The following is a 57,034-nucleotide window of genomic DNA, read 5'->3' on the forward strand; positions in this document are numbered from 1 at the left end:
CTCTTTCCAGCATGCGCGAGCACGTTCCTCATGAAGTGAACCCGGCACCTTTGCCAAGTGGCATTGAGAACCTTGGAAACGGCAGCCTTGATGCCCTCATGTGCATCAGAGACAACCAACTTCACCCCGCGTAGACCGCGGCGCGTTAGCCTGCGGAGGAATTCCGTCCAGATCGGTTCGGCCTCCGAGGTGCCAACTTCCATACCCAGGACCTCGCGCCGACCGTCGCTGTTGACGCCCACCGCGATAATGACGGCGACTGAGACGATGCGGCCGCCACGCCGGACCTTGAGATAGGTCGCGTCCACCACAGGTCGTCGACAGAACGGGTCGAGATTCCCTGGATATACGCTTCCTGGATAACGGCCGTCAGAGCTTTCTCTGCCATGCGGCGCGGTTCAAGGAAGCTCGGAAAGTAGCTGCCTTTGCGCAGCTTCGGAATGCGAAGCTCCACGGTGCCAGCCCGCGTCTCCCGATGTCACGGTAGCCATTGCGTTGAGTGAGCCGCATCGAGTTCTTCACACCGAAGTCTGCACCCGTAGCCGAGCCTACTTCCAGCTCCATCAGCCGCTCGGCAGCAAGACCGATCATCTCACGCAACAAATCTGCATCGGCACTCTTCTCAACAAGGGAGCGCACGTTCATCATGTCATTGGTCATCGGTGATCTTTCCGTCAGGTTGGTCTTGAACAACCCGACCCTAGCGGAAAACACTGATGGCCGCCCGCAAAGCCGATCACCCGCTACAGCGCAGCGAGAAGCGCGCGGGCACTCGGCTTTACTCCCTCCCGTCAGCTACACCAGGTGCTGGGACACGATCCGCGTGCCGGTTGCTCACACCGCGCCACTTGGCGTATTCAAAACCGCCGAGGCTTTAATCGCCGCTGGATGAAAGTTCAGTGGCAGGTCACGCAGGCTCAAGACCCTCAAGGGCCTCACACTACGAGTTCGTCTGCAAGACATAGACTTCGCAGCCTGAACGTTTCACCCTCGATCCGCTCCATGAAAATGCCGGGACTGAACAACGACGGCTGAGTGCAGGCATCAAGACTTAAGTCTGTCGTAAAGCAGACAAAGCGAATACAAACGTGGTGCGAACTGTCGGCTATTGGCTGACACGAAGATGCAGAACCCTCGACGTGCTGGAGGTGCCCCAGGCACCTGCTATCATCGCAGGTTGGGGCCAAGGCTGGCCTGCTCTGATCCCCGGTAGTGGGCGGGGTACACCCTGCCGATTTCAATGAAGCTACGCCTTTTTTCCCGGCTGATCTCGTCCACCGTTCAAAGGCCCCACCGCCACGTCAGCAGCGTTTAGGCGAATATACGCTCCAGCATCTCTCTTAACTGCAGCGCTTCGCCGCCATCTGAGGTTTCGCGACCGCACGCGCTTGCCATGGCAGGTCCCGCAATCCGTCGCCCAAAGCCGTTATGGATGCAATACGAAATTTCCCGGCAATCTGGACATCTGCCGCGTGAGACCTGGAATGCAATATTCGAGTTCTGGTGCCTATTCAGCTCGCATTCGTGCTGCATGTCCGAGTGGCACGTCCCTTGCTTCACTTCATGCTACTGATTCACCGCAGAGAGCGAGGATGAACTGACGTAAACTCTATTTCTATCGCCCCAGTCGCTTTGTCGGAGATGGGTCACGAGCCGCATCGACGGGGCAGGAAGGCCTCAGATCGGGATTTAGCCCCAACGAAGCTGAAACCAGGGAGGCGCTCGCGCCGTGCTGGCCTTCGCGCCAAGGGCCGGCGAATTCTCCTGCGATATCGTGGCGCGGATGCACTCTGAGCCTCGAGAGGTAAGTGCTACCCTGCTCGTCAACGAGACGCCAATGAGCGTGCGGCGTCACAGAAACATATGGGACGGATTTTTTCCACGGTAAACGTCCGTACTTTCGAAAGCTGGCAATGGTGAATCCTTCAACATACTCTGCGCAACTCGCCGACGGCACTATCTCGGTTCACGTGGATCGAAGCCTTGTACCCCCCATCGAGATGTTCGGCTTCGGGCAGCGAATCAACCCGAACCGCTCGTTTCTGTTTGTTTCCAAGGTTCTTGGTCGATTCCTGCCGATCCGCCCTTCGGTCATGGGAAATGCATTCGACCTCCTTGCACGTCAGATTCCTGCCGATATTCCTGGTCCGGTTTTGTTCATCGGAATAGCCGAAGCGGGCATTGGCCTTGGTGCGGGTGTCCATCGGCGGTTCCGCGAACTCACTGGTCGCGGCGATGCAATATATATCTGCTCCACTCGCCATGATCTTAAACTGCCGCTGCTGTGCGAATTTGAGGAAGAGCATAGCCATGCCCCGCGGCACCTCCTGCACGAACCATGCGAGGCAAGGCTCCGCGACTTGGTTCATGGTGCGACCGGCTTGGTACTCGTTGACGATGAGGCTTCGACAGGTAAGACATTTGCCAACATCTTCGCTGCCCTTCCCGCAAAAATTCGTTTGAAGCTGAAGCACACAGTCCTACTTACGCTTACCGACTGGTCAGAAGGCGCTGCCCGCGCGGAGATCACGGGAACAGTCAGTGAGGCTACTATCGTTTCCGGACGGTACAGTTGGACTCCGCGTGGGGATTTCACGGCAGCTACTCCGCAGGTCCCTTCCTGTGACCGTCCTAAGCGGCCCGAGGTCTGTCCCGACGTCGCTCGAGACTGGGCGCGTCTCGGCGTCGTCGATCACTTGCAGGGTCTCAATGCAAACGCTGCCGATGACGGGATTACCCTCGTACTCGGAACGGGCGAACACGTGTGGCAGCCCTTCCTGCTTGCGGAGCGCTTGGAAAAGGAGGGCGCTGAGGTTTTCTATTCATCCGTGACGCGTTCCCCCCTGTCGAAAGGCCACGCGATCGGTTCAGTACTTTCGTTCTCCGACAACTACGGCGGAACGGTTCCACATTACCTCTACAACGTCGATCCAGCGCTGTACTCGAAAATTATACTCTGCTCGGAGACAGGCCCGGAAAATGTCTGTGCCAGCCTGATGTCCGCACTGGGCGATCCCATTGTCCTTTCAGACGTAGAAGGTGAATGAAGCCGCCTTAGGCCATGCGGTCTGCCGCTTCGAAATCGGCTCACTCGATCGGACATTTCCGCCAGTCCACGGCGACACAACACTGCTGTCGCGTTATCTAAGGACATCACTCCCATGGGGGATACCTATGACAGCATCGCCTCCCCTGCCACACTGGGCTCCTACGCCGAATACGACGTGACGCTCCTTCTCAAGAAAGTGGATATTCAGCCTACTGACACGGCCACGAGGGAAGAGGCCATCCAATCCGGGCGGCGGCATTACTCGGAAATGATTTCCGCCGAGATGGCCCCGACCCGCGAATACATGGAGCTGTTTGCTAAGGCCATGGCCACTGGTGGCCCGCGCATGGGCGCCGAGACGGCACGCCTCGCCCTCGCGATCGTGCAGTCGGTCGAGGGTCCTATTACCCTTGTCAGTTTGGTCCGCGCCGGCGTGCCCTTCGGCATCCTACTCAAGAGGGCCATCGCCTTACTCGGCCGGGACGTCGGACACTACGGGTTGTCGATCATTCGCGACAAGGGCGTTGACGACGAGGCTATGCGCCACATTCTTGCCAGGCGTCCTGTCGAGAGCATCGTCTTCGTAGATAGCTGGACGGGCAAAGGAGCAATTGCGAACCAACTCGAAAAGAGCTTCAAGGACTACTCAGACCGACCTGCGCGGCTAGTTGTATTGGCCGACCCCTGCGGCTGCGCATGGCTCGCCGCATCGGGCGACGACTGGCTTATTCCCTCCGGAATGCTAGGATGCACCGTATCCGGGCTTATCAGCCGCTCGATCCTCAACGCTGCCCTCGTCGGTCCCGGTGACTTCCACGCCTGCGTCCAGTGGGATAATCTCGCGGAACACGATATTTCCCGATCATTCGTGGATGGTATGTGGAATGATGTCTCCACTGTGATTGCAACCGAAATCCCGAGCGTCTGGAGTATCGAGACCCGCCGGGCGCATCGCGATGCCGCCGCCGCTGCCGTCGCCTGGGTGATGGGGGAGGACGCCGTAACGAACATCAACCGAGTAAAGCCGGGCATTGCGGAGGCGACCAGGGCCATCCTGCGACGTGTGCCGGAAAAGGTGTACGTCTCGTCGCCAACCGATCCAGAACTCGCGGCCCTCATGTACCTGATCGACAACAAAGGCGTCCCGTATGTCGTCTCCCCTAGAAAGATCGCCCCCTACCGCGCCGTCACGCTGATCCGGCACGTCTCCTAATCTCCACGTATGTCTACTTACGAGCTCGGCGCGCAGGTCAAGGAAACTGAGATGTGACAAATTCCGTATCGTAAAATTCATTGCCAATGGAGAATCCGCGAAAGCTCACATCTGGCAATCGATCAGATATTTAACCAGTCGCATTTTGGAGTACGCATATGAAGCCCATTGCTCTGGTGGACCTCGACGACACCTTGTTTCAAACCAAGAAAAAGATACCGGAGATTGCGGAAGCCGATCTGGTATTGGCGTCCAAATCCATTAATGGAAGCAACTCCTATATGACGAAGATTCAAGCTGCCTTTGTCGAGTGGCTGCTCGTCTCCACGGAGGCCATCCCGGTTACGGCGCGCGGCTCTGAGGCTCTTTCGCGCGTTACGATCGCGTTTGAAAGCTACTCAATCGTATCGAACGGTGCCGTCATCCTCAAAAAGGACGGCAAGCCTGACGCCGAATGGCATGAGGTCGTCGCAAGGGAGCTCCGGCCGCTTGCCGGCTTTTTCGATAAGCTCCTCGATGAGGGCAGGACCAAGGCGAGGGAACTTGGCGTCCACATCCGGTGCTGGTCGGTGATGGAAGCTGATCTCGCGACATATGTTGTCTTCAAAGAGATTGACGGAGACGGCTCACGCCTTGAAGAGATTGTGCCGATCATTCGAGAAAAACGGGGTTGGGTTCGACACCACAACGGCAATAACCTTGCGCTAGTTCCGCCTGCGATCTCAAAACGGGTGGCCTCACAATTTCTGCTCAAAAAGCTTCGGACGGAGCATCCAGGTCGCCCAGTGATCGGCTACGGTGACAGTGTGAGCGACTTCTCCTACCTGTCCCTCTGCGACTGGTGGGGCGCTCCGGGTAACTCTCAAATGACAGACCTTGTCGTTTCCGCTGTTGCGCGTGAGAGATAGGTGACACGCGTACTGCGAACGTGGTGATATGTGAGGAGGGTGCAGGAATGATCCTGCACCTCCAGTCTTTCAGTAGAAACTTCCTATGGGTAAAACGCCGCGCCATATCGCGGTAAGAACCATGGCAAGCGCGGCGAGGATCGCGAGATTCCCGTCGGCTTTTACCACGAGTACGTAGAGCTTGTATTTCAGCATGATATGACCTTTCGATGAGCTCATTAGGAACTGCCGTCTCGACGGTTCGTGCCTTACTTGCGCAGAGCGAAATTTCGCGCCCATGATCCTCTCGGCGTCGATCCGCCGGAAATGGTCGACGATGGGTTGATCGTCATAGACCATGGCCGCGCTCTTGACGCAGCCGAACATCATGGCCTTCAAAGACGCGACCGGGCCCTCGCCCGCAGCCGGCGCTGGAGATAGGAAAACTTGGTTGCTTGCCACACGCGTCCTGTCGATCTTATAAAAACGCAACGTTAGCCGAAGCGGGATCCATTTGGGATCCACGGCAACCAGCCGCCGGTCTCCCGCTCGAAACAGCAGCACATCGGCGCGCATGTCCGGCGTGAACCGTTTGCCGAACCAGCCAAGATCTTCGAGCACACCATCGAACGATGCCCCGTCGATTGGCGACTGTCTATCCATTCAAGCGGCCAGTGCGGCTGCTCGGCGTCACGCTTTCAACGCTGACGACCTCCGATCGGCAATGCACGACCCCAGTCCCAACTTGATCTCGGGCTCTGACGGCCCATCGCCCCGAAATAGAAAAGCCTGCCGCGGGAGGAGGTGCGGCAGGCTTTCCTAAAAGAACCGAACGGCGACCTGGGAGGAGGAGTGCCGCTGTTCCCACAGACGTCCCTTTGGGAGGAGGAGTGGGCCGTCTAAACTTCGAAGCGTTGCGGGAGGAAGCATCGCTTCGATGAAAATAGCAATACTCGGGCCAGCGCCATGAAGCCAGCGTCTATGTTGCACTGCAGCTATGCACCCGCCGCAACAATCGGCAGGACATCGAGCATTCCTACCCCTGATTTTGTCGGCGGCTCTGCCGCTGTTACAGAGTGGAACCGCTACAACGTCAATTTCGATATCGAAAGCCCCAAGAAGGCCGTGACAGTTCGCGGCGGCCCTGCCGTCATGGAAAGTAGCGCCGCTGGAGACGGTGGCCGGCAGCTAAGCTGGATCGGTGCGGTTCGCGACAGTCATTAGGGGACACCCGGTGACAGACAGTATGAAGTGGCAGTCGCTCCCAGAAGCGCAAGATGTTCTGCGGGTATGTTTTCACCGTTAAGACCCGGCTGTACAATCCCGATCCGGTACTCGATGAACTTGCGTCGGGCAGCCTTTCGAAGCGTGGCCAAGTCATTCAGGCTGCCTCGAATGAAACGGGCCCGGCCCTTAAGATGTGATGTTTCTCTCACGGTCAGGTGGTTGATGAGGTTCTTCAAGCTCCATGTCCCCTTCACCCCCTTCTGTGCTTGACCGCAAACGAGGTAAAGATCGTCCGCCCGGCGCCCCATTACTGCCTGCGAGTATTTCAGATGCCAGAGAAGTACGGTGACGGTATCGTCCGTCTCCTCGATCGCCACGACGTCCGCGCTCTCCCAGGTGTCATCGTCATCTCTTCCGGGAGAGTGGGCAGACAATCCTCGCAATGGGCGTTCCGCTGATCGCACCTCCTTTGGTTTTCTGACCACTTTACCGCCCGAAGCGTGACCTCTCGCTTTTGAGGCAAGTGTCCGAGCGTAAAGCGAAGCTATTGAATCTTGTAAAGAATTCGGTTGCGCAGCGGGCGGATTCCCGCTATCTTTTTCGATAGGGCAGTACGCGCTGCCCTGGGGTGTGGAAACCCCTACACGTGGTTGATGCCGGCCGTAACGGCATCACACTCCTTGACCTTCGGTCGAGGAGCCTGTGGCGTATGTCCAGGTTCCTCGGAACTAAAGGCCACAGGACCGTCGTGTACGGTTTCCAACTCCCCGATCAGTGGGTTTAGCGAGTTTTCAGCGGGGGCGCACCGCGTGAAACTCTCCATCGGGGTGTCCACCATGAAGCGCTATGCAGCAGCACAGGTCCGGACTTCGAGGCCTGCGCAAGCCGAACAGTCGAATGTAGCGCGCGAGTTGGTGCATCCAGTTGATCGGCATGTCGGACAGCAAATCCGTATCCGCCGAATGCAGTCGAATGTGTCCCTGGGGGATCTCGGCGCTGGCATCGGGGTCAGTTTGCAGCAGGTGCAAAAATATGAAAGCGGTAAGAACCGCGTCAGCGCCTCGATGCTCTACGAGCTTGCCAATTGCCTCAAGATCCCTGTTTCGAGGTTTTTCGAAGGCCTTCCAGATCCCGAAACCCTTCAGGGCCAGCAATTCATAACAGAGATCGATGAGAAGATTGCCTACATTTCCACGGCGGAGGGACGGCGTCTGATAGACGACGTTTTGCTCCTTTCCCCGCGTGTGCGCAGCCGCGTCGTTGCCCTCGTCAGCTCGATTGTCGATGAAGAGATGGAAGAACAGAAGCCGGTTGGTTCATCTGCTGGTTCTTAGCTCCCTACCGGTCGATTTTCTCCGCTGCTTCAAGCGAAAATTCGACGCGCAATACCGCCTTCTGTGCTCGCGAAAAATCGGCGGCGACGTGTTCTGCCCGCTCTTGCGCGGCGCGCCGGGCGGCTTTGTGTTGCGCAAGCGATAGGCCGGCATCGGCTTCATGGCTGCGCAATACGGATTGTCGCATCAGCGCGTCCTGAAGCTCGGCGGCGGCGATGACACCACTCTTGCGCAATACGTCGACGACAGGATTGCCGGCGGCCCGGCTTGCCGCGATGTCGAGCGCTTCGGAGGCTTTCGTTTCCCGCTCCCGCGCGCTTTCGGCATCCGCCCGCGCCTCGGAGAGGCTGCGGGAAAGATTGTCCGCCCGCAGGCTGCGGATCTGCAGCAACTGCCTGAGAGATTTCAACGCCTTCATATCAGCCGCTCAGGCACCGTTGTTCGTCGTCAGGATTTCCAGCTGGCCGCCCTTGATGACCTTGATGCTGTCGGCTTGCTGCCGGCTCAGCACGTCTTCGACGGCCTTGGTGAAGACGGCGGGCCCGCGCACCAGCACCAAGCCGCTGGCGGGATCTTCACGCAGCGCATCGTCCGGCAGCAGCGGGAACAGCGCGCGAATGGCGTTTTGCTCGGTCTTCCAGCTGCGGCCGCCGCGATCGAGGACAACGGTGGAGACCTCCTGCTTCGGCGCGATGATGATGCGGCTGCCGTCATAGGCGACGAAGAGATTGCTGGCATCGCCAAGCTTGACAAAGGCCTTGGCTCCGCTTTCCCGGACGGACCAGTGCTCGACCTTGCCGCTCAGCGTCCCGACTGTCGTGACCGGGATGCCGGACATGAAGGACAGCGTCTGGACGACATCGCCAAGCGGCAGGGAGACGACATCCAGGCGCACCTCCCGCTCGCTGGCGCCGGCCGGTGGAGGAAAGGAGGCCAGCAGTCCGATAGCGGCCATGTAAACAAAACGCGCAAACATCTGAGTTTACCTCACGATCCGGATATCGCCCGACAACTAATGAACGAATGAAGGCAGGGGCTGCGAAATCCAATCTATTAATAATTATCTGATCTACTGTTGCAGATCATCGGTCCCCTGGGAACAGGACGGATATCCATTTCGCGCATTTGTTGTACATATCGCGAATTAATAACTTTTTAACATAAGCTATTGAATTCGATCTTGAATTCTGCAAGGCTCTGGCCGCCAAAACCATGCAAGGAGTTCAAGACATGGCTAGTACTTCGACACTTGATGCGGGCATCGGCTCGGCGATTTCCGCCTTCAAGTCGGCCCAGAACGAAGCGACCGAGCAGAGCCTGAAGGTTGCAACCGAAATCACCAAGATCAACGGCGTCGCAAACGCCATCAAGAAGATCGGCCCAGGCTGATTGAAACAATGGCGAGACGGGTTCGCCCGTCTCGCTTCCCCGCTCTCGAAGACAATAAAAGCCGCTCGACGGACGGTTCGGGAACAAGATGGTTATGGATCTAGATTCCTCTTCGCCGACATTCAGAGGTAACGCCGGCAACGCTGCGTCAGGCAGCGGCGGACCGGTCTTGCGCATCACGCGTGCCGGGCGCAGCTCCAATCTGCCGCTGACGGCGGAGCGGCAGGTGGTCGGCGGCAGCGCCGATTGCGACCTGATCATCCTCGGCGCCAAACCAGAACCCGCCTTTGCCATCAGTTTGCAGCGCTCCCGCGGCTCCGACACGGTGTCGTTGACCGCGCTGCGGGATGACGTCGTGATCAACGGTCGTTCCATCCCACGCGATCGGACGATGACCCTTACGAAGAGGCAGACCATCTCCTTCGACGGCACGGCCTGCGAACTCGAAGGTCTCGGCGCCGGGCGCGTGCGGTTCGCGCCACGCCGGATTGCGGCTGCCGGCCTTCTCGGGCTGGCGGCGTTGCTTTTGCTGGCCGGGCTTTACAACAGCGATGCGCCGGCTCACGAAGCCCCGCTCGTCAGGGTTTCCGCCGCGCCGGAACCGGCGCCGTCATCGGCGGCAATTGCTGCCGAAATCCGCCAGGTCATTCGTATGGCTCAGCTTCCCCAAGATCTGAGCATCGTCGCCACCGCCGACGAAATTCGCATCGGCGAAGGATCGCGCCCTCTCTGCCTGCCCGACAAGGCCAAGCTGCGCAGCATCATCGCCTCGATGAGCCGGCGCGGTTCCGTTTCCATCGTCGATCTCACCGCCCTCTCTTCCGGTCTCGACGGCTTCGTCGCCGCCGCCGGCTATACGCCCGTCAGATTCATCATCGGCTCCGACGGCCGCCGCTACGAGGAAGGCGATGTCGTTTCGAGCGGCTGGCGGATCAAGGAGATCGGCAAAGACCAGATGACCGTTTCCCGCGACAGTGAGGACGATACGGTCAATTTCGCCCCCGCCGGCAGTGCCGAGCCGAAGCTCGCCGAAATTTCCAGCAGCGAACAAGAATAGGCGATGGCGTCGGAAGCCGGATCATGAAGGTAAGGTCATCCGCCATCGCCATGCTTGCGCAACGCACCGATATGCTGCTTGCGGTGTTTTTCGCCTCCGTCGTGACGATGCTGGTGCTGCCGCTTCCGACAATCGTTCTGGACGTGCTGATCGCTTTCAATCTCTCCTTCGCTTTCGTGGTGCTGATCACCACGACCTATCTGAAGAGCGTGCTTGAAATCTCGACCTTTCCCGCGGTCATTCTGATCGGCACGCTGTTCCGCCTGGCCTTGACGATTTCCTCGACCCGGCTCGTGCTGGCGGACGCCGATGCCGGCGAGATCATCATGGCCTTCGGCGATTTCGTCGTTGCGGGAAATGTCGTCGTCGGGCTGATCATTTTCCTGATCGTGGCGCTGGTGCAGTTCATCGTGGTGACGAAGGGCGCCGAGCGCATCGCCGAGGTCGGCGCGCGTTTCACGCTCGACGCCATGCCCGGCAAGCAGCTCGCCATCGACAGCGACCTGCGTAACGGCCATATCACCACGGAAGCCGCGCAGAAGCGCCGGTCGCGCCTCGAACAGGAGAGCCAGTTCTTCGGGGCGATGGACGGCGCGATGCGCTTCGTCAAGGGCGATGCGGTCGCAGGATTGGTGATCGTCGCCGTCAATCTCATCGGCGGCCTGGCGATCGGTATCTTCCAGAAGGGCCTGAGCTTCGCCGAGGCCGCCCATCTCTATACGCTGCTGTCGATCGGCGACGGTCTGGTGTCGCAGATCCCGTCCATTCTGATGGCAGTCTCGGCCGGTATCGTCGTGACCCGCGTGTCCGATGACGGCAACGGCAGTCTCGGCAGCGATATCGGCCGCGAACTCTTCCGGGAGCCCCGTGCATTGGCGATTGCGGCGGCGCTGACGATCTGCGCGGGCTTCGTGCCGGGATTTCCCACAGGCGTGCTCGGCGCGATCGGCCTGTGTCTGGCGGGCCTTGCCTTCATGGTGCATCGCCGGCGCGCCGGCCCAGCCGCGGCCGGATCGGCAAATGCCGTGGAAAGCGCCAATTCCTATCCGCTCGACAGGACGAAATATGGCGATCCCGTCATCGCCACCGTCGCGGTGGAAACGCTGGCGCGGCTTGAGGCGATGCGACTCGGCGAAATGCTGGACGGGCGGATCCGCATGGCGGCGCGCGCCGTCGGCGTCTCCGTGACGGTGCCGACGTTCAACGCCGATCCCCGCATGGCCGAGGATCTGATCCACCTTCAGGTCGAAAACGTGCCCGCCGGTCTCGTCAGCTGCGGTCCCGAACGGACGGCCGAACAGATTGCCGACGACATCGTGCGCATCGTCCGCCGCCATATCGGCGCCCTGTTCAGCGTCGACGACGCGGCACAATGGCTGGGCAGCCTCGAACCGCGTCTCGGCAAACTGGCGATCGACGTCGCCACCCAGGTGCCGCTGATGCTGACGGTCGCGGTCGTCAGACGCCTGCTGGATTCCGGCGTGACGCTTTCCCAGCCGCGCGGACTGCTGGAAGTGATGCTGCACGCCGGCACCGATCACGCGCCGGATGCCCTGGCCGAAATGGCGCGCGCCGCGCTGGTCAAGCAGATCGCCTTCGGGCTTCTCGACCGGCGCGGATTGCTGCCGGCGCTGGTGCTTCCCGCCGAATGGGACCACTTCATCCGCTCCTATGACGCCGCTGGAGCGACCGAGAAGATCGAGATAGCCGAAAGGCTGCGCCTGCTGGCCGAGAAAGCCAGGCAGGCTCTCGAGGACGCCAACGAGCGGGGATACGATCCCATCATCATCGTGCCGGGCGAGTGGCGCCTGCTCACCCAGACGCTGATGATCCACCACAACTGCCGCATTCCGGTGCTGGCGGCGGAGGAGATCGACAGGGATATAACGATCGAAACCATCGGAGAGATCGGGCAAATCCGGAACGCTGCCGGCTCCAAACAAAGGCCGGGCTGATAGAGCAAGTGAAGTAGACGAGACCAACTGGGGATGAATGCAATGTGTGGCGTAGATGGACAAAGGCCCATAGACTTCGACAGAACCTCCCGTTTCGACCTTGAGTCCGATTGCCTTGGCGGCAGCAATAGGGCCGACACGGATTTCACCGCCATCCGAACCCGCAAGGTCTCGCCCTTCGAAGATTTCTCCGGCAACCCGCCGACGCTGACCTCCTATGTGCCGAAGTCGCGGGAAACGTCGGAAAACGGCATGGATTCCGACCCCAAGGATCTGCTGCGCAAGCACATCAACTGGCAATCCCACTCCAAGAAGGTGGATCCATCCGACGAGAAACAGGCCACGACTTTGCAGACCACGACGGAAAAACCCGACCTCTCGAAAGAGGGCAGCGTCATCGTCGTCAACGAGCCGATCGTCGTGGATGGCGGCGTGTTCGACGGCAAGGGCGCGACCTATACGGCCTCGTCCAAGCTCGGCGATGGCGGCCAGTCCGAAACCCAATCGCCGCTGTTCATTCTCAAGAACGGCGCCACGCTCAAGAATGTCGATCTCGGCGAGAATGGCGCCGACGGCATTCACGTCTATGGCGGCGCGACGCTCGAAAACGTCAATTGGCAGAATGTCGGCGAGGATGCGCTGACGGTAAAAAGCGCCGGCGACGTCACTATTATCGGTGGCTCCGCCAAGGGCGCGACCGACAAGATCTTCCAGATCAATGCCGACACGAGGTTCTATCTGAAGGATTTCGTCGCTGACGGCTTTACCACGCTCGTGCGCACCAACGGCGGCAAGCAGATCGACGCCGACGTCACCATCGATGGCGGGGCGTTCTCCCACGGCAGCAACGTCTTCCGCACCGACAGCTCACTTGCCAGCGTGACGTTCCTCTCCGATATCACGCTGGACGATGTGAAGAACTGGACGCGTGTAGGTGACAACCAATCGGGCGTCTGAGACGCCCGACCACCGGAACCGCAAAGCGAAGATCAAGCGGGCGGCTTAGGCTCCCGCTTTTCATTGCCGGCCTGGTCCTTGCCTGCGCGGCGGGCTGCTGCGCATTTCCGCGCCGATTTGCCGGCGCGCCGATTTCAGCTTCGGGTCGCCCTGGGTATCCTTGTATTCGCGCCGCGCCTCGGTCTTGGTCATGCGGTGTTCGTGCCTGAACAGCGCGCGCGAAATGCGGATATCGAAAAAGGCCGCCGCCACCATGATGCCGGCGGCAATGACGAGGATCGAGCCGAGGAGATGGGCTGTCGTGGAGAGCGTGCATGCTTCTCCGCAAAGAGGCGACCAGAAGATGCTGTTGAGGAAATAGAGGATCGCACCGCCGCCGGCGGCGGCGAGCAGGACAAACTTGACGAGCCCCTTGACGAACTCGGCGATGCTCGCGAGCGAAAAAAGCCTCTTGATGCCCTCGAACGGATTGAGCCGGGTGAAATCGAAGCTCATATGTTTGAACGATACGGGAAACCCCTGCCCGTCGAGGATCGACACCAGGATGGTCGCGGCAAGACCCATGGCAAGCGGCAGCCACATGAGATCGAGCAGCGCCACGCCGGTTTCGCTCAAGCCGACAGTGACGGCGTCGGAGAGGTCGGCCCGCGCGGCGGACTGCAGGCCGCTATCGAAACTGCGGGTGAAATCCTCGAGGATATCAGGCAAGCCCCAGGTGACGTAGACGGCGATGGCAAGAACGGAGATCGCAACCGGGATTTCCTTCGAGCGGGGAACCTGGCCCTCGCGGCGGAGCCGATCGAGCTTCACCCGGCTCGGCGGCAGGGTTTTTTCTTCGGTATCGTCATTTTTGGCCATGGGTCACCTCCAGCATGGCTTTCACCTCGTTGAATCCGTCGATCCAGAGATCGTGGAAATAGCTGGAGATAAAGGCCGTGTAGATGACGAGAATGACCACGACCGCGAAGTTCTTGATGGCCGGCAGGCTATCGTTCAGCGGGAATTGTTTCGACGAGCGGCCAACGAAGGCCAGCGACAATTCGAGCGCGCAGGTGACGATCATGAACGGGGCGGCAAGCAATCCGGCCGCTTTGAACAGCCGGCCGAATACACCGAGGATCATGTCGAGCGGATCGTCGGGCATGGCGGGCATGAGCTTGAAGAGCGGCCAGAACTCGAACGACTTGTAGAAAATCGCGACCAGATCGATGATGCCGCCGGCGCTGACGAAAATCACCAGGGCGATCGACATCATCAGCGAACCGAGCGGCGCGGTTTCCAGCGCGTTGATCTGGTCGAAGAGATTGGCGGCATTGGCACCGCGATAGACATCAGTCATATCACCCGCCGCCTGGGCCGCCCAGAAGGGAATGCCGAGCCCCATGCCGACAAGCGCCCCGAAGCAAAGTTCCTTCATCGAAAGGGCGGCCAGATCGAACCAGGACGTATCCCCCAGCGCCAGCGTCGAATAAGCGAAGGCGACGGAGGGCGCCGACAGGCCGATTGCGAGGCCGAAACGCAGGATGCCGACGATGCTGAACAGCGAGAAGATCGGGAAGATCAGCAGTATCCCGAGCGCGCGGGCGGCGCCGAGCATGGCTGCGGCCGGTGCCGCGACCTCGATGCCGACGAGCGGAAGATGATCCGGCCCCATCCGCCTCGCCTCACTGAACCATGGTCGGGAAGTCGTTGAGGATGTGAACGGAATGTTCGATCAGCGGCGTTGCCAACACCCGGCCGAACAGCAGCAGGGTGATGGAGATCACGAAAATCTTGACGATCTGCGCGATGGTCTGTTCCTGGATCTGCGTCGCCGCCTGGAAGATGGCGATGACGAGGCCGAGAAGTGCGGCAAGGCCCAGAATAGGGCCGGCCAAGGCGAAGGTCGCCATCACGGACATGCCGATTTCGGCTGCGACCTGATCCTCACCCATGACGGCAAGCCTTTCCGGTCTGCGCGGCAGGCACCCGAACCGGTGCGTTCGTCATGGCAGGCTGCTCACTGCGCATAGGATAGCACCAGACCTTCCAGCAGTCGCCGCCAGCCGTCGATCGAGACGAAGAGCAGCAGCTTCAGCGGCGTTGAAACCACCGTCGGCGACATCATCTGCATGCCGAGCGCCACGAGAATGGCGGAGACGGCGAAGTCGATCATCAGGAAGGGCAGATAGATCAGAAATCCGATTTCGAATGCCCGCGTCAGTTCCGAAACGAGGAAGCTCGGCGTCAGAACGGTGATGTCGTCGGAGGCGATCGGGCTAACCGGTGCGTTTGCCCAGATTTTCTGCGATGCCTGGACGAAAAAGTCGCGGACCTCGGCATCGGAAAATTTCAGCATGAAATCCTTCAGCGGTGCCGCCACCTTGACCATGCCGTCCGCCATACCACTGACCGTGGCGAAATCGCCGCTATGGGCGAGCAGCAATTGCCAGCTGTTCTGCAGCACCGGGTTCATCACGAAGGCCGAGAGCACGATGGCGATCGCAAAGACCAGGAGATTCGGCGGTGTCTGCTGGATGCCGATCGCATTGCGCACGATCAGGAGAACGACCGAAATCTTGGTAAAGGAGGTTGCTATCACGGCAATGACCGGCAGCATCGAGATCGCCGCCATCGCCACGAGGCTCTGGGCAAGAGGAAAGGTCTGTTCCATCAGTCGTGCAGCATTGTCACGCGAACGGCGCTCAATCCATCCACGGAGATAATTTCCCCCCGCCCGATGACACGGCCCTGGGCGATGATATCGACGGCATCCGTCAGCGGCCTGTCGAGATTGAAGACATAACCTTCGCCGATCGTCTCGAGTGTGCGAAGCGGAAGCTCCAGCCGTCCTGCATCGAAGACCAGCTTGATCGGGATGCTGTCGACAGGCGACGGACGCGGCTCGCCCTGCAATTCCTGATCGACGGTTTCATTCGTCATGAAATGCCTCATTGGTCCGGTTGGCGTCGACAGAAGCGGCTCGGTGAGGACCGCGCCTTTGTCCGATCGCATGCAGGTTGCAAGGTAACGTTCACCCGTGATCGCGATCACGGTCTCCGGCGCCGCCCCATCGATGACGATGCCGTCCCCCAATCGCAGGGATTTGATCTCACCGACCGACAGCACGGCATAACCGCGCCGGATGCCGACGGTCGTCGTCAGGGCATCGAGCGTGCGGCGCGGCAGGCGGCTCGCCCAGCCGACCAGCCCGTTCAGAAAAGCCTCGTCGAAGCGGCCGCTCAAGGGCAGGCTCATGCCGTTCCAGCCGATTTCGAAGCCGAAATTGCCGCTGGCATCCGGCTGCGGCTCCACGCCGATCTGCAGCAGCGACAGGCTGATGCCGATCTTGTTCTCGATTGCCTCGAAGGCCTCGACGAACTGATGTTCGACCACCGCCGCCTGTTCATGCGGCGACAGTTTTTCCCAGAGGAGCAGCGGTTCAAGCCTTTCGGCCAGCAACCGCAATGCGCCGGCCGACGCAATCAGCATCTGCTCCCGTTCGCCGATGCGGCAGAGAAGACCGACCGGATCGACGATCCGCGCGGCTGCGATATCGGGGGACAGTGGGCGAACGGAAAGCGTCTGCTCCCGGACCGGAATTTGCCAGGCGGCGCGCATCATCGTGTCGGAACGGGAAAAGAAGCTCTCGGCCATCGATGACCGGGGCCATGCGGTCGCTGCGATATTCATCGGACAAGCTCCTCGATCGCTTCGACGATCACGCCGAACGGCTGCGGCTTGCCCTGGCCGTCAAACAGGAAGCGCTGGATGAGCCCGTGTTTGGCGACGGCCTCATCGACGGCGGCATCGCGCCCCTGGCGATATTCGCCGACGCGAATCAGCAGTTCCACCTCGTCATAGAGGGCCAGCAGGGCGCGCAGCCTGTCGGCGGCCTGGCGATGGCTCTCGCTCACCACCGCGCTCATCGTCCGGCTTCGGCTGGCCAGCACATCGATCGCCGGAAAATTGCCCGCCCTGGCAATCTTGTCGGAGAGCACGATATGGCCGTCCAGCAGCGATCTGGTTTCTTCGGCAATCGGATCGTCCTGCTCTTCGCCTTCGACGAGGACCGTATAGAAAGCTGTCATCGTGCCGTTTGCGCTGTTGCCGGCGCGCTCGAAGATCTGTGGCAAGACGGCGAATACGGAAGGCGGAAAGCCGCGTCGCACCGGCGGTTCGCCGGCAGCAAGCCCCACTTCGCGCAAGGCGCGGGCCATGCGGGTGACGCTATCGATGACGAGCAGCACATGTTTTCCCTGCTCGCGAAAATATTCGGCGATCGCCGTTGCCGTCATCACCGCCTTGAACCGCTCCAGCGCCGGGCGATCGGATGTGGCGACAACCAACGCCACATTCGAGGGGACGCCTTCCGGCATGTTGCCGGCAACGAATTCGCCGACCTCGCGTCCGCGTTCGCCGACCAGGGCGCAGACGATCACATCGGCCTTGTTGTTGGCGACGATCTGGGACACCAGCGTCGACTTGCCGGCGCCAGGCGCGCCGAAAATACCGATGCGCTGGCCCTGGCCGCAGGTCAGCAATCCGTCCAGGGCGGCAATCCCCGAGGTAAACGGCTGGCGGATGGGGCGCCGCGACAGAGGATCGACCGGCTGGCCGTAGAGCGGCTGCAGGAAACGCGCGTCCTCGCCGGCGGGGTTGGCGGAGGGACGCAGGATATTGCCGTGTGCGTCGACGATCGCGCCGAGCAGGAAATTGCCGACGGAGACGGCCGGTTCCCGGCCGGTCGGGACGATTTCCGTGCGCAGGGAGATGCCGCGGGTTTCGCCGTGAAGCGAGAGAAGCGCCGTCTCGCCGTCGATGCCGACGACATCGGCAAGGCCGATGCGACCTCGGCCCGGCTCATGCAGTTCACAAAGCTCGCCGATCCTGACCGAGGGGATGAGCGCCCGCACCAGCAGGCCCGAAACACTCTTTACGCGCCCGCTCTGCCGCCGCACGTCCGTTTGTTCGAGTCTCCGCTCCATCCGAAGCAACGCGTCAACCATGGACGAGGGCCTCGATCACGGTGGCGAGCTGGTCTTTCAAGCCGATCTGGCTGCGTCCCGCCGACGTCTCCAGAATAATCTCGCCGGCAGACATCAGCGGATCCGTCTCGATAGTGATGCGGTGATCGATATCCGCAATTGCCCGGGCGATCATGGCGGCATCGTCGGGGGCGACATGCAGGGCGATCTCCTGGGCCTCAGCGGTCTGGGATATGGCGTGGCGGACCAATCGCCTCGTGCGCTCGTCGGCCTCCATCGATCCGAGGATCAATCCGACCGATTTCAGAACCACCGCCTCGACCCAGCTGTCGAGATTGGCAATTTCCTGTTCGGCTTTTCCGAGCGAGGCGGCAAGCCGTGCGGCGGCATCGCGAACGCCCTGTTCGAACCCGTCGCGATAGCCGTTTTGGGCGGCCTGCTCGCTGGCGGCGGCAAGTGTCGCCTGCGATTGGGCGGCGTCGTGGCGGGCAGCCTCCAGAATTTGCGCCGCCTCTCTGATCTGGCCGAAACTCTCCGCCGGAATGATGCGGTCGTGGCGCGCAAATCCCGAGCTCATCGTCCGGCGCCTTCCTGTATGGAGGCGACCTCGTCGACAGCGGCCGTCGCCAGAACGAGCGCCGGGCTCTTCAAGAGGGAAGCCGAGCCGTTTTCGGCCATGTCGCGCCAGCCCGCCCACCGCCATGCCGCAGAGATCCGGTATTCGTCTGCCAGAAGCGCCAGCATCGACCAGCCATCGGCCTCGACGACATGCCTTGCCTGCTCGCTCAACAGATCAAGCGGCGGCGTTGCCGTGGAAAGATTGATGTGGCCGAGGGCGAATGCGACCGCTTCCTCGCCGTAGACGGCCTTGAGCCTCGCAAGGGTCGGGCGATCGACCGCGGGGCAGAAGGCTGCGAGATGATAGGCGAGGCCCGCCCGGAGCGCGGCCGTTGCGCGTCCGCCCGCGTCCATGGAAATCAGGCGGCGGGCGCCGTCGGCAAATGTGGCGGGGTCGCCATGGGCTTCCGCGATCTCAGTGAAAAGCCGCCGATACAGCCGCGGTGACAGGGTAGACCCATCGGCAAGGAGCGGCGCGGTCCCATCCCATCGGGCGGCCGGCAGCATATCCGCGGAAAGCAGCGCTGCCCTGCGGATCCTCGCGGCATCCGAGATCGCCTCGCCGTCCGAACGCGGCGTGCGCATGCTCAGCGCTCCTTCCGCTGCGGCAACAGCAGCAGCAGGCATGCCCCGATGGCGAGGATGATGGCGCCGATCACGGCCAGATTGGGGCCTTTGAAAGCCGAGAGAGCGCTTTGCACCATCGAGAATGGCGCCGCAGCGGGTGCCGGCGTCACTGGTGCTGCTGGGGCGGGCGCTGCGGCTGTGGCAGGAGCCGCCGGCGCGCCGACCTCCGACCAGGGGCTGACCACCACCGAGACATCTTCGTAAGAGAGATCACGGATGCTGTTGACCAGAACGGATCGGCTTTTCATGTCGATCTCGTTGAGATTGGCGCCGGGGCGATATTGCAGCACGGCCGCCGCCCTCGCCTTCTCCTTGATGAGCCCGCGGCCGTTCTCCTCCGGCAGCACCACATGGACGCGCGCCGTCGCCACGCCGTCAAGCCCGGAAAGCGTTTCGGCAAGCTGCTGCTCGATGGCGTAGCTCATCCGGGCTTTCTGTTCGTAAGGCGTCACAAGGAAGCCGTTGCCGGGAAAGAGTTCGGCGACATTTCCGAACGACTGACGCGGCAGACCGGCGCCCGCCAGCAACTCGATCGCCCGGGCATGATCGACTGATTCAGCGATGATCGCATAGGTCCCGCCCTTTTCGCTCTTCATGGTGACGGAGATGCCGGCGCGTTCCAGCAGGACCTGAGCATCCAGCGCATCGCGCTGATCGAGTCCCGTCAGCACGTCCTGGCTGCAGGCGGCGAGGAACAGGCAGAGGGCGAGCATGGCGGCCTTCGGAAGGACTTTGCGCGCGGGCGAAGAGATCGATGATCTCGCAAGGGCCGATGAGATCATGATATTCACTGGCCCTGCGTCAGCCGTTTGGACGACGACATCACCGACTGGGTGAGTGACGACAGCAGCGTCGTGCCGGTTGCGAATTGCTGTGATTTCTCCAGCCGGTCGATCGATGTCGTGATGTCTTCGATCTTCGGGCCGCTGTGATCCTTGTCCGCGGCAAATCGCACCAGCGGCGTCTCCGGCTGGCCGCTCCCGGCCACGGGCATGAAGAATGCCGACAGCCGTTCGAGAATGCTGGAGGTCCTGGTATTGCCTTCCGGTGAATAGGAGGGCGGGACGGCGTCGGACTCAGGCGCGATCTTGCGGCCCTGGGTGTTGGGAATAGAGGTGAGTTCGGTTGGCCGAAGGCCGGCGAAATCCGCCGGTTGCAGTCCGATCCGCTCCGCCACGATCTCCGAGGTCTTCAGCACATTGCCTGTCGATACGCCGTCGACGGGCGGCGTGAAGGCGCGGCCGGAAAGTTCTTCTCCACTCATTGCAATTCCTCAACTCGGTACACGTCAACTGCAAACGATGAACGGGAACGCTACTCGTCGCTGCCTTCGTCGATCGCCTCCTTGGCGAAATTGAAAAGCGAATTGTTCAGCATCAGGGTGTTGGAAATCATGCCTGGCAGAAACGCGTCCACGGCAGCGGAGAGTATCTCGCTCTCGCTGTTCGGATCGACCTTTTTCGTCGTGCTGCCGGTGGTGTCCTTGGAACCCGTCTTATCGGTCGTCAGCTCCACCGAGACAGGGTTTGCGAGCGCCAGGTTGAGGTCGGAGTTCACTGAATCTACGGCCATATGAGCACTTCCATCAAGGAGTTATCAAAATGAATGCATGATTTGATATGGATAAAAAAACGGCCGGTCAATTGTTTAAACTTAACCGATGGTTAATTTTCGGAACTTGCAATCGGCATTGACAACTTTATCGACCTTTATATTAAAATTGAACGTTTTTTATCCGTAAAGCGCAGCAGATATCCAGATTGCGCATGAAATTCATACTTAAATTTATTGCTATCAAATGTTCACAGGCCAGACTGCCTCTACGCCAACCGGGCCTGTGAGTACCCAGATATTTGGTGTTGCGAAAGCGTCCCGGATCAGCCCACCGCCGTACCGCGGCGCTTCTCGATATCGGCGATGATCGCGTCCCAGTTCTCAGGGGTCAGCTCGCGCTGTTCCGGGTCGCGGGGCGCGGGGGCGACGCCGCCCTTGGCGCCGACGATCGGGCCGGTCTTGGCGTAGATGCCGACCGTGTCGTTGACAGTGCGCTTAAGCATGTCGTTCATCATGTCGGTCTGCTTGTGGAAGGCTTTTTCCTGCTTGATGCTCTGGTAGATGGCAAAGCCCGCCCAGGCCGCCCAGGACACCGCGCAGGCGACTGCGAAGGCGAGCGAGAAGCCGCCGGAGACGAGCGCTACCGTTGCGCCCGTGCGCCCGAGGAAGGTGGAATTCACCAGCATATTGGCAACGCCTGCGATGCCCTCGATCGCGCCGACCGTGTCCGCCGCGGTTCCGATACCCATGAAGATGAGATCGACCGGATCGCCCTTGCCACTGGTGAGCCCCTGCAGGAACTGGTAATATTCCACCGGCAGCCAAGCGACGCCGGCAACGGCGCCAACCGTCGTCCCGGTATTCTTGAAAAAGGCGGAGAGCACGCTGCGCTGCGCCCGCGCCAGCTCGTCGGAAACGCCGACGAGTGAACTGATCCCATCCAGCAGCGAAAAATTCGAGGCTTTGATCGCCGAGCCGAGCGCACTGCCCATGTGCGCGAGAGCGCCAAGGGCGTGCAGAACCACGATGCCGATGCTGTCCCAGGTCGGGCTGGTCATGTTGAGGCCGGCATAGATGGAGCGGGATGCGGTGAGCACCGACATCACGCCGGAAGAGAGCGCCGCCTTGTATTTGACAGGATCGACCCCTGCCGGCGCCGCCGTCGCGGTCTTGTCGATCAGCTTGGCAAGGTCGGCCTTGATCGTTTCGACGCTGCCGCCCGGTCGCATCGTCGCCCAAAGCGCGGTGAAGATCGTCGTGAAATTGGTCTTGTATTGCGCCATGGCATCGGCATTGCCCTTGAACAGGGTTTCCGCCAGCGCGTCGAGGCTCGGGGCGATGATCTTCTTGATCGCCTCTTCGGCGGTCTTGCCGTCGACGATGATTGGATCGATCACATCCGTGCCGGGCATCAGCGTCTTCATCAGGCCTGACATGGAAAGTCCCATGTCCTTGAGGCTCGATGTCAGATATTCGCTGTCGATATAGGGCAGATCGAGACTTTGGATGGTCTTGCTCCAGCCATTGTCCTTGGTGGCGAACATGCGCTCGGCGATCCAGGCGTCGCCCCCGCTGCCGGCGAAGAAGCGCCCGCCGTCTGAGCCGTTGGCGGCAATGCCCTTGCCGGCCAGCCCGGTGCCGATCATGATCGCCGCCATGACGTCGTTGAACGAATAGCTGGCGAGATTGCTGGAGGGCAGCGGCGAGACGCTCTTGTCCCACTCGGCATTGGCCGGCAACTTCGAGACCAGGCTGGCGCCCATGACGAGCCCTTCCAGCGCGGTCTGCACCGCATGGCGGTAGCCCAAGACCTCCTTGCCGCCGGGTGCGCTCAGGCGCGACGTCAGGCGCTCCAGATTGCCGGCGAGATCGCCGATGCCGATTTCTCCGGCGCCTACCTTGTCGAGCAGCGGACCGAGAAGCGCCTTGACGTCGGCCTTGAACTGATCGCGCACCTCGGGGCTGTCTGACCCGTAAAACTGGTTGGCCATCGCCTGGATGGTCGGGTTGAACAGGTGGGTGATATTGTTGGGCACGGTGCTGCCGAATTCGGAAGCGGCAACCTTTTTCAAACCGTCGAGGTCGATCTTGAGATCGGGGAACAGGCTGCCGCCGAGCCCGAGCGACTGGTCGAAATCCATAACCGGCAGGATGGAGCCGAGCCCCTTCAGTTCCCGCTCGGTCTTGTTGCCGGCCAGTCCCATGCGGATCAGGCCATCGAGCGCCGTCGTCGGATCGGAGATCGTCGGCAGCACGTTCTTGTCGAAGAATTCGGCATAGGTCTTGTCGGCAATCGCCGAGCGCTGCTTTACGAAATCGTCGGGAAGCACCATGGAATAGAAGCCGAGGGCGGCATTATATTCCTTGAGAATGGTGGTGACGTCCTTGCCGGATTTGAGACCGTCATTCAGCAGGCCGCCATTGACGATGTCGCGCTCAAAGGCATCCTCGACCTTCGTACGCAGGTCCTTCATCTTCTCGTCACGCGTTATCGTGTCGTTGATGATCTCGGAAGCGTCCTTGTTCGTATCGGGCGGCGCCACGCGATAACCGGAGAAGATCAGCTTGAAGGCCTTCAGCGCCTTCTCCGTCATCAGCGAGTTGACGTCGGGGTCCGAGCCCAGGATGGCGATCGACTTGTCGAGATCCTTCAGGATCTCCTGGTCGTTGTAGATGCCGCGCTGGTTGTCGCCGAGGCTGTCCTTGTATTGGCCGAAGGTCGCCTTGGTCTGAAGCAGATCGAGATACATGATCAGTTTCTGCTCGGCAGTGTAATTGTGAGGGTTTTTGACGACGTCGATGCTCTCGAAGGATTTGTCCTTGTCCTTCAGCCCTTCCATGAAGCCCTGATTGATCTCGCTCATGAAATCGGAATTGAACAGGAGATCGATGACCGGCTGGATCGGCGCGGTAGGGCGGGACGTGCCATTCGACGTGGCGGCCAGCGAAACGAACTTCGGACTGCTCGTCTGCGCCGATATAGAGGAGAAAATCGTCAGGGCTGCCGTCGTGGTCCCGTCAGAGGCAAAAGGCGATGCCTTCTTGACCGTGGTGCTCGTGGTTTTGCCCTGGCTCGTGGAATTTTCGGACTTTGGATCGGAATTGGCGTTTAGCCGGAGAAATGAAACCGTATCGATATCCGAAGATGCTGCTGCGATCGATGACATGCGTTCCCTTTGATTTTCTTTTTCCGCTTTTCGCGGATGACGTCGTTTACCTTACGTTAGGCATAAGATCGACCTTTGCGTGATAATTCAAGCCCGATCGCGACATCGCGGTTGCATAAAATGCAGCGGCCTCGCGCCTGGAGATCAAAAATCACATTTTTACCGAGGGGTCGCAGGGTATTTCCCAGGCTGTGGCGGTCATCGTTGCCGCCCCTCTGCCTCTACCAGATGAATGACGGGTCTGGCCCAAATTCGAGATGCACGGACTCGCCGGTGTAGCGTTCAAGCTTCTCGTTCAGCTGCTTTTCCATTTTGTCGAGCTTCTTCACGCCATTGGCCATATCCCACAGGCCAAGCGCTAGCCCGACGGCCGAGGCAACGAGGCCGGTGACCAGTCCGGCCGCGGCAAGGCCGGTTTTGGCGGCGCTGCTGAAGATGGTCACGACTTCCGGCGCCACCGTTCCGAGTCCGGAAAAGGCACGGGACATGGCATTGGTCAGATAAAGCATCGCCTCGGAGAAACCGATGAGCGCGTTGCCGGTACCGGCAATGCCGCCGATTATTTCGAGCGCGCCCTTGGCGCGGTCGCCGGCCTTCATCGACCGCGACGCCGAATAGAAGCCGAGGCCGGCCATGGCGAGGCCGCCGGCCGCGCCGAGGATCTTGCCTGCCGCTTCCATCGTCTTCGGCGAGAAGTTCATCGAGATCCCCTTGCCCCAGCTGCCAGGCTGATTGCCGAAGGCGCTGAACGGTTTGCCGGCAACGTCGAGGTTCTTGCCGAGACCTTCCATCGTCATGCCGACGATCTGTGTCGCCGAGCCGACCGCAGCGGCGATATCGGCCGGCGTCCACTTGCCGCCGACACCGAGGCCGCGCGCCACCAGCACGCTCGACATCGTCAGCATCTGCACGGCGTGCATCAGACCGGCCTTGTACACTTCGGCATCGATGCCGGCAGGTGTCCGGGTCTGGCGCGGCAGATCGAGCGAATCCTTGAAGGAGGCAAGCGCATCGTCGAGCTTCATACCGCCGCGCATCATCCGCAGAACGCCGTCGACGTCGCGTGCTATGTCCTGTGCCAGGTTCTGTTTCAGCGTCTCGCCGCCATCGGCCGGGCCGTTTTTGCTGATGAAATCCTCGGCGAAGGTGTTTGCCAACTGGCTGATGGCGTCATTCGTTGCGCCGGGCACGAAGGTGTCATCCGGACCCGACAGCAGCGGCTCGAGATCGACACCCTGGCCGTCGCCGATATAATGTTCCTTGATGACGTTCGAGAAGGTGACGTTCGCGGCGTCGAGATGCGCGTCGATATAATCCTGGGGCAGGAGATCGACGAGCGTGTTGAGTTCGGAATAATAATCCTTCAGGGCATCTTCGAAGCTCTTGCCGGCGCTCAGCGCCCGGTCGATCGCCTTGCCGCCGCCGATATCGATCAGATAGGCGTCTTCGATGTTGGTGAGCAGATCGGAATTCGCCGGGCGTTGCAGATATTCCTTCATGCCGCTCGCGAAGATATCCGAGAGATGCTGCTGCGTCGCCGGATCGGCCGTCAGCTTTTCGATCCGCGCATCGAGGTCCTTGCCGACGCGCTCGCCATCGGGCACGCTGTCGCCATACTGGTTCATATAGCCATTGAACTGCTGTTTGATCTCGATGAGATCGTAGAGCAGCGTCGCCTTCTGTTCCGGCGTCAGCTGGTCGAGGTGGTCCATGTTGTCGGGCGCGACGAAATCCCGGCTCACGTCCTTCACGGCGTCGCCGAGAATGCCGTATTTGAGTTCGTCGAGCTTCTTCAGCGTCGGCTCATAGGCGGTCGACGGAGCGTAGCCGCGCAGCAGCTTGCTTTCCAGGATGTCGTTCTCGTCGATCGGGCGCTCCACGACCGGCTCGATGGCATCCGAGCCCGACATGACAAGGTCCATCTTCTTGAGGCTCGATGTCAGATAGTCGCTGTCGATATAGGGCAGATCGAGATTTTGGATGGTCTTGCTCCAGCCATTGTCCTTGGTGCCGAACATACGCTCGGCGATCCAGGCGTCGCCGCCGCTGCCGGCGAAGAAGCGTCCGTCACCTGAGCCGTTGGCGGCGATCTCCTTGCCGGCCAGCCCAGTGCCGACCATGATCATAGCCATGACGTCGTTGAAGGAATAGCTGGCGAGATTGCTGGAAGGCAGCGGCGAGAAATTCTTGTCCCAGTCCGGATTGGCCGGCATCTTCGAGACGAGGCTGGCGCTCATGACGAGCCCTTCCAGCGCGGTCTGCACCGCGTGACGGTAACCCCAGACTTCCTTGCCGCCGGGAGCGATCAGACGCGAGGTCAGGCGCTCCAGATTGCCGGCGAGATCGCCAATGCCGATTTCTCCCGCGCCAACCTTGTCGAGCAGCGGACCGAGAAGCGCCTTGACGTCGGCCTTGAACCTGTCGCGGACCTCGACGCTGTCTCCCCCGTAAAACTGGTTGGCCATCGCCTCGATGGTCGGGTTGAACAGGTGAGTGATATTATTGGGCACGGTGCTGCCGAATTCGGAAGCGGCAACCTTTTTCAAGCCGTCCAGGTCGATCTTGAGATCGTTGCCCGGGTCGGTTTCGGGCGTGCTCACCTTTGCATCGACCAGGATCGCGGTGGCGCCGCTTTTGCTCTGGGTAAATCCGACGAAGCCCCGCGCAGCGGAGATGTCGAGTGCCTGCCCGTTGCCGCTCGGCGCGATCTTGCGTATTTCGCCGGCGTCGATGGTTTTTGTCGATGCAGAACGGCCAGTCACGTCTTTCTGGCCGAGGTCCACGACCAGGGTTTCGACCTCTTTCGATCCGCTGCCAACACGTTCCAACATGATTTCGTCACTCCTGATCGACGGCCGCACCCTGAACGGAGGCCCGGAAAGCCTCGTTAGGTCAGAAGTTTTTCAGTGATATGACAAATGGGTGCTATCGGAGCGGCAAAATTGAACCATTGACCCCCACATAGCGCTTCCAAATTATACCGCAGTACAAATGCTGGTGACACCGCAGTCGCCAAGGTGCGGCGCAATAGAGCACGCTCCCGTAGGGAATGCGCTCACGAGACAGATCGAAGTCGGTCCTCGGGCTCGGTTTTCAGACTGCATTGTCCGGCAAATCGGTATAAGCCGTCCTCTCGAACAAATCAGGGGACAACATGGAAACCGTGGAAATCAGCAGCCGCAGCGACTTCGGCCTTTGGGCAATTGAGCGGGCGCGGGAAATCGTAACGTCCGAGGGAACTGCTTTTGCGATGGCCGCTCGCGATATGGACGACGAGGCGCTTGCAAACGCTGCAGCCGCGCTAGGCAAGGCCATCAGCGATGCGATGGTGGAAGTGTTTGACGGCCTGATAGATGAATCGTGATTGTGAAGAGACAGCGGGTCACTGACCGATAAAAATTGGTCAGCACCGTCCGGGCTCGCCGTCTTCCCCTCTCATTGCAAACTGTCAGAAACTTGCATATATTTCTGACAAGAGAAATGCCATGCAAAAGCTGACATAGCAAATCATGGGACATGCTGAACGACTGCCGGAAGGATCCGCGCTTTCGGCAAAGAGTTTTTTGCATCTCGGAAATCGAGCCGCCCTGGATCAGGCTCTGTCGCGCCTGGCCGAGCGTGGCGAGCTCGTCCGGGCGGGCCGTGGTATCTATATGCGGCCCGTCAAAAGTCGCTTTGGCAGTCGGCCGCCGACGGTCGAACAGGCCGTAGAGGCGGTGGCGCAGCAGCGCGGTGAGGTCATCGTCTCGAATGGCGCCGCCGCGGCAAATGCCCTGGGCCTGACCTCCCAGGTCCCGGTCCGCTCCGTCTACCTGACATCCGGCCGTAGCCGGACGATGACCCTTGGACAGCAGACGGTCGAGCTCAAGCACGTGCCGCGCTGGCAATTGGCCTTGGCCGATCGACCTGCTGGCGTGGCGGTCCGCGCACTTGCATGGCTTGGGCCGGAGAGGGCCGATGAAGCACTGTCGCGGATCAAGCGAAAGCTGCCGCCGGAGGCGTTCGGCGAGCTGGTGGCGGCGGCTCCGCAGTTTCCGACCTGGCTTGCAAGAAGCGTAGGAAGGGCTGCGCATCGCTGATCTATTCCTGAGCTTGTCAAAGATGACCGGCGCGAAGCCTTGGCTGTGGCAGCCGACCACAGCGGACGGCCCATTCATCTCCTCGAAAAGGATGTCTGGGTCGTCTGGACGCTGCAGACGCTCTTTTCGTCCAAGCTCGGTGAGCATCTCGTCTTCAAGGGCGGCACCTCGCTTTCGAAAGCCTACGGTGTCATCAAAAGGTTCTCCGAGGATGTCGACCTGACCTACGATATCCGCGCCCTGGCGCCGGACTGTTGGCGACAATGACGAAGCACTGCCGAAAACCCGCAGCGAGGAGAAACACTGGACCAGCGAGGTGCGAAAGCGGCTTCCGGTCTGGGTGGCGGGCTCGGTGGAGCCGGTTATGGCGCGTTGCGCGTTCAATCTCTTCCGGCGGCAATCCGCCTCGAGGACGATACGCTCTACCTCGACTATGAAGCGGTGAGCAGCGGATCCGGCTATGTCGCCCCGAGCGTCATGCTCGAATTCGGAGCGCGTCGACCGGCGAGCCGGCCAGTATCCGCGATATCGACTGTGACGCGTCGGGCCAGGTTGATGGTGTCGAATTTCCGAAAGCGAGTCCCCGCGTCATGCACGCGGAGCGGACGTTCTGGGAGAAAGCGACCGCCATCCATGTCTTCTGCCTGCAGGAGCGCCTTCGCGGCGATCGTTTTGCCCGCCACTGGCATGATGTCGTCCGGCTGGACGATGCTGGTTTCGCCGACAAAGCATCCGCGGATCGGCAACTCGCCAATGCCGTGGCGAAACACAAATCCATGTTTTTTGCGGAAAAGGCGGCCGACCGCTCGCCCATCGACTACGCCGCAGCCGTCAACGGCAATCTGGTTCTGACGCCATCCGGAGAAGGTCTGCGTGCGCTCGGCGAGGATTACGTGCGCATGGTCGACGACGGCCTGCTGCTCGGCGATTCCGAGCCGTTCGAGCACCTGATCGAGCGATGCACGCAAATTCAGGCGCATGCCAACAAAAGCGACGCGTCAAAATAAGCAATTGCCGGCCCACAGCCGCACCTGCCCATTACTGTGAGTGCCCTGTCACCGACGCGGTTTGGCTTCGCGCCAATTATTAGGCGTTTGCTCGTGGCAGGCACCCTTGATGTGATGAGAGTGACCCGGTTATTCCGGCTCCGGCCTCGGCGAGGATGTGGCCAAATACCGCACGGGCGCGGGTTCGTTTGAGGAAAGTTGCGCCACGTAAAACGAAGATCCGGTGTGTTTGCAGTGAAGGCATTCTAATTCCCAATTTCAATCTCGCCGGAAGCCCGAGCAAGCTCAAAATCGCTGACGCGAGAATCGACACGGATGTTCCACTTGCCGCAACGGCACGTTCTCGCGCCAAGTGCCATCCTCCCACTGGCGCGCCGCACGCTTGATTGGCTCTATTCCCGCAGGGGGGGTCGACAAGACGACGGTCACTTCTTGGCGTCCAGCGGATCGATGTCGCCTTTCATCAGGAAGGCCGCAATCTCGACAGGGCCAGCGCGCCCGGGCGTGACGATGATTTTTGCCATCGCCTTGTCTGAATGAAGATGCGTCGAAGCCGGCTGTGCTGCCGCAGCGATAGGCGCGCGGTGGCGGCGTGAATCGCCAAGTTGCCGCAACGGCCAGCACGAGGAACTCGACCAACGTCTCGGCGGCGAAATAGCGGAAGGTGCATTCCGGTAAACCACGGCGATCGAAACTTAAATCCGTCGCAATCTTCTCGACACTCACGTAGCATGAGCCTCGCGAACAAACGCCGCCACGCCACTATGGCAATTTCACTTCTCCTCCTCGGGATGCCGACTAACACGTTCGCCCATCCCCATATCTTCGTTGATGCGAAATTCGAGGCGGTCGCGGCGCCCGATGGAAGCCTCCAGGAGCTGCGCGACACATGGCAGTTCGATGAGGTGTTTTCGTCGTCAGTGCTGCTCGACTACGACAAGAACCGCAACAATGCCCTCGACCCTGCGGAAGTTGCTGCCGTCGCCAAAACAGTCCGGGAGTCGCTTGCGCAGTACAACTATTATATGAACATCACGATCAATGGGAAAACACTCGCGCTTGCGAAGCCGGACATCCTGCATGGGACCTATGAGAACGGCTCCCTCACCCTGTCTTTCGCACAGAAGCCAATGGCCAAGACGCCGCTCAAAGGATTGATTGTTTTCGGCGTTTATGATCCGACACTCTATACTGCTCTCGATTTTGCCAGCGATGCCGATCTGAAAATCTCGGGCGAAGGCTTTAGCGGTTGCACTCACAAAGTCGTCAGGCCTGGCTCGAAAGAAATCCTTTCCGAAAATCAGGCGATGCTGACGACGATGTTCTTCAACGATCCAGTGGGCACAGACTACTCGCAGATTGTTGCGACCCGATTGGAAGTGCGCTGTTAAGGAGTGTCGAGGCATAATTGCGAACTATCGAACCTCGTTGTCGCCTCTGTCATGATGATCGATGTCATTCAGGTCTTTGTTTACATCACGGAGAGCACCAGATGCGTTCCAGGCTCAACCTTTTGCTAGCAACGGGGTTGGTCATCCTGGCACCAATGCTGTCCGGATCAACTCCCGCACGTGCCGCGGGCAAGAGTTCGCCTTTCCCGGCTTGGATAGCAGACTACGTCGGCGACGGGAAAGGCCAGATCACGCGCGTGGTTCTGGAGCGGGCGCGGAGGTTATATCTGGAGAAGGTCGCGGAGGGAACGGTCAAGAACGCCTGTTACTTCGCAATGGATGCGACACGACCCAACGATCTGACAGTTGGCTGGTTCTACGTGATCTGCGAGGCGAAGCAGTCGTTTCGGGTGATCTCGGCAGGGCATGGTGGCGGCCTCAACCTCCCTGGCGTGGTCAACTTCTCCAACGGCCGGGATGCGCTAAGAATTTTGGCAACGCGCTGGACTCAAACTTGACCGCCGGCGCGTATCTGACAAGCGAGATCAAGACCTCGTTCAAAGGCTATTATCTGGCGCCTTCTAACAGAGAGGCGGTTTTGACCCGCTCGTTTGTTCAATTCGATGGGATCGGCGATACCGCCAACGCCAGACAACGCGCCATCGGCGGGCATGCTGCGGCGCTCGTCTCTGGGATCTGCATGCAGAAAAAGCCGGAGAGCCCATATGCCGATCGGAAAGGCTATGTCCCTGTCGAGAAGTTGGTCACCTATGCGGGCGGGCGAAGCGACGGATGCACCAGCTGGTCGCCGGAAGAGACCCCGGAAGTCTTGTCGATGGTCAAGGATAATCCGACGACGCTCTATATCTACCCGGAGGCGCGCGACATCGCCGCGGTCGGCCGGGCAACGACATCGGGCAAGTCGCCAGTAAGCGCTGGATCATACTGGAACGCTACCTGCCTTGGCGAGATCGGCTCTCCGCAGTTCTGGCCGAAAGAGCGGCTGGAGCCGATCATCGCAAGATATAAGCAGGATCATCCAGCACCACCGCCGCGTCCAATTCCCCTCTGCCAAGCATCCAATTGAAAAGCGGGTGGCATCTGAGAAAACGATCGTCGTTTTGAATGTCACCTTTAGCTTTGACGACCAAAGTCCTCTGCGTATAACATTGCTGCAGCAGCCTCCTCGTCGCCGCCAATGCTTGGAGCACACTGAGATGGAACTCGCTCGTTCTATCCTGAATGCCGCGACACTCGCAACCTCGGGAACCACAGGCACAAACACGCACGAATTTTGCTTTTCCTCGCAGGGCAAAATTATTCTGGCAGGGTGCTGCTGGCGAGCGCCCGGCAGGAGAAGCTGGAAAGTGGCAAGGTCGTGCGCGTCGACAGCACGTCACCGCCGCACTGATCCATGAGCCGAGCGACCGTAGCCTATTATGGGACGCTGTCCGGGTGACGGTGCGGCTGTTGCAGCAGGCCGTGGCACTGGGTAGAGCCATCCCATGGCACGACCACCGCCGCGCGGCAAAGAAGCGGGCTCGAGCGATCGAATACCCGCGGCCGCCCCAAACGGATCAAGCACTACCGCGAACTGCTCAAGATCACGCGCACGACCTTGAGTTATCTGCAGCAGGCGAGTGAACAGTTGCCCCTGACGGCTGGCCCGGCCGGCGAACTGTGGCAGACCCAGCTCCGCCACTATAAGCTGCTGATCGACCGGATCATCGGCCAGACCGAACGGCGGGTCCTGGCCGGCGAGCCGGTGCCGGCTGGCGAGAAGCTGGTGAGCCTCTTCGAGCCGCATGCCGACATCATCGTCGAAGGCAGCCGCGACGTCGACTACGGCCACAAACTCAATCTGACCACCGGCAGAAGCGGACTGGTCCTCGACCTCGTCGTCGAAACCGGCAACCGGCAGACAGCAAGCGTTTGCTGCCGATGCTGGAACGCCACATCGCCTTTTATGGCCAGGCGCCGCATCAGGGCCGGCTATGCCAGCCGCGATAATTTGAGCCGAGCCAAAGCCTGCGGCATCCGCGACATGGCCTTCCACAAGAAGTGCGGCCTCAAGATCGAAGATATGGTCGGTAGCCGGGGTCTATCGCAAGCTCAGAAACTTCCGCGCCGGCATCGAGGCCGGCATCTCATGTTTGAAACGCGCTTGTGGCTTGGGGCGCTGCACCTGGCGTGGGCTCGACCACTTCAAGGCTTATGTCTGGTCATCGGTGGTCGCTTACAATCTCGCCCTCTTTGCCCGCCTCCGGCCGGATCGTCGGCGTTGGTGAGGCGAACAATGCTGTCCGCGATGGCGAGGACGTTCTTCGACCGGTGGCCGATCCGTCAGCAGCCGATGCTCGGACGCTTCCAGCGCCTCTATCCGCCGGTACTCCGTCATGTCGATTTACGATCCGAAAAATAAAGCATCCTTCCGTCGTCCCCATGGATGGGACTTAAATGCAAGCGGTTCCAGAACTGCTCCCCGTTCTTCTTATAATTCAAGATCTCGACGCTCACCTCCCGCTCGTCGGCGATGCAGCGCGAAGTTCGGCGACGGCGATCGGAGACGTCGCCGGGCCCTAAAGGAAACGACAATTCCGGCCCAGCACCTCTCCGGCGGCGCAACCGGTCAGCTCGAGGAATGATCTGTAGGCCAGCCCGATCGGCAGATCCGGCTTGCGCGCGTCATTGACGACCATCGGCATCCTATTCGTTCGAACGCGACCGCCGCAAGTTCTTTCCGGTCGGCCAAGGCTGCTTCTGACGATACCGAAGGTAAGTCTTTGTCAAATTGGGTCGTCATCCTTCCACGCTCAATAAGAGGTCCGATAACGTCGCACGCCGTCTTTTTCCTAAAAGACGATCGACCGACTTGGCCTATGCGGCAGGCTTCCCGACCAGCCCGTCCGGGAGTCACGGTTCGATGGCGTTGTCATTGCGCCTGTATGGGATGAGGTAAGGCAATTCCGCTTGCGCGACCGGAAGGATCAGGCGCAGAATAAAATCATGAACCCCATTTCCACCTCCAGTCGCGCTCGGGAGCGCTTTCTCGAAGCAATCCTTCAGAGTGCCATCGAATATGCGATCATCGCCCTGGATCTCGACTCCCGAGTGATCACCTGGAATGAGGGTGCCCGCCGAATTCTCGGATGGGATGAGACCGAAATCGTCGGCCATCCCGTGGCCGTTATTTTCACTGAGGAAGACCGCGCGGCGGGCATTCCTCAACGGGAAATGACCGCCGCACTGACCCAGGGCCATGGAGATGATGAGCGCTGGCACCTTCGAAAGGACGGCTCGTTATTCTGGGCGTCGGGCCAGATGATGGCGTTGAGATCGGATGATGGCGAACTCGAAGGCTTCGTGAAGATCCTCAGGGATCGAACCGAGCAGCGGGAAAATGAGGAGCGACAGCGCGTCCTGATGCACGAACTTTCTCACCGCATCAAGAACACGCTGGCAGTCGTTCAGGCGATCACCAACCAGTCATTCCGGAACGCCGCCAGCATCGAAGCCGCGGAGCAGTCGATCTCGTCGCGCATCAAGGCATATGCAAACGCGCACGATATTTTGCTGCAGAAGAACTGGTTATCCGCAGCCGTCGATACGATCATCGAAGCGACCGCGGTGAATCTCGGCGTTGAACCGAGCCGCATCAAAGCAAGCGGTCCGGCAGTCAGCCTGAACCCGCAAGCGGCTCTTGGCTTCGCCCTCGTGCTGCATGAGCTTGTCACCAATGCGACAAAGTACGGGGCTCTATCAGGGGATACAGGAACTGTCGAGATCGAGTGGTCCGTGCGCAAAAATGTCGGCGACGATCGCTTCAATCTCCATTGGCAAGAGAGCGGTGGCCCAGCCGTGGAAGCCCCAAAGAAGAAGGGCTTCGGCTCCCGCTTGGTCAATACGAGCCTGTCCGCTTTCGGAGACGTCTCGTTTGACTACGCCGCAACCGGCTTCAAGCTCGACCTCGAGGCATCGCTTCAGAAACTGCAATATCAAAATTGTCCGGATCTTGAAGTATGAAGAGATGTCAAATGCTGCCCCGAGGCTCCGTGTCGTCGCCGATGCCAAGATCAGCGAAACAACTGGCCTTCATGCGCCTACTCGGCCTCAGCCTCTTCGATCTCCTGAGGAGACAGGTGGTAGATGACGAGTTTTTCGACGACGTATTCCAGGTCCTGGTCCATCCTGAGAAGGTCGGTTGATTTGCCCAGGTGGCCGCATTCACCGAGATAGTCGAAGCACATACCCCACACCGCATTGCGAAGCTTAAGAACCTTCCTCGTCGTCTCCGGCGAGAAATATGGTTCTTCACTGAAATCGAGGGCATCAGACACGTCCCGCGCTCGCCGCGACATAGCGTCCGACGAGACCTCGAACCATCTTCCGCGAACACTTCATAGCACTGCCTGCAACGTTCTACTGCAATCTTCAGTACATCATTAAGCGAGATGTCTTGGTCGTGTCTGAACAACACCGTAGGCATGCCGGATCCTCCGTATTCGAGATGGAATAGAGCGCCTCAGGAATGTTCCCATTTCGTTCCTTTCAAAAAAGGAGTCAGGGGCGCGCTTTTTTCGATGGTCGTCATAAGGCGCTCACTATCCAACGGGTCCACCGGATTTCGTCGGCTATGCCTTGCACCATGGTCTCGGCCTCGGAGGACAGCTCTTGCGGCCGCAGACGAATGGTACTGCAAGGCCTTCGCTGATCAGAATGCTGCCGACATCCTTCCCGTCAACCAACAGCATCCCGAAAGGGCGCCATGGTTGCATTTCTTCGTACCTTCGGTGTCCGGCGGACAAAAGCACGCGACTTTTCTCAGTTCGGTGCTGCCGCCGGCAACCAGCTCTCGAAGCCGCGCCAACGCCCGCTCGCCCTGTTGGCGCTCATATTAGCATTGGGGCGAGAACTTCTCCGGCGTGTTGAAGCCCACCAAACGTGTTCCGGCGGCATCGCCAACGACGTGTACGGTGTCTCCGTCGGTCACCGTGAATTCCTGGGCCACAGATGTCCTCGCTGTGCCGGAGTTGACTGAAATTGCCCTCCCAAATCGGATACCTGCTGTGCGACGGCCACAGCAGCAACGATCAGGAGCCCAATGGCCAGCCGTCTGCCTGCTCTACCAAAACTGGGGACGAACATTTTCTTGGGCTGGTGGCGAGATCGGGGAAAGGGAACGACCGCGGATTGCGATGGGGCGGGCCGAGCGCGCTGCCTTAGAATCTCGAAAGTCTTTCGCCACTGTTGAGAGGCGAGCATTTCCGCCAGAACGCTCAAGGCGAGCGTGGATGTCGGCAAGAAACGTTCGCTGCCAACCCGTCAAGTTTTGACGTTGCAGTGCCGCTTCGATGTCGTGTCGCAGGTTTCCAGCCGGTTCCATGGCTCTATCGCTTCGTGCGGATAATCACACCTAAGCAGGAGGACCGGAAGAAATTGTAAACTGCAACCTCATTCAGCGACCAGGGACGGATTTCAGCCCATCGCGGGCGTGAATTGGCCGCTACGGGTCGTAGCGGCGCCGGCGAATTATTGCACCTCATAAACGCCTGCGTTATCAGCAGCGTCGCGCAGCCCCTTAAATGACGCGTGCCGCAGCTTCCCGTCGTGCGTCCACGCTCGATATTTGATCTCGGCAACAAGCTTCGGATCGACGAAGACCGCATTTCACTTCCGTCCGTATCGACAGGGGGCTTGCCGATGGTCAGTTTGTCTATCTGTTTCCGGAACTCACCCGCAGAATATTCGCTGAAGCCGGTTCCCACTCCCCCCACATACCAGCTCTTTTCCTCTGCGCGGCGAGCAGCAGCCGCCCAATGCCCGCAATGACGCCGTCGACTTCTCATGCCCAATGATTAAAAAGCCATCGCTCTGGACACATTTGATCTTCACCCAGCCGACCGGGTCGATAGGTGGCGTCCCTTCGCTTGGCGATGATCCCCTCAAGCCCGTGGTCGCAGGCGATGCGCAGGAGAACCTCTCCGTCCGTCTCGATCTCCTCGGACAGTCGAAGGGCGTCTTCGCCGCCTGCCGGCACCAGCCCTTCCAGAAGATGGCGTCGCGAGGCGAGTTCGGTTCCAGTGAGGTCGTGGCCGTCGGCTGGAAGCTGTCGATCGATTAAGAATGCTCAGGGCGAAGCCTGGTTATGCAGTCAATCGGGCAGGTCAGTGAACGGCAGCCGACGTCGGCGCGTTTACACGTGTTGCCCACCTGCCGACATAGGTGCCGATGAGCAGCGTCGTGACATCCTCTAACGATCTCGCGCCTTCGTTGAAGAACTCGATGGCGGCCGAGCACAAGGTTTGCGACGCCTGGTCGTCGGGTTCGACCTCGTAATAGCGGTACCAAGCCTGTACCGCTTCCGAAAGCATGCGGAAGTGTTTGTCGTGCGTTGGCATGTGACATCCTCCAGCTATCGACATAGCGGAGGAGCGATCTACAACAAGACCTCAGTCTCCAACTCTTCGGGATCCTGACGGCGGTCGTTCCCCACTCAAAGGACGCCACAGTCGAGAACGGTCACTGTCAATCGGCGTCCAAAGTTCACCCCTTATCGGCGTCCAATTTTGACCCCCCATATGCTGTAGATCAGCGCTTGGCCTGCCCGGCGCTGGCCGGGGTTGCAGAGGGTAGGCCAAGTGCGCGTGATGATCGTCTTCGGCTTTAGCTTTGAGAGCGGTTCTTGAAGCGCCAGGATTCGTTTCCGGTTTCGACGATCTCGCAGTGGTGGGTGAGACGGTCCAGAAGCGCGGTCGTCATCTTGGCGTCACCGAACACCGTCGGCCATTCTCCAAAGGCCAGGTTCGTGGTGACGATGATCGAAGTCCGCTCGTAGAGCCTGCTGATCAGATGGAACAGGAGTTGGCCGCCGGCCTGGGCGAACGGCAGGTAGCCGAGTTCGTCAAGGATGATGAAGTCGAGACGGTTGAGGTAGTCGGCCGTCCGCCCCTGCTTGCCGCTGCGCGTTTCCGTTTCCAAGCGATTGACCAGATCGACGACATTGAAGAAGCGCCCGCGTGTTCCGTTGCGGATCAGTGCGCGGGCAATCGCGATGGCCAGATGGCTCTTCCCGGTTCCCGTGCCGCCGACGAGGACAACATTGCGCTGATCGGCGACGAAGGTGCCGGTCGACAGCTCCCGCACCAGGGGTTCATTGACGGGCGTATCGGCGAAGTCGAAGTCGTCGATGTCCTTGGCGAGCGGCAGCTTGGCAATGCTGAGCTGGTAGCGAATGGAGCGGGCCTGCTTCTCGGCGATCTCCGACTGCAAGAGATCGCCGACGATGCGCGGCGGTTCGTGCTGCCGCTTGATGCCGTTGCCCATGACCTCGTCGTAAGCGCCGCGCATTCCATAGAGCTTCAGCGTGCTCATCAGTTCGAGAACCTGTGTGCGTTCCATCAGCTTGCCCTCCTGAGGCTGTCATACCGTGCGCAGTCGGCGACCGGTTCATGGGTAAGCCGCAGCGCATCCGGGGTTTGCAGGGTTGCGGCCGGGGCCGGATCACGGCTCCGGGCCAGAATGTTGATGATCACCGAGGCCGAGCAGACGCCGTGATCCAAAGCCTCCTGGCAGGCAGCATCGACGGCCGCCAGACCGTCGGCGGGAACGCATCCGAGAATGGTGACCATTTGCCGATCACCATCATGGACACTCTTCAGCCGCCGGCGCACTTTCTCCATCGCTGTGGGTAGGACCCATTCACGGAACGGCGCACCATTGCGCAAAGCACCGGGTTTGCGTGCCAGAACAGGGACATAATGCCAGGGATCGTAGATCGTCTCGCCACGGCCAAAGCAACGAGGATGCTCACCGACGTTCACACCGTCCTGCCTGATGACGATCTTCTCGGCATAGGCGTGAACCTCGACCGGCCGGCCGACCGCAGTTGAGAGGACGGAGTATTTGTTGTTGTCGAAGCGGACCGTGCAGGTCTTCGACACCGAGGTCGGGACGCAGTGGAATCCGTCGAACGGCCCGACGTAATGGACGAGGCTGCCGCGCTCCTCCTCGAACATTTGCCGTTGCACGTGGGCAACTTATCGGCGAGCTTCCTTGTTGTGCATCGCCGGAGTCTTAAAAGATTTTAACTGCCGAACCCTCAATCGAAGAAGCAATGCGCCTGTCAACCTTGTCTTTCTTTGCTCGCCTGCCGGGCCAGTTCCCTTCGATCCATTATGCGATCTTCCTGGCCCAAAACGTGAACTCCATAGCAACAAGCCGGCCGCTGGCCTCGAAAGCTCTCCCAGTACCAGCGACGTAGGAATGTCCTGGGCCGAGCGGATTGCGACTGACCGCTAGAGCCAATATCGGTGCGCCGGCGGAAGCTTCATGCGTGCGAGCCCTCATTCTTTTGGATGACTTTCCGCGCATCGTAAAAGCGTCATACTATCTTGGCGGGAAATTCGGAGAGGGGCATGCATTATCGCCAAAGGTCGGTGCTGTCTGCGGCACCTTGGCTGATCATCGGAGCTGCCGTAGTAGGCGCTTCGAGCGGTGTAACTGTTGCAGACTTCGAAAAGCCGGAACTGCTAATCGCCGCCCTGCTTGTCGGCCTTATCATCGGCATGTCCGTTGAGCAGTTCCTAACCAGGACGAGCAGACAGGCGTGGCGCGAGAGAAACAGGTCACGATCGGAGGAAAGGCGCTGGAACGAGCGCATCATACAGGAACCCAGGCTTCAGACGCCAGCTGCTGAGCCATTGCGTCCAGTCGACGCCACGGATCAACTGCGTATTGTGATGCGCTCCAATTTCACCATTCAGCCATTGTTGAACAAGAGCGAAGCCCGGGTGTTTCGGGAACTCGACAGCGTCGTGATCGGCTGCAATTCCACCTGGCAGGTGATGGCTCAGGTTTCGTTGGGCGAGATCCTTCGAAGTGCCGACCCAGACGCCTACAGTTGCATCAACTCCAAACGTGTCGACTTGCTCCTCGTCGACGGCAATTGCCAACCGAGGCACGTCATCGAATACCAGGGCGGAGCACACCACCAAGGCACCGCGGCCGCGCGTGATGCGGTAAAGAAGGAGGCGCTGCGACGCGCCGGGATCGGCTATTATGAGGTGGTGGCTGGCCAAACGACGCCGTCGGAACTCAGGCGATTGGTCGAGAAGCTGGTGGACAACCCGCGTGTCACTTAAAGCGATATCATCACAAACCTATGCACGGCCGAGCCTCTTCGACAGGAAGAAACGATTGTCTTGCCGCGATGTAATTGAGGCACACCCGGAATGATCTCCGATCTCCAGGCGGTTCGCGAAAATCTGTTTCCGGCCAGTCGCGCAGCGATCGAGGACTTGCAGGCGTTCCCTTGGCATCGTGATCGAACCAATCGAATCCAAGCCTACAAGGCGCATTCGTCGCAAGCCATCGTAATCGATGTACTGCCAGAACTTTGTCGCCATCCCGCAACGTTCCGGGCGATGAGCCTGATGGCCCTTGAAGGCACCCGGAATTGCCAGCGAGGCGCACAGGCCGGCTCCAGTCGCTCCGCCCAGATGTAGACGGCGACAATTGCCATGAGTGGCAGATGATGCGACGGCGCAAGCAAGGGCAACAGCATCAAGCCCCAACAGCTTGCAATGCACCAGAGACCGTGTGTCATCCCCCATGCCAGCACATTTTCATAGGCCGCCGGCGGAAAGGCGGCCAGGCTGGGGCGGCGATGACACCGGTTCAGGGCGACCTGCTTCCAGGGTGAAATCTGCCAGATAAACGCGATGATCAGGCACGCGACCAGAGGCAGGGCGGAACTGGTTGAAGCTAGGCGCAGCGTGATCGCGACGCCGAGGAGAGCAATACCCGCCACCATCCATGTACCGAGATAACTGACGACAAACAACAGCTCGGCCCACGGCCGCACGCGCCAGAAGCTGCGCTCGCGCACATGCCTCAGTGGAACAGAGAGCGTCGGCAGCATCATTGCCATCACCATCATCGCCCAGCTGACGATCAGCTGCAAAGGTGAGACGTAACTGAAGAAAAAGGCATAAGTCTTCGGTGAGGGAGTGGACCAGACGAAAGCAGCGGAACAGATCGTCGGCATGGAGGTGCTGTCGCCGCCGACAGCCAGGGGAATCCATGCCGAGCCGGCAGCCAGTGCGAGTGGCGCAAAACCGCGGCGCCACTCGCGCACCGCAGGAGAGGTGCTGCGCAAGACGCTCACTCGAATTGCCGATAGATGCTGATCCGGCCGATTTTGATATTCGCCGCATCCGGGATGTTTTCGAGCGGGACGAAACTTACCGGCAGGCGGGCGACATCAAATTCGCCGTCGAGGTGCATTTTATCGACAATGTCTGTGATTTCCAGCTTGTATGTGATGCCGTTTCCGGAATGTTTGCCTGCCGGATCGCTCGCCTGCGTCACGCCAAAGAGCGCGACACTGCCCGCCAGATATTTCTTGTTCCCGGCGGGATCGGCCCCCTCGGGCAGCCCGACATAGACCTGGAATATCACGGCGTCATGCACGCCGGTGACATTCTCGAGATTGAGAAACACGCGGTCGGGCGCCGTCGGGGCGATCCTGTTGGCGCTCAGGCTTTGGCTCACCCTGGCCCTCGCATCCGGCTCGACCTTGACAGAGCTGCGCATAGTGCCGCTGCCGGCGAGCGACATGCCGCTGTCGCTGGCCGCGACCAGTTCCACCTTGTTCTGTGTCGGCATGTCTAAACCTCTTGTGGCAGCAACGGAACTCCGCGCAATGCCCAGTCTCTCCATGCGTGCGGCGACGGTGACGATCGGTCCGGCCTCCGCGCCGGGTGTCAGGTCGTCGTATTCATAGCCCAGACTGGCCAAGTCCTGCATTTTCGTCGGAGTATAAACCCATTTGGTCTTATCTGGGTTCGGCATTGTAAATTCGCGCTCACCGATGCTCGCCGGCCCATCCAACCATTTGGAGTCTGTCGGATTTTGCCAATCCGTCGGCGAAGTAAAGGGTTTGCCTGTGGGAAATTTGTTCCAGCTCTCCCACAACCGATCGATATTGCAGTGATGTAGGTAAAAGATAGGGTCGAGCGCTGCCGCGGTCGGAGTCGACATCAGGCCCGGCAATGGGCGCCCGGCCTGAGGCGAACCTGGCGGAAACACCAGGGTTGGGTGACCACCACCAACCAGCACATGGATGATGTTGTGCGGATCCGATTCGATTCCGCCGCTTTCTTCGCCGCTCCAGCTGAAGCCCGTTTCAACGCCACCGAATCCGGCACTGCCCCCGCCGCCGGGTCCGGCAAATTCTGGATCCTGCATCGCATTCAGGTTGGTTTGCGAGCTGACGTCGAATGGTGTGCTGCTGCTGAGCACCCCCCACCGCTGTTCGACAAACAGCGGATTGTCTCCGGTGCCATCCGGCCAATTGGCCGTGCGGAATGCCGGCGGCAGGACGTCCTGATCGGTTCCGAAATAGTTCCAATAGGGCAAGGCCCAGCTGGCGCTTGGTCCGTTGAGCAGTTCGATCTCGTGCCGGAGCATATTTTCCAGAGCCAGGAGATACCCGCGATGCCAGGGCAGGAAATACCAGCTCTGGTGCTGACATTGGTCGAGATAGGTCGACGTGTCGGATGCATTGGGGTCCGCATCGGCACTGTCGGTGATCTGATAGAAATCCCAGAGCCCGCGCCACATCCCATGAATCGCCGCATAGAAGTTCCAGCTTGTCGGATCTTCCAGCTTGCGGGCCTTCATCGCCTTGACGCCCCTTGCATACCAGAGGATCGGGTCGGCCCAGTCACTTCCCAACTCAAAGATATTCTCCCGTTTGCGCATCGCACTGTCCTCTCAGGAAACGATCGAGAATTGCTGGCCGCAGACTGCACGCGACCACTCAGGCCGGCCGCATCAAACGCGCACCGCATAGAACGTGGCCGTATAACCCGCGGGTGACTGACCATTGGAGTGGGTCACTGTCCGAATAACCGTACCGACGATGGTGTCGATCTGGTCCACGCCGTTCGGCCAGCGGGGAACGGGATAGCCGAGATAGTCGTAGACCCATTCCTCGTTGTCGATCATGCCGCGCCCCTGCCATTTCAGCGTCGCCGGCGCGCCGTCCGTGGCAGCCCCGTCGAGGGAAAGAGACCAGCCGGTTCCGCCAAGAGAACCGCCGATCTTGCCGGGCGCAGGCTCGGACAAAATCAGCGTTCCCGCGCCAAAGCGCAAACTGTCGAAAGATGCGGAAAGGTCGGGGTTGTTCACCAGGCTTCGATAACTCCAGATGCCGGAAAAGCTTATCGCCATGATAGTCCTCCTTCGGTGAAGCATGCTCAAATCATGTGGCGAGCGGCAGAGGGTCCCCCCGCGTCAGGCGATGCCGACACCGTCGAATGACGCGTCGATCGCCGAAATCCGTCGCGCAAGCTGAGCGGATGGAGCGGTCCTGAACAAGGTGCGTGCCGCACTGACGACAGCCCGACGACTGTCACGGAATTGCGAGGTGCGCGAGAGCAGCTGCGTCACCGCGACATAGAAGACCGCGGCGACTTCGTCTGGCGTGAAGACCAGACTGCCGCCTTCCTCCGCCACCAGCATGAGATAAGCCGCCTTGTTATGGATACCGCTGTTGACATGCACCCCTCCCCAGTCGCCATTCTGAGTGACCGGCATGATCCGATACTGGTTCATATGTGCAGGCTGGCCCCGCGACGCGGGATCGGACATGTCGCGGATGGGACCGCCGCCTCGCGCGAACCCCTGCCCGAGCCTCCAGTCCCATTGGCGGGGATCGGGATTGCCTCTATTGGCGATCAGCATGCCGAAAATATCGGAATAGGATTCGTTGAGCGCTCCGGATTGCGCTGCATATTCGAGGCGTGAGGTATTGTCGGTCACGCCATGGAACATCTCGTGCCCGACGATATCGAGCGCGGCGGCCAGGGTGAGAAGCTGGTTGCCGTTGAGCACCTGGCCATAGACCATTTGGACGCCATTCCAATAGGCGTTGAACCACTGGTTTCCACCGGGGCTTTCGCGCATGACGACGCAATTGATGCTGGCGTTCATCGGGCCGCCGCGATTGTCGATATTATTCCTCAACACGACTTCACGGAGGAAATGCGCGACGGCCGCCGCATTTGCATGCGCGCTGACTGCGGCAGGCGGCCAGGCAGGTCCTATTTCGTCCCCCGGCAGCAGGGCATCGTTGACGTTCGGATCCCGAAAACGAAAGTCGAAGGTCTGGATATTGTTCACCGTGTCCTTCAGAACGGCGCGGGCACCAATTTTTTCGACATTTATGGTCCGTTGAACATTGCGGGCGTCGAAGGCGAGCTGCTCCTCGGCGGCCATTGTCGGGGTACGCGGTAATTCCGCAATCACCCTCCCGGTATTCGCATCCACCACGTAGTCGAAATAACGCGGCCTCAACGGACCGGATCCGGCACTCTCCGGCATCGTCACCTCGACGTCCTCGAAAATATATGCCAGATGCCATTTGTCCTTCTTGGCCTCGTAATAGAAACTGAGACGGGGCGCGACACCGGCGATCTTCTTCTTGAACTGGCCTTTCTTGTCGACCGCCGACGCCGCTCTGGTGGCCGAAATCTTCGCCACAGGCGGAACATTGGTCGGCTCCCCCAGCGCCGAATTCAGGCTCACGAGTTTGTTGTCGTCGTCCAGCTCCACGGTCACCAGCGACCCGTAGACAGGGATGTCGTGGAACGCCTGGCGAAATTTGACGGTACGGGTATGGGTCAGTGGAACCGTTTCTGTGCCGATAACCTTGAATTGAGAGTCAGCGTTTTCTGCAGACGGCGCAGTAAAGTCGGGGACGCTATTGCTTGTGAGCGCATGGCCGAGATATCGACGGGCCGCAGTCTCAGGGTCCACCACCTGTGTGGCAGCAGGCTCAAACGCGAAGGTCGGGAGGTCAGACTGTTCTTTAGCGAGAGCGGCGAACATAGGAGCCGATCCGGCGTCCGATACGTGCATCGAAAAAGATTTCATCCCGTTTCCGGGCCTGTGTGACTCTGCCATGGCAAATCCCCATCCCCATAGAGGCAGCCGCGTCGCAGGCGGCACGCCGGCTATGCAGTGTTGCTTCGGTCAAATCCGATATCGCTCACACCCTTCTAAATCGTTCGCGGAGGTATCCATGCTCGTCGGCTCGCCATCTGTAGCGCACGTCCTGTTCGTTCTGCCCGCGTCTACGGTTCAACGCCAAAGTCACAAAAGCACAGCATGCTCCGCGAGTAGGGTCACGACATAGTCGCGTCCCCCTCCGAGAGAGGATCCGGAAGAACTGAAATGGTGTGGATGCCCTTATAACGATAGGTTTTATTAAAACACGAACGCAAGCAACCATCAAGAGCTTTATCGTTCATAGTACAATTATTTCATGCACTCATTATTACTTGTAGGGACGATGGATCCATAGGTGTGCAGGTGGCCGCATTAGGCCTTGCAGGGAGAAAACGCGCACCAGCCGCCTGGATGAGAATCTGCATTGGTCGGCAAGGCGGATTTAGGCTCAGAGGCGGGTCTGGGAGAGCAGGCAACTTGCGAGCACGAGCAGCTTGAGCATGATGGCGACGAGGAGATCTTGGCTATTTTTCCTGCGGCTTTGAATGTGTTTGCTAAGCGAGCAAGAGCGGGGGGACTGAACCGCGCCGGGTTTGCCGGAGACCGTTTGGTTTAAGTTATGCGGCCATAGCTGGTGCGTCCAGCATGGCGTAGTATCGTTCTTCTGCCTCTGCTGGCGGAATATTCCCAATGGGTTCCAGAAGACGGCGGTGGTTGAACCAGTCGATCCATTCGAGCGTGGCGAACTCCACGGCTTCGAAGTTGCGCCATGGGTCCTCGCCGATGGATGACCTCGGCCTTGTAAAGACCGTTGATCGTTTCGGCGAGAGCATTGTCGTAACTGTCGCCAACGCTTCCGACAGACGGCTCGTGCCCGCCTCCGCCAGCCGTTCGGAATAGCGAATGGACACATATTGCGAGCCGCGGTCGGAATGATGAACCAGCGCGCCACGTTTAACGGGCCGCCGATCATGAAGCGCCTGGTCGAGGGCATCGAGCACAAAGCCCGCATGGGCCGTTCGGCTTGCCCGCCAACCGACGATACGGCGGGCGAAGGCATCAATGACGAAGGCCACGTAAACGAAGCCCTGCCAGGTCGCGACATAGGTGAAATCGGATAACCACAGCATGTTCGGCGCTGGAGCGAAGAACTGTCGGTTCACCCGGTCGAGCGGACATGGAGCGGACTTGTCCGACACGGTGGTTTTGACTGGCTTGCCGCGAATGACGCCTTGAAGCCCCATCATTCTCATAAGCCGAGCGACGGTGCAGCGGGCGATGTCGTAACCTTCTCGCTGCAACTGCCGCCAGACTTTGCGCACGCCATAGACCTGGAAGTTCTCGTTGAACACCCGACGTATCTCGACTTTCATGGCAATATCATTCCGTTCGCGGGCCGATAGGCGGTCCACGTCCATGCGCTTGGCGATAACCTCATAATAGGTGGACGGGGCAATCGGCAGCAGTCTGCAGATCGGCTCGACCCCGAGCACCGAGCGGTGTTCGTCGATGAAGGAGATCATCGCTTCAGTGGGCGGTCGAGCTCCGCCTGGGCAAAATACGCCGAGGCTTTGCGTAGAATCTCATTCGCCTGACGAAGCTCGCGGTTCTCTCGCTCCAGAGCCTTCATCTTCTCCGCCACGTCACTCGGCAAACCTGCACGCTTGCCGCTGTCGACCTCGGCCTTCTTCACCCATTCATGGAGGGTATGCGCCGAGCAACCGATCTTGGCCGCTATCGATGATACCGCCGCCCAGCGGGGGGGGGATGTTCGGCTTCATGCTCCGTCACCATCCGAACGGCGCGGGCACGAACTTCAGGAGAGAATTTGTTCGTCGTCTTGCTTGTCATAGACCCTACTTCTCACGAGTTGGGGGCTCCGGCAAACTCGGCGCGGTTCATTCTGACAAGACCTCCATACCTACGACCCGGCCCGTGAAGGGCTTGAGCCGCTAATCGAAAAGGTGTGGAGTTATTGCGAGGCCAACGGGATCGCCGCGAAGACTGTGACGCTCAAGTTGAAATATTCTGATTTCGCCCAGATCACCCGCAGCAAAACGGTTCCCACACCGCTGCCGGTAATCGCCGACCTGAAGGAGATCGTCAACCTTCTGCTGGTGCCGATCTTTCCGCCCCGAAAGGGCATTCGCTGTGTTCCGGCGTGCAAATTTGGCCTAAAGCTCGTCAATGCCAATGATTGTCGTGGTCGTGGTGCGCGCCGGTCAATGCGTTTTTGAAATAACGGTTATAGTATTCGAGGTCGACGTGATGCACCTGTATCCACACGCCGGGAACATGAATTGCATCGACATGCGCGGGGAAGCGACCATGGGTATCATATATGTACTCGCAAATGTCCGTCACGCACTCAATCACGTCGCTACTGTACTCGGCGGCCTCGGTTAGGTAACGATCGCCAAAGTCATCCTTGTAAATTCCCTTGAAAAGGGCCGCATCCTTGTAAATCCCCTGTGAACCAAACTTGGCCGAAACCACTTCGTCCACGGCTTCTCTCATGTTTTGATAGTTCGGGGGGGACTTCGCCTTGATAAGGTCGCGGTCTCCCAGTCGCAGACCAACCGGATGTGCCCTGAGGCTGCTGTATTTCGGCAGCGGCACCTGCCAGCGTAAAATGTCGAGCAGTCGCCATTTCGGCACAGCGAAATCGAAACCTAGCATCGGACCGTAGCTGTCCCGGAATTTTGGATCGCCGAGCAGTACCGGCGGGCTGATGGAGGCGTGAATATAGGCTCCTAGGCCCATGGCATCAGCGACCAACATGAGATTCTGGAGCAATAAATCTGCTTCGATCTGGGTCCGTAGGCTACCGATGACGCCGAGCGGCACCTTGATCTCTTCGTTGAGAAATCGATTCTTGACCCATTTTCCTACGCCGGCCCTAAGATAGAAATTACGATCGTCAACGATTGTTGGTCGGTGTCCTTCGGGCTGTGTCAAGAGATACATCAGGCCGTTAATATATTGATGTGACAGGTCTACGACGGGAAAAAGCACCGTCGTGCCGGGCAGGTTCGACAGCAAGCGATTGGAATCGAGATAGGCGGGGAATTCGCGGTTTGCCGTATCCAGTCTGCCATTGCTAATTTTCACTTTCGCTCGTTTGGCATGTGCGATTAGTGCCTCCGGTTCGAACGATAATGGTGGGGTGAACGGAACCCTGTCGATGAAGTATGTGCCGGTATCGTTGATGAGGAAGAAATATGTCCCTTGGGCATTGTCGGGGCTGCCGGCCGTTCGCCCTTCCATATGGACATTCGGCTTTGCCATTACGAACTCGCCGGTGACAGGATCCTCAAACGGCCTGTCCGGCATTGTAAGGCCGGTAAGGCCAGTCATGGCGATTAAAATTGCCTCTTCGAGGTCGGTAAGTGGCACCGGTTTTTGGGTGGATTGATAGGTCATGGTGCCTGCTTTGATCAGGGGAACACCTCGGCCGATCCGGTGCGTACGCCGTTGAAGAATCGTCTGGATTAATGGGCGCTCGAGCAATCGCTCAAAACCGGTTTTGTTTGTCTCCTCGCTGCTCATGTTTCCTCCCCAGCCTCCGAATGTGGCGTCGACGACCCAGCTTGGCCGTCTCAGTATTGGACGGCGCGCTCACGTACCCACAGCCGAATGGCCAGGGATAGCGAGATCACGGCCGCAAAAATGATCCCAAGAATATGAACCGGACCACTTCGCAAAAACAGGAAGGTGGTCGCGAATATTAGAAAAGTAAGCGTGCGTACAGCGATCTGGAAGCGCGCCGCGGGCGGGGTCCGGCTCGGCGCAAACCATAGAAGCAAAACATCCAAGCCCCACAGGATAACGAGCAGGAAATTTATGCTGGCAATGGGAATGCCCATCTGCACGAAGGTGTCCTTAAGCCCGTTGAATATTACGAATATGGCCCAATAAGCGTGAACAAGAAAAAGCAGATAAGCGAAGGTCCAGAACAAGTGTACGACGTTGGCCATGCGTTGGGAGAGCGTGCGGTAGGGATAGAGCGCCAAGCTCGGGAGAAGCATGAGACTTGTCACCCAGATAGTGGCTTTCGTGCGACCGAGATCGACGTCGTCCAGCGTCGTCTCCGGCCAGAGGAGCGCAAGAACCAGCAGTACGCCAAACGTCACGAACGCCAGCGAGAACTGCGGCAGAGTTATACTGTTCGGAGGCATGGCCTTCATGGGCTCGTTCCTGACGTTAGAGCATTTTCAAATAGTCAAGCAGCGCGGCAAGATCGTCCGGATTTCGTTTCGGGTCGTCATAGGCCCATGGATAGTCATGTCCCCTGTTCGAGTTGCCGATCTGAGTCGTATCGAACGTGAAGTAATTTCGATCGTCAGCGCTTTCCGGAGAGCGAAAGCCGACGTCGGCCGGATCGTAGGTGTTATCGCCCCGATAAAAGACATCTCTACGCTTCCTGAGATTAATCAGTTCAGCCAACGTCATGACACTGCCGTTATGGAGGTAGGGGGCACGCAGGAACATCCCGTCCAGCGGCGCGTTTACGTAGCCCCTAATGGATGTCTCCTCCTCTTGTCCACGCTGGGGCCAAATATCCTCTCGCTTAAAATGGAACGGGTGCTTGTCGGGGAAGAGCGCAAACATTTTTTCGGCGAGAGGTCCATAATGACGAAACCGCACGCGTTCCGGATCGGTGTTGAGCTCACCGGCCGGCACGACTTGGCCGGTCTTCTCGCCGTTGACCCAAGCCCCGGTCGAATCCCGATCGCCGTGGCAGGCGGCGCAATATTGCCCGTAGACTTTGCGCCCCTGCAGGATACGTGCAGGATCGATCGAGGCCGCATCTTCCGGGAACATGTCGGAATAGCGCAACGGACGCAACGTCTTCGTGAAATCGCTCGCTTTGCGGATATTGTCGGCAATTTCCGGCTTAGCCATATTAGTGACCGTGGCCCCGGCTGCGAGCGCCGCCAGCGAACTGCGGGCATATATGTCGCCGATCGACCCATCGAACTGGGCGCGCGCGCGATGATCCTCCGAAAAAACCGTGGCAATCTTCGTGTAGACGGGCATATCGTTGCCAGGCCGGTCGAGCACAGTGCGAACGAGAGTGCGAAACGGTTGGGTACGTGTTGGACCCGTCGGTGTTACGTCTGCATCGCGGGATCGGTAATTTCCGATCGGTTCGTCGAAGCGCGGCAATCCTGCCTCGATCCGAGCGCGAACCTGGCGAAGCCATAGCCCAATCAACAGGCGTTGTATCGAGCCCAGCGTTTCACCCGTCTTGGCTCTATACGAATCGCAAATGCTGTCGACGGTCAGACGATAGGGCCGTTCCATGTCCGTTTCGCCATCTCTTTGCGGCTTCACCCTGGTCAAGACCGCCGCCTGAAATGCATCGATCCAGGCGAAGAGATTGATCGATACGCTGCCTGGTCCGTAGACGACGACGCCCTTGCTCTCCTCACTTTTGCGAATTCGCGTGGTGTGGCAAAGAGCACAACTGAAGCCGACGAACGGGACAGGCGACGGCGCCGCGGAACCGGGGCGGTAGTTGCTGGTCGCAAAGCCGAGTGGCAAACCGTTATTGGCCTCCGGGTTGTCATACGGCAAGAACCCGAATTGCTTCACCCAATCGCCGGCATCCGCACCGGCCGGCTGAAAATGCTCGGGAAACAGGTCGGGCAGTACCAAAGCGACCGGTAGCGGCATGAGTTCCGTGCCGATGGTGCCATTTTCGAACGCATCCTTTGGATCCCGGATAGTTGGATGCACCCAGTCGCCTTCGAGCCTGATGAATATCCCCGTTGCAACAAGAGTGATGAGTACAAGCAGGTTGACGCTCACCAAGAGGAAGCGAAAGAGCCGGTATAATCTGTCGCGGGAAATTGGCATGGTGTGCCCCTCAAGACAGGATAGGCCGGAAAGGGGCGAATGCACTGGCAGTGCGCGGCAATACCGGGGCGAGTTGCGGACAGTGACGCAGGATGATGCTGGTCATACCGTTGTTCTCGATCCAATCGAGCCCCAGGGGCGAGTAGATTTCCGGCCGAAAGTCGACGGTGAGAAAACGGTCGCTCTGCAACCGTCGGGAGGCCATCAGAATAAACACGCGAAAAGCCGTATCGCTGAAGCCGAAACCGTCCGGCGGAGGCTCAGAATGCAGGCCGACCATGGTGTCCACCATGTCGATATTGCCATAGAGAACCTGCATTGCCCGCACCGTTTCTGGATCCGACGACAATTCCTCCCAGTTGCTTAAACGCGGCTTGTGCAACGCCTCGCGAAAGTCATTGAAGCGAGGAATTCCGCGGTGCCTATCCCTGACGATGTCGACGACGGAAAGATCGATAATCTCCTCCACGTCGCCTGACATCCGTTTAAACTGGCGTAACGCATTGGGGTAATTATGCAACGTGATTGCACCGGGATGTGCGATTCCGAGTGAATAGATGACATTGTGGAGCCGAAGGTGCCGCATTTTGGCATCGGTTCCCGCACCTTGAATGTCGGCGAAGCCCAATGTTTCTGTTCGCGCACCGGTCTCATAGTTGAAAAACTGATAATCGTCGGGAATGAGCGGATGGAGACGGTAGACCGAAACGAATTCCTCCGTCAGCGAGTACGGGATGCCGTGATGGTCGGGCACAGTCTGCGGAATGCCTTTGAGTTCGTGCGTGTCGAGCATCCAGATGCCGAGCTGCGTGAGCCAGTCCTTAGGCGCGCCGTACCAGTTCGCCGGCAGGCCGACTTTGATCGCCCGCGTCGCCAGAATAGCTGGCGTCCACTCAATGGTGTGAATCTTTGCGATCAGAGCCGATACAATCAATCGAGCGGTGTTGTAGATCCGGTCCGGCTCCCAGTCCGGATATTCGCGCATCAATGCTTCGGCGAGCACGTTGTGTTCACGAGCAAACAGCGTGTGCATCATACTGAGGCCCAGCCACCAGCTTTCGTTGAAGCCAGTGACGTTCATGCCGTTCAATTCGGTCGGCAGATAGAGATCCTCGGTGAGCTTAAGACGACCTCCGTCTCGCAGATCCAGCGCTTTTTCCGCTGTATTGCCGTAAACCTCTGAACCGTCCCACCACGGTGTCGTCATATTTTTGAAAATGGGGTAGCCGCCGGCAGCCATGCGGAAAACCTCATTGCCAGCAATGCGCATAAAAGCCTCCGGCTGACCGCCTGTGGTGCTCTTCCAGAGCTCTCCGTTCGGCATTCGCAATGCAATGTCGGTCTCCGCATTCCCGAGACTATGGCGCTTGTGGTTGACCCAGTCATGCACCTGGAACTGAATCCAGGCCGCGGCAAGCACATTTAGCGAGCGTGCCGGAATGAAAGCCTTTCGCGTCATCAGTTGGCGACTGACTTCGATTGGGTTCGGCTGCCCGAATAGCTCTGGCTTGTAGACCGCTCGCATCGTACGGCCGAACGTCGCTCCCTCCGCACCCATCCGCGGGTTTGAGAGATCGTTGTAGGTACCGTCGAATGTCCGCTGAGTGCGGACCGCCTCGGGAATTACTGGCGGCTGCGGGGTCGCCTGCGGTGGTGCATCCGGCAATTCGGTGTCAAACAAGTTCTTTGTGCGTAGCTCTTCCCGGAGAATGGAGATGTTAAGCAGGCTCATGCGCCAACCGAACCTATACCAGGGCACGTGTGCATTAATCGCCTTAAACAGGGCCGCGACAGCCCGGGCAATCACGATGTTGCGTAGCGGCTTCCGTTCCCGGAACCGTTGGTTCAAGCGATGCGCGGAGCTGGCCGTATAGGCTGCCTTGCGGACACGGTTGAGATTGCCCAGCGGGCGAAATGTCTCGGTCGTATTCCAAGGATTGAAGCCAAGCTGGTCGACAAGCCGCTCCATCGCCCTGCCAGGCGCCGCATCGATGTCCTGCGACGGAATGGTCAGCGTTGCGACCCCGATCGGCCTCGATGCGTCTTCCGTCCACTCGACCGCACCATCCTCGATTGGAGTAAGTTTCTCATCGACATAGCGCTGCAGCAGGAAATCGAACTCGACAGGGCCTTCGCGAAGCCGCTCGGCAATCTCACGATGTAGAAAGTCAGGGTCAGTTGCCGAGGCGGGCTTTGCCGCGGTCGTCTTGGCGCTTGGACGCAGCAGGAACCGAACTGGACCTGCTTCATTGCCCCAGAGAAGAGCGCCTCGGCTCCAATAGCCCTCTGTGGCTAGGCTGTCGACGACGCGCGCTCCCCTCAGGACGTTTCTGAGCATCCTGAGGGTTTCGGAAAAGCCGACTGCGAGGACGAGGCGCGGCAAAAGCAGCAGCTTCGAGCCGGACATCGCCTTGGCGAACGCCACGAATTGATAAGCGTTGCGGGCATGAGAAACCGGAAAATTCGTTGCGAGGAAATCGTGATATTCGTTCTCGGATACTTTAACGCGTAGCGCTATCCCACGCATATCCTTCTTGAAGTCGGCCTGACGGACACCGTTGGCGTTGGAAAGCCGCACGGTCACGTCGTATTGCTTGCCACGCTCAAAAAAACCGACTTCGAGATCTTCTGGAATATTAGGCAGAATCTGAAGTTTCGCATTGTCGACACCAAGTATACATTTCGCGTGAAACGCGCGACTTATGTCGCTTGCTCGGGCGTTCGCCCTATTGGCAAGTTGCACATCCATGATATCGCGTGCCAGCTCTGCAAAAAGCAATGCTTCCGCCTCAGGGTTTCCTCCCTCGTAATTTTCACGCCAGATATGGCCCGAAGACATGCACATCCCCCTGCACAAAAAGCATTGCTAAGAAAAACAAGAATGCGCGACTGGCCATTTTCAAACGCAGGCGTAGCTCCCCACACAATACGCAGGGCTGCGCAAGCTTATCGCCAGTCAGGATACTCGAATAAATTGCGAATTTGATGATAGCACCAATAATGGGAAAATAAAGTGCCATTAGCAAAGACCTTTTTCTCCCCATGACGGCATCGCAAGGGGCACTGGTTGGCCTAATGACTTCAACCAAAGGCGATCAGAGCGTCGGCGGCTTGAATACAGCCAATCGGAAATGCCAAGCGATCATCTTGCGCAGGGTTAGAGGCGGTTGCGGCAACTTCCCGACATAGTCAGCCGAGGTTTTGCGGCACAGCTCTGCCGCCTTTGCGCTCCAATCCGGAAATCTCTCTGCTTTTTCATTTGTCCGTCGGGAAGGTGCACCGATTTCGTGATAGCTGAATGACCGCAATTGACCCGTAGTTGCCGCATCCATCATGGATGCGACCGTTGCCTTCGAATATCCGATTCGGTCAGGGGCGAGTGGCACGCCGCTTACGATGAAACCTGTGAAGCAGAGACTTCGCTGCTCGTAGCGGGAGGCAACGCGCCGGAAGTGTTGCGGCCATTGGAGCACCTCTCGATGCAATAGCCGAAACAGTTCAGAGGCCGTCAGTTGCCGGAGCCATTCCCCCGGGGCGGGGCGGTCTTAGAGCTGACCGATGCCCGCATCAGTGCGAGAAAAAATGAAGAACGAAACGCCAAGCCTCGTTGCCAATCCCGTCCCGCGCTTCTTGCTGCTCGCCAATCGTCGCGATCGGCATTATGGTGCTAGCGCAGTTGCAACACTCTTCCACAAGCTTGGCGCAATTCCATGTTTCTATCCTTGTCGAGGTTGCCTTGCAAAGGAAAACCGCTTTTATGGACGCCTAAATAAAAAGGACGCCTGCAATGAACGAACCGCTCAGAAACCTCCTCGAAGCCGCCAGAAAAGTGCAGTTGTCGAAGAGTGACATTGAAGTCCAGCGTCGCAGCTTTGCATACGGCAACACTCATTTCGAAAATGAGATGATAACCCGCGAGTTGGTCGATCGCGTCGCCGACGAGATGGCAGATCAAAAGAAACATGACTGACGCTACGCGCCGCCACAGCGTGGCAACCGAAGCTTATTTGATCATGGATGAGAAGGCGCGCGCCGAAGCCGAAGCCCGCAACGGCCTTCTCCAGTTCGACCTAGCGCGCGACATGATTGTCGATGCAATCGACAAAGGGGAAAAATGGAAGCTTCGTCCCTCGATGCTACTGTCGCTTCACCGTGAGGCATTGCAAGGCATTAGCATCTATGCCGGCAACTTCCGGCCCGCTGAAGTTTCAATTGAGGGCAGTAAGCACAAGCCTGTCGGGGCATTTCAGGTCCCTGGACTCATTGAGGATTTGTGCGATTATGTCAACGACAACTGGACCGAAAAGACAGCCGTGCATCTTGCGTCGTTCGTGATGTGGCGGCTCAACTGGATCCACCCCTTCAGTGATGGGAATGGGCGGACATCGCGCATGGTGTCCTATTTGGTTCTTTGCGTAAAGCTTCAATTGCCCCTACCCGGGGTCAAGACCATCCCGGACCAGATTGTCGATAACCGGCGCCCGTACTTCGACGCTTTGGAAGCGGCCGATGCGGCTTCAGAAGACGGTGCCTTCGATCTGACAAAGATGGAAGAACTCATTGAGGGCATGCTCGCTACCCAGTTGGCAAGCGTCCTGGAGACCGCGACGGGAAAGCATTTTCTTTCCTGATCGAGGAGGCGTGGCCGGGACGACAGACCAAGTCTTCCGAAAGGCGGCCTGACCGTGGTTGTTGTAGTGCGGCGGCGCGCAGCAGCCGCGGCCAGTGCGGGGGATCGCCCAGCTACACTTGGGACGCCGCGCACCCACGTTCTCTGTTCTTCCAGAGGCCGACCGGCTTGCGTCCTGCCAGCCGAAAGTGAAATGGGCGCGGTCGTGCTGCCTGCGGCGCCTCGGCACCCCACGTCCTCACTATTTGCCCGTCGAGGTCCGGATTTCGCCATGGAGGGAGTCGATGATTGAGCATTCGTACGCATCACCGTTCACCATAGTCCGTTTTAGACGCTTGACGAGGAGTCACCGCGGATTCATAGTTTCGCTGGTCCGTCCCGGTTCGATTTCTGTACCAAACCGTTTCGATGATATCACAGGCGGAACAGTTCGCGACCAATGCAAAGCCGAGGAAATCAATTCATGGACTTCCCATCGCTCGCCCTTGACGCCGCCATCGAGCTCGACAAGTTGGAAAAGCGGCAGCCGGCTGATCTGGCGACTATCCAGCGCTTCGGTCACTATCTTGAGGCGCCGCCGAGTGGCGGACGGCCTGTCAGTCTTTTCGCCCTGAGTGAAAACCCGGTCAACGTCGAGATCCTCAACTCAGCGATCTTTCACACCGAAGGCGCCTCACTCAGCAACTTCAACGATCTTGAACAGTGGGTCAGGGATCTCGTCGCGCAGGCAAAAGCCATCGCCGCCGGTGAAAGCACCGGCAGCGAGGAGATTGGCTCCCTCAAGCGCTTCTGCCTGTCATTGCATCAGGTTCTTCTCGAGGAACTGACACCCGCGCCCGACGACGAGTGGATGCCGGCATATGACGAACGGGTCGCTTGACATCGATTTCGTGCGGCAGAAGCTGCTGTCGGTCATTGACCAGATCAAGCATCTGCAGACATCGGAGTTTCCCTATCAGGAATCGAGAGAAGCTCTTAAATTGCTGGCCGATCTTTACGGTCGGGAACTGAACCGGCTTTCCGGGATCGGGCCAACGACTGACCATACAATACGCCAGCAGGTAACCGCGCAGGTCAATGCCTACATAGCGCGCTATTATACCGTTCTCGGCTTTATCCTGCGCTCGACTAACGTGCGCAATGCGTTCGAGATCTACGATCCGCTTCTGCGCATGAGCCAGACTATCTACGGGCCGGAAGCCAAGTTGATCGTCAGCTCGGAATGGAGCTTTTCGCCGTTTACTTATCCCGCGATTACTGACGAATTCCCCAATCTCATGTTCATAGGGCTGCCAGCGACCGAATCCGGCAACCCGTTGATCGTTCCTCTTGCCGGTCATGAACTCGGCCATTCCATCTGGCGCAAGAAGCCGCACCGCAGCCCCCACCTTTCTGCCCTTGACGCAACATTGCAGAGCCGCCTGGTTGGCGAATATCAAAACAGCTGGAGTGAATTCCAGCAGTTGTTCGACGTCCAAACCAAGCCGGCCGACCTGTTGAGCGACCTTTTCCTGCGCAGCATCTGGGCGCGCTCCTACCGGCTGGCCACGCGCCAGATTGAAGAGCTTTTCTGCGATATCATCGGGCTGCGACTGTTCGGTGAAAGCTACCTTTATTCGTTCATCTACCTGATCGCGCCGCACACAGGCGAGCGCGCCGCCTACTATCCGTCCTTGGGCTCGCGGGTCACGGCACTCGAAAGCGCAGCGAGAGCGTTCGGGATCACCGAGCCGCCGGCCTTCTCGGGCTATTTCATCGATTTGCCGAAGCGGCTACAGGCCAACGAGGCGTTTTGCCTGCGTATGGCAGATCAGGCGTCCACCGCGATGATCGAGGATCTGATCGCCGCCGTAAGTGGTCACGTCGCCCGCACCGGCCTGGCTTTGCCTTCCGACGCCGAGCGCGATCGAATTGTGAAACAATTCTGCGCCCTGTCACCGGCAGCATCGACGACTTCGATCGGCGATACGATCAACGCAGGTTGGGCGATCCGGCTCAACTGGGCGCATTGGAAGAATTTCAACTTCCGCGAGGACACTAGACTGGAAATC

Annotated in this window: 49 protein-coding genes, 10 pseudogenes and 1 other annotated feature (1 of these 60 cut by a window edge); of the genes and pseudogenes, 24 read left to right on the forward strand and 35 right to left on the reverse strand. The window is 59.3% G+C overall.

Annotation, left to right across the window (positions count from 1 at the left end; translation table 11 throughout):
• A pseudogene (locus EFD56_RS26055) lies at positions 1 to 660 on the reverse strand (transposase); the annotation flags it as partial.
• 1,253 nt (positions 661 to 1,913) lie between these two features.
• Here EFD56_RS26055 and EFD56_RS33245 point away from each other — a divergent pair.
• The 3 genes from EFD56_RS33245 to EFD56_RS26075 all read left to right on the forward strand — a co-directional run bounded on the left by EFD56_RS33245 (position 1,914) and on the right by EFD56_RS26075 (position 5,170).
• Entirely contained in the window at positions 1,914 to 3,047 is a 1,134-nt protein-coding gene (locus tag EFD56_RS33245) for a phosphoribosyltransferase domain-containing protein (RefSeq protein WP_011053330.1), read from the forward strand.
• A gap of 114 nt (positions 3,048 to 3,161) precedes the next feature.
• Positions 3,162 to 4,262 (forward strand): cysteine protease StiP domain-containing protein, encoded by a 1,101-nt coding sequence (locus EFD56_RS26070; RefSeq protein WP_037145360.1) that lies wholly within the window; start codon positions 3,162 to 3,164, stop codon positions 4,260 to 4,262.
• 158 nt (positions 4,263 to 4,420) lie between these two features.
• The gene (locus EFD56_RS26075; RefSeq protein WP_004675991.1) at positions 4,421 to 5,170 is read left to right on the forward strand and encodes an HAD family hydrolase; all 750 of its coding nucleotides are present in this window, start codon (positions 4,421 to 4,423) and stop codon (positions 5,168 to 5,170) included.
• Positions 5,171 to 5,440: 270 nt separating this feature from the next.
• On the opposite strand, the pseudogene EFD56_RS33605 reads toward EFD56_RS26075, so the two are convergent.
• A pseudogene (locus EFD56_RS33605) lies at positions 5,441 to 5,788 on the reverse strand (DUF4334 domain-containing protein); the annotation flags it as partial.
• Positions 5,789 to 6,115: 327 nt separating this feature from the next.
• Here EFD56_RS33605 and EFD56_RS26085 point away from each other — a divergent pair.
• Positions 6,116 to 6,373 (forward strand): hypothetical protein, encoded by a 258-nt coding sequence (locus EFD56_RS26085; RefSeq protein WP_018447059.1) that lies wholly within the window; start codon positions 6,116 to 6,118, stop codon positions 6,371 to 6,373.
• Here the strand turns inward: EFD56_RS26085 and EFD56_RS26090 are convergent.
• Positions 6,370 to 6,753, reverse strand: a complete 384-nt coding sequence (locus EFD56_RS26090; RefSeq protein WP_008534295.1) for a hypothetical protein — start codon at positions 6,751 to 6,753, stop codon at positions 6,370 to 6,372. The two genes, EFD56_RS26085 and EFD56_RS26090, sit on opposite strands and share 4 nt — an antisense overlap.
• 459 nt (positions 6,754 to 7,212) lie before the next feature.
• Here EFD56_RS26090 and EFD56_RS26095 point away from each other — a divergent pair, with 459 nt between their 5' ends.
• On the forward strand, positions 7,213 to 7,710 hold the full coding sequence (locus EFD56_RS26095) for a helix-turn-helix domain-containing protein (RefSeq protein ID WP_126906697.1): 498 nt from the start codon (positions 7,213 to 7,215) through the stop codon (positions 7,708 to 7,710).
• A 4-nt stretch (positions 7,711 to 7,714) separates the two neighbouring features.
• Here the strand turns inward: EFD56_RS26095 and EFD56_RS26100 are convergent, their stop codons facing one another.
• Together EFD56_RS26100 and EFD56_RS26105 are read right to left on the reverse strand one after the other, a co-directional pair.
• On the reverse strand, positions 7,715 to 8,128 hold the full coding sequence (locus tag EFD56_RS26100) for a hypothetical protein (protein WP_008534291.1): 414 nt from the start codon (positions 8,126 to 8,128) through the stop codon (positions 7,715 to 7,717).
• Between the two features lie 9 nt (positions 8,129 to 8,137).
• On the reverse strand, positions 8,138 to 8,686 hold the full coding sequence (locus EFD56_RS26105) for a hypothetical protein (RefSeq protein ID WP_008534289.1): 549 nt from the start codon (positions 8,684 to 8,686) through the stop codon (positions 8,138 to 8,140).
• Between the two features lie 254 nt (positions 8,687 to 8,940).
• Here EFD56_RS26105 and EFD56_RS32785 point away from each other — a divergent pair, with 254 nt between their 5' ends.
• From EFD56_RS32785 to EFD56_RS26120, 4 genes are all read left to right on the forward strand, one after another.
• Positions 8,941 to 9,099 (forward strand): hypothetical protein, encoded by a 159-nt coding sequence (locus EFD56_RS32785; protein WP_004672595.1) that lies wholly within the window; start codon positions 8,941 to 8,943, stop codon positions 9,097 to 9,099.
• Positions 9,100 to 9,268: 169 nt separating this feature from the next.
• Positions 9,269 to 10,156 (forward strand): SctD/MshK family protein, encoded by an 888-nt coding sequence (locus EFD56_RS26110; RefSeq protein WP_225882925.1) that lies wholly within the window; start codon positions 9,269 to 9,271, stop codon positions 10,154 to 10,156.
• Between the two features lie 23 nt (positions 10,157 to 10,179).
• The gene (locus EFD56_RS26115; RefSeq protein WP_008534277.1) at positions 10,180 to 12,111 is read left to right on the forward strand and encodes a flagellar biosynthesis protein FlhA; all 1,932 of its coding nucleotides are present in this window, start codon (positions 10,180 to 10,182) and stop codon (positions 12,109 to 12,111) included.
• A 42-nt stretch (positions 12,112 to 12,153) separates the two neighbouring features.
• A complete protein-coding gene (locus EFD56_RS26120; protein ID WP_046977186.1) occupies positions 12,154 to 13,068 on the forward strand; it encodes a pectate lyase in 915 nt (304 codons plus the stop codon).
• Positions 13,069 to 13,128: 60 nt separating this feature from the next.
• On the opposite strand, the gene EFD56_RS26125 is transcribed toward EFD56_RS26120, so the two are convergent.
• From EFD56_RS26125 to EFD56_RS26180, 12 genes are all read right to left on the reverse strand, one after another.
• Positions 13,129 to 13,926 (reverse strand): EscU/YscU/HrcU family type III secretion system export apparatus switch protein, encoded by a 798-nt coding sequence (locus EFD56_RS26125; protein ID WP_046977185.1) that lies wholly within the window; start codon positions 13,924 to 13,926, stop codon positions 13,129 to 13,131.
• A complete protein-coding gene (locus tag EFD56_RS26130) occupies positions 13,913 to 14,722 on the reverse strand; it encodes an EscT/YscT/HrcT family type III secretion system export apparatus protein (RefSeq protein ID WP_046977184.1) in 810 nt (269 codons plus the stop codon). The genes EFD56_RS26125 and EFD56_RS26130 overlap by 14 nt, the downstream gene beginning before the upstream one ends.
• Positions 14,723 to 14,732: 10 nt before the next feature.
• Positions 14,733 to 15,002: a flagellar biosynthetic protein FliQ gene (locus EFD56_RS26135; RefSeq protein WP_046977183.1), complete on the reverse strand. Its 270-nt coding sequence runs from the start codon at positions 15,000 to 15,002 to the stop codon at positions 14,733 to 14,735.
• 65 nt (positions 15,003 to 15,067) lie between these two features.
• Positions 15,068 to 15,721, reverse strand: a complete 654-nt coding sequence (sctR, locus tag EFD56_RS26140) for a type III secretion system export apparatus subunit SctR (protein WP_046977182.1) — start codon at positions 15,719 to 15,721, stop codon at positions 15,068 to 15,070.
• Positions 15,721 to 16,740, reverse strand: coding sequence for a FliM/FliN family flagellar motor switch protein (locus EFD56_RS26145; RefSeq protein WP_126906692.1), 1,020 nt, complete (start codon positions 16,738 to 16,740; stop codon positions 15,721 to 15,723). Before EFD56_RS26145 ends, sctR begins: the two co-directional genes overlap by 1 nt.
• Positions 16,737 to 18,056, reverse strand: coding sequence for a FliI/YscN family ATPase (locus EFD56_RS26150; protein WP_046977180.1), 1,320 nt, complete (start codon positions 18,054 to 18,056; stop codon positions 16,737 to 16,739). Before EFD56_RS26150 ends, EFD56_RS26145 begins: the two co-directional genes overlap by 4 nt.
• Positions 18,049 to 18,612 (reverse strand): type III secretion system stator protein SctL, encoded by a 564-nt coding sequence (gene sctL / locus EFD56_RS26155; protein ID WP_046977179.1) that lies wholly within the window; start codon positions 18,610 to 18,612, stop codon positions 18,049 to 18,051. Before sctL ends, EFD56_RS26150 begins: the two co-directional genes overlap by 8 nt.
• Positions 18,609 to 19,238: a hypothetical protein gene (locus tag EFD56_RS26160; RefSeq protein WP_046977178.1), complete on the reverse strand. Its 630-nt coding sequence runs from the start codon at positions 19,236 to 19,238 to the stop codon at positions 18,609 to 18,611. Before EFD56_RS26160 ends, sctL begins: the two co-directional genes overlap by 4 nt.
• 2 nt (positions 19,239 to 19,240) lie before the next feature.
• On the reverse strand, positions 19,241 to 20,071 hold the full coding sequence (gene sctJ / locus EFD56_RS26165; RefSeq protein WP_126906693.1) for a type III secretion system inner membrane ring lipoprotein SctJ: 831 nt from the start codon (positions 20,069 to 20,071) through the stop codon (positions 19,241 to 19,243).
• Complete coding sequence (locus EFD56_RS26170) at positions 20,068 to 20,544, reverse strand: hypothetical protein (protein WP_126906694.1); 477 nt, start codon at positions 20,542 to 20,544, stop codon at positions 20,068 to 20,070. Before EFD56_RS26170 ends, sctJ begins: the two co-directional genes overlap by 4 nt.
• Positions 20,545 to 20,594: 50 nt before the next feature.
• Positions 20,595 to 20,852, reverse strand: a complete 258-nt coding sequence (locus EFD56_RS26175) for a hypothetical protein (protein ID WP_008534237.1) — start codon at positions 20,850 to 20,852, stop codon at positions 20,595 to 20,597.
• Between the two features lie 305 nt (positions 20,853 to 21,157).
• Positions 21,158 to 23,698 (reverse strand): hypothetical protein, encoded by a 2,541-nt coding sequence (locus EFD56_RS26180; RefSeq protein WP_225884182.1) that lies wholly within the window; start codon positions 23,696 to 23,698, stop codon positions 21,158 to 21,160.
• 25 nt (positions 23,699 to 23,723) lie between these two features.
• Between EFD56_RS26180 and EFD56_RS33255 the strand changes: the two genes are divergently transcribed.
• Positions 23,724 to 24,014 (forward strand): hypothetical protein, encoded by a 291-nt coding sequence (locus tag EFD56_RS33255; RefSeq protein WP_245440641.1) that lies wholly within the window; start codon positions 23,724 to 23,726, stop codon positions 24,012 to 24,014.
• A gap of 208 nt (positions 24,015 to 24,222) precedes the next feature.
• Here EFD56_RS33255 and EFD56_RS26185 read toward each other — a convergent pair whose 3' ends face one another.
• The gene (locus tag EFD56_RS26185) at positions 24,223 to 26,832 is read right to left on the reverse strand and encodes a hypothetical protein (protein ID WP_064820005.1); all 2,610 of its coding nucleotides are present in this window, start codon (positions 26,830 to 26,832) and stop codon (positions 24,223 to 24,225) included.
• A 323-nt stretch (positions 26,833 to 27,155) separates the two neighbouring features.
• Here EFD56_RS26185 and EFD56_RS26190 point away from each other — a divergent pair, with 323 nt between their 5' ends.
• From EFD56_RS26190 to EFD56_RS26230, 6 genes and pseudogenes are all read left to right on the forward strand, one after another.
• Entirely contained in the window at positions 27,156 to 27,365 is a 210-nt protein-coding gene (locus EFD56_RS26190; RefSeq protein ID WP_004672578.1) for a hypothetical protein, read from the forward strand.
• A 145-nt stretch (positions 27,366 to 27,510) separates the two neighbouring features.
• Positions 27,511 to 28,080: a DUF6088 family protein gene (locus EFD56_RS26195; RefSeq protein WP_225884183.1), complete on the forward strand. Its 570-nt coding sequence runs from the start codon at positions 27,511 to 27,513 to the stop codon at positions 28,078 to 28,080.
• Positions 28,073 to 29,087: pseudogene (locus EFD56_RS32970) on the forward strand (nucleotidyl transferase AbiEii/AbiGii toxin family protein). The gene EFD56_RS26195 and the pseudogene EFD56_RS32970 overlap by 8 nt, the downstream one beginning before the upstream one ends.
• Positions 29,088 to 29,818: 731 nt before the next feature.
• Positions 29,819 to 30,478: a DUF1007 family protein gene (locus tag EFD56_RS26215; RefSeq protein ID WP_016737409.1), complete on the forward strand. Its 660-nt coding sequence runs from the start codon at positions 29,819 to 29,821 to the stop codon at positions 30,476 to 30,478.
• Between the two features lie 101 nt (positions 30,479 to 30,579).
• A pseudogene (locus tag EFD56_RS26220) lies at positions 30,580 to 31,565 on the forward strand (hypothetical protein).
• Between the two features lie 240 nt (positions 31,566 to 31,805).
• Positions 31,806 to 32,766: pseudogene (locus tag EFD56_RS26230) on the forward strand (ISNCY family transposase); the annotation flags it as partial.
• On the opposite strand, the pseudogene EFD56_RS26235 reads toward EFD56_RS26230, so the two are convergent.
• Positions 32,744 to 33,281: pseudogene (locus EFD56_RS26235) on the reverse strand (PAS domain-containing protein); the annotation flags it as partial. The pseudogenes EFD56_RS26230 and EFD56_RS26235 overlap by 23 nt on opposite strands.
• A gap of 203 nt (positions 33,282 to 33,484) precedes the next feature.
• Between EFD56_RS26235 and EFD56_RS26240 the strand changes: the two are divergent.
• On the forward strand, positions 33,485 to 34,501 hold the full coding sequence (locus EFD56_RS26240) for a sensor histidine kinase (RefSeq protein ID WP_029532363.1): 1,017 nt from the start codon (positions 33,485 to 33,487) through the stop codon (positions 34,499 to 34,501).
• Between the two features lie 77 nt (positions 34,502 to 34,578).
• Here EFD56_RS26240 and EFD56_RS32790 read toward each other — a convergent pair whose 3' ends face one another.
• From EFD56_RS32790 to EFD56_RS26270, 5 genes and pseudogenes are all read right to left on the reverse strand, one after another.
• Positions 34,579 to 34,815: a hypothetical protein gene (locus tag EFD56_RS32790; RefSeq protein ID WP_158464442.1), complete on the reverse strand. Its 237-nt coding sequence runs from the start codon at positions 34,813 to 34,815 to the stop codon at positions 34,579 to 34,581.
• Positions 34,816 to 36,007: 1,192 nt separating this feature from the next.
• Positions 36,008 to 36,575, reverse strand: a pseudogene (locus EFD56_RS26255) (ATP dependent DNA ligase); the annotation flags it as partial.
• A 67-nt stretch (positions 36,576 to 36,642) separates the two neighbouring features.
• Positions 36,643 to 36,876, reverse strand: a complete 234-nt coding sequence (locus EFD56_RS26260) for a hypothetical protein (RefSeq protein WP_016737406.1) — start codon at positions 36,874 to 36,876, stop codon at positions 36,643 to 36,645.
• 265 nt (positions 36,877 to 37,141) lie between these two features.
• Positions 37,142 to 37,876 (reverse strand): IS21-like element helper ATPase IstB, encoded by a 735-nt coding sequence (gene istB, locus EFD56_RS26265; protein WP_064818141.1) that lies wholly within the window; start codon positions 37,874 to 37,876, stop codon positions 37,142 to 37,144.
• Positions 37,877 to 37,881: 5 nt separating this feature from the next.
• Positions 37,882 to 38,496 (reverse strand): annotated as a pseudogene (locus EFD56_RS26270) (Mu transposase domain-containing protein); the annotation flags it as partial.
• Between the two features lie 396 nt (positions 38,497 to 38,892).
• On the opposite strand from EFD56_RS26270, the gene EFD56_RS26275 reads away from it, so the two are divergent.
• Entirely contained in the window at positions 38,893 to 39,618 is a 726-nt protein-coding gene (locus EFD56_RS26275) for a DUF2726 domain-containing protein (protein WP_016737385.1), read from the forward strand.
• 203 nt (positions 39,619 to 39,821) lie between these two features.
• Here the strand turns inward: EFD56_RS26275 and EFD56_RS26280 are convergent, their stop codons facing one another.
• The 4 genes from EFD56_RS26280 to EFD56_RS26295 all read right to left on the reverse strand — a co-directional run bounded on the left by EFD56_RS26280 (position 39,822) and on the right by EFD56_RS26295 (position 44,416).
• The gene (locus tag EFD56_RS26280) at positions 39,822 to 40,643 is read right to left on the reverse strand and encodes a DUF2182 domain-containing protein (protein WP_016737384.1); all 822 of its coding nucleotides are present in this window, start codon (positions 40,641 to 40,643) and stop codon (positions 39,822 to 39,824) included.
• Entirely contained in the window at positions 40,640 to 42,241 is a 1,602-nt protein-coding gene (locus tag EFD56_RS26285; protein ID WP_016737383.1) for a tyrosinase family protein, read from the reverse strand. Before EFD56_RS26285 ends, EFD56_RS26280 begins: the two co-directional genes overlap by 4 nt.
• Before the next feature lie 72 nt (positions 42,242 to 42,313).
• Entirely contained in the window at positions 42,314 to 42,706 is a 393-nt protein-coding gene (locus tag EFD56_RS26290) for a hypothetical protein (RefSeq protein ID WP_029532339.1), read from the reverse strand.
• Positions 42,707 to 42,775: 69 nt separating this feature from the next.
• Entirely contained in the window at positions 42,776 to 44,416 is a 1,641-nt protein-coding gene (locus tag EFD56_RS26295) for a M4 family metallopeptidase (protein WP_016737381.1), read from the reverse strand.
• Between the two features lie 499 nt (positions 44,417 to 44,915).
• Here EFD56_RS26295 and EFD56_RS26300 point away from each other — a divergent pair, with 499 nt between their 5' ends.
• Entirely contained in the window at positions 44,916 to 45,107 is a 192-nt protein-coding gene (locus EFD56_RS26300) for a hypothetical protein (protein ID WP_016737380.1), read from the forward strand.
• A 1-nt stretch (position 45,108) separates the two neighbouring features.
• Here EFD56_RS26300 and EFD56_RS26305 read toward each other — a convergent pair.
• A pseudogene (locus tag EFD56_RS26305) lies at positions 45,109 to 46,342 on the reverse strand (IS3 family transposase).
• Positions 45,940 to 46,056: a sequence feature (AL1L pseudoknot), on the reverse strand. It overlaps the preceding pseudogene by 117 nt.
• 56 nt (positions 46,343 to 46,398) lie before the next feature.
• Here EFD56_RS26305 and EFD56_RS26310 point away from each other — a divergent pair.
• Positions 46,399 to 46,641 (forward strand): annotated as a pseudogene (locus EFD56_RS26310) (DinB/UmuC family translesion DNA polymerase); the annotation flags it as partial.
• Between the two features lie 34 nt (positions 46,642 to 46,675).
• Here the strand turns inward: EFD56_RS26310 and EFD56_RS26315 are convergent.
• From EFD56_RS26315 to EFD56_RS26335, 6 genes are all read right to left on the reverse strand, one after another.
• Positions 46,676 to 48,040 (reverse strand): hypothetical protein, encoded by a 1,365-nt coding sequence (locus EFD56_RS26315; RefSeq protein ID WP_016737376.1) that lies wholly within the window; start codon positions 48,038 to 48,040, stop codon positions 46,676 to 46,678.
• A gap of 50 nt (positions 48,041 to 48,090) precedes the next feature.
• Positions 48,091 to 48,678, reverse strand: a complete 588-nt coding sequence (locus EFD56_RS26320; protein ID WP_009991263.1) for a hypothetical protein — start codon at positions 48,676 to 48,678, stop codon at positions 48,091 to 48,093.
• A gap of 16 nt (positions 48,679 to 48,694) precedes the next feature.
• The gene (locus EFD56_RS26325; protein ID WP_016737375.1) at positions 48,695 to 50,353 is read right to left on the reverse strand and encodes a c-type cytochrome; all 1,659 of its coding nucleotides are present in this window, start codon (positions 50,351 to 50,353) and stop codon (positions 48,695 to 48,697) included.
• A gap of 10 nt (positions 50,354 to 50,363) precedes the next feature.
• Positions 50,364 to 53,192 carry a peroxidase family protein gene (locus EFD56_RS26330; RefSeq protein ID WP_199287286.1) on the reverse strand — a complete coding sequence of 943 codons (2,829 nt, stop codon included), beginning with the start codon at positions 53,190 to 53,192 and terminating at the stop codon, positions 50,364 to 50,366.
• Positions 53,167 to 53,373 carry a hypothetical protein gene (locus EFD56_RS32795; RefSeq protein WP_016737373.1) on the reverse strand — a complete coding sequence of 69 codons (207 nt, stop codon included), beginning with the start codon at positions 53,371 to 53,373 and terminating at the stop codon, positions 53,167 to 53,169. Before EFD56_RS32795 ends, EFD56_RS26330 begins: the two co-directional genes overlap by 26 nt.
• A gap of 75 nt (positions 53,374 to 53,448) precedes the next feature.
• The gene (locus EFD56_RS26335; protein WP_125462013.1) at positions 53,449 to 53,688 is read right to left on the reverse strand and encodes a hypothetical protein; all 240 of its coding nucleotides are present in this window, start codon (positions 53,686 to 53,688) and stop codon (positions 53,449 to 53,451) included.
• Between the two features lie 452 nt (positions 53,689 to 54,140).
• Here EFD56_RS26335 and EFD56_RS26340 point away from each other — a divergent pair, with 452 nt between their 5' ends.
• The 4 genes from EFD56_RS26340 to EFD56_RS26355 form a co-directional block, all read left to right on the forward strand.
• On the forward strand, positions 54,141 to 54,323 hold the full coding sequence (locus tag EFD56_RS26340) for a hypothetical protein (protein WP_009991623.1): 183 nt from the start codon (positions 54,141 to 54,143) through the stop codon (positions 54,321 to 54,323).
• A complete protein-coding gene (locus tag EFD56_RS26345; protein WP_016737371.1) occupies positions 54,316 to 54,984 on the forward strand; it encodes a Fic family protein in 669 nt (222 codons plus the stop codon). The genes EFD56_RS26340 and EFD56_RS26345 overlap by 8 nt, the downstream gene beginning before the upstream one ends.
• A gap of 462 nt (positions 54,985 to 55,446) precedes the next feature.
• Positions 55,447 to 55,863, forward strand: a complete 417-nt coding sequence (locus tag EFD56_RS26350; protein WP_016737370.1) for a hypothetical protein — start codon at positions 55,447 to 55,449, stop codon at positions 55,861 to 55,863.
• A protein-coding gene (locus tag EFD56_RS26355; protein ID WP_016737369.1) for a hypothetical protein crosses the window boundary here: on the forward strand, positions 55,844 to 57,034 show its 5' portion. The gene runs 60 nt beyond the window's last position; the window shows 1,191 of its 1,251 coding nt (coding positions 1-1,191); it begins with the start codon at positions 55,844 to 55,846; its stop codon lies beyond the right edge, outside the window. Before EFD56_RS26350 ends, EFD56_RS26355 begins: the two co-directional genes overlap by 20 nt.

Origin of the sequence: Rhizobium phaseoli (genome assembly GCF_003985125.1) — a bacterium.
In the GTDB taxonomy this organism is placed as follows: Bacteria; Pseudomonadota; Alphaproteobacteria; order Rhizobiales; family Rhizobiaceae; genus Rhizobium; species Rhizobium phaseoli.

Coding starts and splice junctions, on each gene's coding strand:
- sctR (WP_046977182.1), bottom strand. CDS start 15,721: ATGGAACAGACCTTTCCTCTTGCCCAGAGCCTCGTGGCGATGGCGGCG.
- EFD56_RS32795 (WP_016737373.1), bottom strand. CDS start 53,373: ATGGCACTTTATTTTCCCATTATTGGTGCTATCATCAAATTCGCAATT.
- EFD56_RS26335 (WP_125462013.1), bottom strand. CDS start 53,688: ATGATGGATGCGGCAACTACGGGTCAATTGCGGTCATTCAGCTATCAC.
- EFD56_RS26325 (WP_016737375.1), bottom strand. CDS start 50,353: ATGCCAATTTCCCGCGACAGATTATACCGGCTCTTTCGCTTCCTCTTG.
- EFD56_RS26260 (WP_016737406.1), bottom strand. CDS start 36,876: ATGCCAACGCACGACAAACACTTCCGCATGCTTTCGGAAGCGGTACAG.
- EFD56_RS26180 (WP_225884182.1), bottom strand. CDS start 23,698: ATGAGCGAGATCAATCAGGGCTTCATGGAAGGGCTGAAGGACAAGGAC.
- istB (WP_064818141.1), bottom strand. CDS start 37,876: ATGGAACGCACACAGGTTCTCGAACTGATGAGCACGCTGAAGCTCTAT.
- EFD56_RS26125 (WP_046977185.1), bottom strand. CDS start 13,926: ATGGCCAAAAATGACGATACCGAAGAAAAAACCCTGCCGCCGAGCCGG.
- EFD56_RS26170 (WP_126906694.1), bottom strand. CDS start 20,544: ATGAGTGGAGAAGAACTTTCCGGCCGCGCCTTCACGCCGCCCGTCGAC.
- EFD56_RS26215 (WP_016737409.1), top strand. CDS start 29,819: ATGAGCCTCGCGAACAAACGCCGCCACGCCACTATGGCAATTTCACTT.
- EFD56_RS26185 (WP_064820005.1), bottom strand. CDS start 26,832: ATGTTGGAACGTGTTGGCAGCGGATCGAAAGAGGTCGAAACCCTGGTC.
- EFD56_RS26340 (WP_009991623.1), top strand. CDS start 54,141: ATGAACGAACCGCTCAGAAACCTCCTCGAAGCCGCCAGAAAAGTGCAG.
- EFD56_RS26240 (WP_029532363.1), top strand. CDS start 33,485: ATGAACCCCATTTCCACCTCCAGTCGCGCTCGGGAGCGCTTTCTCGAA.
- EFD56_RS26105 (WP_008534289.1), bottom strand. CDS start 8,686: ATGTTTGCGCGTTTTGTTTACATGGCCGCTATCGGACTGCTGGCCTCC.
- EFD56_RS26070 (WP_037145360.1), top strand. CDS start 3,162: ATGGGGGATACCTATGACAGCATCGCCTCCCCTGCCACACTGGGCTCC.
- EFD56_RS33245 (WP_011053330.1), top strand. CDS start 1,914: ATGGTGAATCCTTCAACATACTCTGCGCAACTCGCCGACGGCACTATC.
- EFD56_RS26150 (WP_046977180.1), bottom strand. CDS start 18,056: ATGGTTGACGCGTTGCTTCGGATGGAGCGGAGACTCGAACAAACGGAC.
- EFD56_RS26115 (WP_008534277.1), top strand. CDS start 10,180: ATGAAGGTAAGGTCATCCGCCATCGCCATGCTTGCGCAACGCACCGAT.
- EFD56_RS26120 (WP_046977186.1), top strand. CDS start 12,154: ATGTGTGGCGTAGATGGACAAAGGCCCATAGACTTCGACAGAACCTCC.
- EFD56_RS26345 (WP_016737371.1), top strand. CDS start 54,316: ATGACTGACGCTACGCGCCGCCACAGCGTGGCAACCGAAGCTTATTTG.
- EFD56_RS26295 (WP_016737381.1), bottom strand. CDS start 44,416: ATGAAATCTTTTTCGATGCACGTATCGGACGCCGGATCGGCTCCTATG.
- EFD56_RS26330 (WP_199287286.1), bottom strand. CDS start 53,192: ATGTCTTCGGGCCATATCTGGCGTGAAAATTACGAGGGAGGAAACCCT.
- EFD56_RS26160 (WP_046977178.1), bottom strand. CDS start 19,238: ATGCGCACGCCGCGTTCGGACGGCGAGGCGATCTCGGATGCCGCGAGG.
- EFD56_RS26275 (WP_016737385.1), top strand. CDS start 38,893: ATGCATTATCGCCAAAGGTCGGTGCTGTCTGCGGCACCTTGGCTGATC.
- EFD56_RS26175 (WP_008534237.1), bottom strand. CDS start 20,852: ATGGCCGTAGATTCAGTGAACTCCGACCTCAACCTGGCGCTCGCAAAC.
- sctL (WP_046977179.1), bottom strand. CDS start 18,612: ATGAGCTCGGGATTTGCGCGCCACGACCGCATCATTCCGGCGGAGAGT.
- EFD56_RS26095 (WP_126906697.1), top strand. CDS start 7,213: ATGAAGCGCTATGCAGCAGCACAGGTCCGGACTTCGAGGCCTGCGCAA.
- EFD56_RS26135 (WP_046977183.1), bottom strand. CDS start 15,002: ATGGGTGAGGATCAGGTCGCAGCCGAAATCGGCATGTCCGTGATGGCG.
- EFD56_RS26315 (WP_016737376.1), bottom strand. CDS start 48,040: ATGAGCAGCGAGGAGACAAACAAAACCGGTTTTGAGCGATTGCTCGAG.
- EFD56_RS26190 (WP_004672578.1), top strand. CDS start 27,156: ATGGAAACCGTGGAAATCAGCAGCCGCAGCGACTTCGGCCTTTGGGCA.
- EFD56_RS26130 (WP_046977184.1), bottom strand. CDS start 14,722: ATGGGGCCGGATCATCTTCCGCTCGTCGGCATCGAGGTCGCGGCACCG.
- EFD56_RS26350 (WP_016737370.1), top strand. CDS start 55,447: ATGGACTTCCCATCGCTCGCCCTTGACGCCGCCATCGAGCTCGACAAG.
- EFD56_RS26075 (WP_004675991.1), top strand. CDS start 4,421: ATGAAGCCCATTGCTCTGGTGGACCTCGACGACACCTTGTTTCAAACC.
- EFD56_RS32785 (WP_004672595.1), top strand. CDS start 8,941: ATGGCTAGTACTTCGACACTTGATGCGGGCATCGGCTCGGCGATTTCC.
- EFD56_RS26195 (WP_225884183.1), top strand. CDS start 27,511: ATGGGACATGCTGAACGACTGCCGGAAGGATCCGCGCTTTCGGCAAAG.
- EFD56_RS26320 (WP_009991263.1), bottom strand. CDS start 48,678: ATGAAGGCCATGCCTCCGAACAGTATAACTCTGCCGCAGTTCTCGCTG.
- EFD56_RS26100 (WP_008534291.1), bottom strand. CDS start 8,128: ATGAAGGCGTTGAAATCTCTCAGGCAGTTGCTGCAGATCCGCAGCCTG.
- EFD56_RS26085 (WP_018447059.1), top strand. CDS start 6,116: ATGAAGCCAGCGTCTATGTTGCACTGCAGCTATGCACCCGCCGCAACA.
- EFD56_RS26285 (WP_016737383.1), bottom strand. CDS start 42,241: ATGCGCAAACGGGAGAATATCTTTGAGTTGGGAAGTGACTGGGCCGAC.
- EFD56_RS33255 (WP_245440641.1), top strand. CDS start 23,724: ATGACCGGCTGGATCGGCGCGGTAGGGCGGGACGTGCCATTCGACGTG.
- EFD56_RS26145 (WP_126906692.1), bottom strand. CDS start 16,740: ATGAATATCGCAGCGACCGCATGGCCCCGGTCATCGATGGCCGAGAGC.